Annotated in this window: 42 protein-coding genes and 1 pseudogene; 30 read left to right on the top strand and 13 right to left on the bottom strand. The window is 58.1% G+C overall.

Translation table 11 applies throughout. The features are described from left to right. The 3 genes and pseudogenes from AKU94_RS18865 to istB form a co-directional block, all read left to right on the top strand. Positions 1-176 (top strand): Tn3 family transposase (locus AKU94_RS18865; protein WP_157056360.1); only part of this gene is annotated, 176 nt, incomplete at its 5' end. Positions 177-204: 28 nt separating this feature from the next. After that, a pseudogene (locus AKU94_RS18860) lies at positions 205-1,258 on the top strand (IS21/IS408/IS1162 family transposase); the annotation flags it as partial. Further along, positions 1,207-1,998 carry an IS21-like element helper ATPase IstB gene (gene istB, locus AKU94_RS02060; RefSeq protein ID WP_050525701.1) on the top strand — a complete coding sequence of 264 codons (792 nt, stop codon included), beginning with the start codon at positions 1,207-1,209 and terminating at the stop codon, positions 1,996-1,998. The pseudogene AKU94_RS18860 and the gene istB, both read left to right, overlap by 52 nt. Positions 1,999-2,134: 136 nt before the next feature. Here the strand turns inward: istB and AKU94_RS02055 are convergent, their stop codons facing one another. Genes AKU94_RS02055 through AKU94_RS02045 form a run of 3 tightly spaced genes read right to left on the bottom strand, consistent with a single transcriptional unit; the run spans position 2,135 to position 6,473 of the window. Continuing rightward, positions 2,135-3,334, bottom strand: coding sequence for a hypothetical protein (locus AKU94_RS02055; RefSeq protein WP_232295652.1), 1,200 nt, complete (start codon positions 3,332-3,334; stop codon positions 2,135-2,137). A gap of 42 nt (positions 3,335-3,376) precedes the next feature. Beyond that, the gene (locus AKU94_RS02050; protein WP_050525699.1) at positions 3,377-3,568 is read right to left on the bottom strand and encodes a hypothetical protein; all 192 of its coding nucleotides are present in this window, start codon (positions 3,566-3,568) and stop codon (positions 3,377-3,379) included. A gap of 37 nt (positions 3,569-3,605) precedes the next feature. Next, positions 3,606-6,473 (bottom strand): UvrD-helicase domain-containing protein, encoded by a 2,868-nt coding sequence (locus AKU94_RS02045; RefSeq protein WP_083444881.1) that lies wholly within the window; start codon positions 6,471-6,473, stop codon positions 3,606-3,608. A gap of 807 nt (positions 6,474-7,280) precedes the next feature. Between AKU94_RS02045 and AKU94_RS02040 the strand changes: the two genes are divergently transcribed. Then, positions 7,281-8,894 carry an AAA family ATPase gene (locus AKU94_RS02040; RefSeq protein WP_050525698.1) on the top strand — a complete coding sequence of 538 codons (1,614 nt, stop codon included), beginning with the start codon at positions 7,281-7,283 and terminating at the stop codon, positions 8,892-8,894. Positions 8,895-9,052: 158 nt separating this feature from the next. Here the strand turns inward: AKU94_RS02040 and AKU94_RS02035 are convergent, their stop codons facing one another. Then, complete coding sequence (locus tag AKU94_RS02035; protein WP_050525697.1) at positions 9,053-10,156, bottom strand: site-specific integrase; 1,104 nt, start codon at positions 10,154-10,156, stop codon at positions 9,053-9,055. Positions 10,157-10,289: 133 nt separating this feature from the next. Between AKU94_RS02035 and AKU94_RS02030 the strand changes: the two genes are divergently transcribed. The 8 genes from AKU94_RS02030 to AKU94_RS01995 all read left to right on the top strand — a co-directional run bounded on the left by AKU94_RS02030 (position 10,290) and on the right by AKU94_RS01995 (position 18,801). Further along, positions 10,290-10,745 carry a MerR family transcriptional regulator gene (locus AKU94_RS02030; RefSeq protein ID WP_050525696.1) on the top strand — a complete coding sequence of 152 codons (456 nt, stop codon included), beginning with the start codon at positions 10,290-10,292 and terminating at the stop codon, positions 10,743-10,745. 25 nt (positions 10,746-10,770) lie between these two features. Further along, complete coding sequence (locus AKU94_RS02025) at positions 10,771-11,016, top strand: hypothetical protein (protein WP_050525695.1); 246 nt, start codon at positions 10,771-10,773, stop codon at positions 11,014-11,016. Next, entirely contained in the window at positions 11,013-13,226 is a 2,214-nt protein-coding gene (locus AKU94_RS02020) for a virulence-associated E family protein (RefSeq protein ID WP_050525694.1), read from the top strand. The genes AKU94_RS02025 and AKU94_RS02020 overlap by 4 nt, the downstream gene beginning before the upstream one ends. Before the next feature lie 421 nt (positions 13,227-13,647). Then, positions 13,648-14,157: a hypothetical protein gene (locus AKU94_RS02015; RefSeq protein WP_050525693.1), complete on the top strand. Its 510-nt coding sequence runs from the start codon at positions 13,648-13,650 to the stop codon at positions 14,155-14,157. Continuing rightward, positions 14,147-15,946, top strand: a complete 1,800-nt coding sequence (locus AKU94_RS02010) for a phage terminase large subunit family protein (RefSeq protein ID WP_050525692.1) — start codon at positions 14,147-14,149, stop codon at positions 15,944-15,946. The genes AKU94_RS02015 and AKU94_RS02010 overlap by 11 nt, the downstream gene beginning before the upstream one ends. 107 nt (positions 15,947-16,053) lie before the next feature. Further along, a complete protein-coding gene (locus AKU94_RS02005) occupies positions 16,054-16,290 on the top strand; it encodes a helix-turn-helix domain-containing protein (protein WP_050525691.1) in 237 nt (78 codons plus the stop codon). Then, positions 16,287-17,615 (top strand): hypothetical protein, encoded by a 1,329-nt coding sequence (locus AKU94_RS02000; protein WP_157056359.1) that lies wholly within the window; start codon positions 16,287-16,289, stop codon positions 17,613-17,615. The genes AKU94_RS02005 and AKU94_RS02000 overlap by 4 nt, the downstream gene beginning before the upstream one ends. Positions 17,616-17,619: 4 nt before the next feature. Next, the gene (locus AKU94_RS01995; RefSeq protein ID WP_083444879.1) at positions 17,620-18,801 is read left to right on the top strand and encodes a DNA methyltransferase; all 1,182 of its coding nucleotides are present in this window, start codon (positions 17,620-17,622) and stop codon (positions 18,799-18,801) included. Between the two features lies 1 nt (position 18,802). Here the strand turns inward: AKU94_RS01995 and AKU94_RS19465 are convergent, their stop codons facing one another. Continuing rightward, positions 18,803-20,212: a hypothetical protein gene (locus AKU94_RS19465; protein WP_157056358.1), complete on the bottom strand. Its 1,410-nt coding sequence runs from the start codon at positions 20,210-20,212 to the stop codon at positions 18,803-18,805. A 283-nt stretch (positions 20,213-20,495) separates the two neighbouring features. Between AKU94_RS19465 and AKU94_RS01980 the strand changes: the two genes are divergently transcribed. From AKU94_RS01980 to AKU94_RS01960, 5 genes are read left to right on the top strand one after another with little or no spacing between them, the layout of a single operon-like run. Then, positions 20,496-21,905 (top strand): phage portal protein, encoded by a 1,410-nt coding sequence (locus AKU94_RS01980; protein WP_050525686.1) that lies wholly within the window; start codon positions 20,496-20,498, stop codon positions 21,903-21,905. Beyond that, entirely contained in the window at positions 21,898-23,700 is a 1,803-nt protein-coding gene (locus AKU94_RS01975; RefSeq protein ID WP_050525685.1) for a prohead protease/major capsid protein fusion protein, read from the top strand. The genes AKU94_RS01980 and AKU94_RS01975 overlap by 8 nt, the downstream gene beginning before the upstream one ends. Then, the gene (locus AKU94_RS01970; RefSeq protein WP_050525684.1) at positions 23,700-23,909 is read left to right on the top strand and encodes a phage head-tail joining protein; all 210 of its coding nucleotides are present in this window, start codon (positions 23,700-23,702) and stop codon (positions 23,907-23,909) included. The genes AKU94_RS01975 and AKU94_RS01970 overlap by 1 nt, the downstream gene beginning before the upstream one ends. 2 nt (positions 23,910-23,911) lie before the next feature. Next, positions 23,912-24,256 carry a DUF2190 family protein gene (locus AKU94_RS01965; RefSeq protein ID WP_050525683.1) on the top strand — a complete coding sequence of 115 codons (345 nt, stop codon included), beginning with the start codon at positions 23,912-23,914 and terminating at the stop codon, positions 24,254-24,256. After that, positions 24,253-24,567: a hypothetical protein gene (locus AKU94_RS01960; protein WP_050525682.1), complete on the top strand. Its 315-nt coding sequence runs from the start codon at positions 24,253-24,255 to the stop codon at positions 24,565-24,567. Before AKU94_RS01965 ends, AKU94_RS01960 begins: the two co-directional genes overlap by 4 nt. Positions 24,568-24,653: 86 nt before the next feature. Here AKU94_RS01960 and AKU94_RS01955 read toward each other — a convergent pair whose 3' ends face one another. The 6 genes from AKU94_RS01955 to AKU94_RS01930 form a co-directional block, all read right to left on the bottom strand. Continuing rightward, complete coding sequence (locus tag AKU94_RS01955) at positions 24,654-24,869, bottom strand: hypothetical protein (RefSeq protein WP_050525681.1); 216 nt, start codon at positions 24,867-24,869, stop codon at positions 24,654-24,656. Positions 24,870-25,490: 621 nt separating this feature from the next. Next, the gene (locus AKU94_RS01950; RefSeq protein WP_050525680.1) at positions 25,491-26,555 is read right to left on the bottom strand and encodes a PDDEXK family nuclease; all 1,065 of its coding nucleotides are present in this window, start codon (positions 26,553-26,555) and stop codon (positions 25,491-25,493) included. 580 nt (positions 26,556-27,135) lie between these two features. Continuing rightward, positions 27,136-28,335: an IS91 family transposase gene (locus AKU94_RS01945; protein WP_050525679.1), complete on the bottom strand. Its 1,200-nt coding sequence runs from the start codon at positions 28,333-28,335 to the stop codon at positions 27,136-27,138. 12 nt (positions 28,336-28,347) lie between these two features. Next, complete coding sequence (locus AKU94_RS01940) at positions 28,348-29,235, bottom strand: tyrosine-type recombinase/integrase (protein ID WP_050525678.1); 888 nt, start codon at positions 29,233-29,235, stop codon at positions 28,348-28,350. A 188-nt stretch (positions 29,236-29,423) separates the two neighbouring features. Further along, complete coding sequence (locus AKU94_RS01935) at positions 29,424-30,563, bottom strand: hypothetical protein (protein ID WP_157056357.1); 1,140 nt, start codon at positions 30,561-30,563, stop codon at positions 29,424-29,426. Continuing rightward, entirely contained in the window at positions 30,560-31,126 is a 567-nt protein-coding gene (locus AKU94_RS01930) for a DUF4365 domain-containing protein (protein WP_050525676.1), read from the bottom strand. Before AKU94_RS01930 ends, AKU94_RS01935 begins: the two co-directional genes overlap by 4 nt. Positions 31,127-31,706: 580 nt before the next feature. Here AKU94_RS01930 and AKU94_RS01925 point away from each other — a divergent pair. Next, entirely contained in the window at positions 31,707-32,306 is a 600-nt protein-coding gene (locus AKU94_RS01925) for a hypothetical protein (RefSeq protein ID WP_050525675.1), read from the top strand. A gap of 25 nt (positions 32,307-32,331) precedes the next feature. Here the strand turns inward: AKU94_RS01925 and AKU94_RS01920 are convergent, their stop codons facing one another. Next, positions 32,332-33,597, bottom strand: a complete 1,266-nt coding sequence (locus tag AKU94_RS01920) for a tyrosine-type recombinase/integrase (RefSeq protein ID WP_050525674.1) — start codon at positions 33,595-33,597, stop codon at positions 32,332-32,334. A 583-nt stretch (positions 33,598-34,180) separates the two neighbouring features. On the opposite strand from AKU94_RS01920, the gene AKU94_RS01910 reads away from it, so the two are divergent. The 12 genes from AKU94_RS01910 to AKU94_RS01855 all read left to right on the top strand — a co-directional run bounded on the left by AKU94_RS01910 (position 34,181) and on the right by AKU94_RS01855 (position 48,632). Continuing rightward, complete coding sequence (locus AKU94_RS01910) at positions 34,181-34,438, top strand: helix-turn-helix transcriptional regulator (protein WP_050525672.1); 258 nt, start codon at positions 34,181-34,183, stop codon at positions 34,436-34,438. After that, positions 34,438-34,677 (top strand): hypothetical protein, encoded by a 240-nt coding sequence (locus AKU94_RS01905; RefSeq protein WP_050525671.1) that lies wholly within the window; start codon positions 34,438-34,440, stop codon positions 34,675-34,677. Before AKU94_RS01910 ends, AKU94_RS01905 begins: the two co-directional genes overlap by 1 nt. Then, the gene (locus tag AKU94_RS01900) at positions 34,674-35,069 is read left to right on the top strand and encodes a VRR-NUC domain-containing protein (protein WP_050525670.1); all 396 of its coding nucleotides are present in this window, start codon (positions 34,674-34,676) and stop codon (positions 35,067-35,069) included. The genes AKU94_RS01905 and AKU94_RS01900 overlap by 4 nt, the downstream gene beginning before the upstream one ends. After that, the gene (locus AKU94_RS01895) at positions 35,066-36,082 is read left to right on the top strand and encodes a helix-turn-helix domain-containing protein (RefSeq protein WP_050525669.1); all 1,017 of its coding nucleotides are present in this window, start codon (positions 35,066-35,068) and stop codon (positions 36,080-36,082) included. The genes AKU94_RS01900 and AKU94_RS01895 overlap by 4 nt, the downstream gene beginning before the upstream one ends. Further along, complete coding sequence (locus tag AKU94_RS01890) at positions 36,079-36,762, top strand: hypothetical protein (protein ID WP_050525668.1); 684 nt, start codon at positions 36,079-36,081, stop codon at positions 36,760-36,762. The genes AKU94_RS01895 and AKU94_RS01890 overlap by 4 nt, the downstream gene beginning before the upstream one ends. 268 nt (positions 36,763-37,030) lie before the next feature. Beyond that, a complete protein-coding gene (locus tag AKU94_RS01885; protein WP_050525703.1) occupies positions 37,031-39,160 on the top strand; it encodes a type I restriction-modification system subunit M in 2,130 nt (709 codons plus the stop codon). After that, a complete protein-coding gene (locus AKU94_RS01880; protein WP_050525667.1) occupies positions 39,160-40,416 on the top strand; it encodes a restriction endonuclease subunit S in 1,257 nt (418 codons plus the stop codon). The genes AKU94_RS01885 and AKU94_RS01880 overlap by 1 nt, the downstream gene beginning before the upstream one ends. After that, the gene (locus AKU94_RS01875; RefSeq protein WP_050525666.1) at positions 40,413-41,789 is read left to right on the top strand and encodes an AAA family ATPase; all 1,377 of its coding nucleotides are present in this window, start codon (positions 40,413-40,415) and stop codon (positions 41,787-41,789) included. Before AKU94_RS01880 ends, AKU94_RS01875 begins: the two co-directional genes overlap by 4 nt. Continuing rightward, the gene (locus tag AKU94_RS01870) at positions 41,786-42,457 is read left to right on the top strand and encodes a retron system putative HNH endonuclease (protein WP_050525665.1); all 672 of its coding nucleotides are present in this window, start codon (positions 41,786-41,788) and stop codon (positions 42,455-42,457) included. The genes AKU94_RS01875 and AKU94_RS01870 overlap by 4 nt, the downstream gene beginning before the upstream one ends. Continuing rightward, entirely contained in the window at positions 42,454-45,486 is a 3,033-nt protein-coding gene (locus tag AKU94_RS01865) for a type I restriction endonuclease subunit R (protein WP_050525664.1), read from the top strand. The genes AKU94_RS01870 and AKU94_RS01865 overlap by 4 nt, the downstream gene beginning before the upstream one ends. Positions 45,487-46,017: 531 nt before the next feature. Then, positions 46,018-47,277 (top strand): site-specific DNA-methyltransferase, encoded by a 1,260-nt coding sequence (locus tag AKU94_RS01860; RefSeq protein WP_050525663.1) that lies wholly within the window; start codon positions 46,018-46,020, stop codon positions 47,275-47,277. After that, the gene (locus AKU94_RS01855) at positions 47,274-48,632 is read left to right on the top strand and encodes a site-specific DNA-methyltransferase (protein WP_050525662.1); all 1,359 of its coding nucleotides are present in this window, start codon (positions 47,274-47,276) and stop codon (positions 48,630-48,632) included. Before AKU94_RS01860 ends, AKU94_RS01855 begins: the two co-directional genes overlap by 4 nt. On the opposite strand, the gene AKU94_RS01850 is transcribed toward AKU94_RS01855, so the two are convergent. After that, positions 48,585-49,191: abortive infection family protein (locus AKU94_RS01850; protein WP_050525661.1), on the bottom strand; the 607-nt coding region annotated here is incomplete at its 5' end. The two genes, AKU94_RS01855 and AKU94_RS01850, sit on opposite strands and share 48 nt — an antisense overlap.

Raw genomic sequence — 49,191 nt, 5'->3', positions numbered from 1 at the left:
GCCTGAACCTGCTCGCCGCTGTCATCATCTACTGGAACACCAAACACCTCGGCCAAGCCGTCACCAGCCGCCGCCGTGCCGGTCTGGATTGCTCACCCGACCTGCTGGCGCACATCTCGCCCCTCGGATGGGCGCATATCCTCCTCACAGGCGAATACAGGTGGCCAAAACTATGATCAAAATCCTTATGATACGACTGCTGCAACGCATGAGATGCTGTTCGATGCCCACTGGCATGGCTTCCGGGTGTTTGAGGGTGTTCCAGGGCGCGGCGTCTACGACAACATGAAGACAGCCGTCGACCGGGTTGGTGTCGGAAAGAAGCGCGATGTAAACGCGCGGTTCCTGGCGATGACCAGCCACTATGTCTTTGATCCTGAGTTCTGCAATCCAGCGGCAGGGTGGGAGAAAGGTCAGGTTGAGAAGAATGTGCGCGATGCGCGCCACCGGCTTTGGCAACTCATGCCCGCCTTTCCTAACCTCAATGCGCTGAATGAGTGGTTGGAGGAGCGCTGCAAGCTCCTGTGGGCCGAGACTCCGCATGGCACCCTACCTGGCAGCATTGCTGATGTCTGGGAGGCCGAAAAGCCCGCGCTGATGCCACTGCCCACAATGTTTGACGGCTTTGTTGAGCAGAGCAAGCGGGTGTCGCCCACCTGCCTGATCACCTTTGACCGCAACCGTTACTCAGTGCCCGCCAGCTTCGCAAATCGACCCGTCAGCCTGCACACTACCCCGAACGGCTGGTCATCGTCGCCGAAGGGCATGTGGTCTGCACGCATGAGCGCATCATTGAACGATCGCACCGTCAGCCAGGGCGCGTCATTTATGACTGGCGCCATTATCTGGCAGTGGTTCAGCGCAAGCCCGGGCGCTGCGCAACGGGGCGCCCTTTGTCGAAATGCCCGAACCTTTCCGCAAATTGCAGGCGCAGATACTGCGCAAGCCCGGCGGGGATCGAGAAATGGTCGATATCCTGTCCTTGGTGCTGCACCACGATGAACAAGCTGTGCTTTGCGCTGTGGAATTGGCACTGGAGGCAGGCGTTCCGACCAAGACACATGTGCTGAACCTGTTGCACAGACTGGTGGATGGCACACCGATAGACCAGCCCGATGTAACCCCGCCCGCAGCCCTTTCTTTGAGCAAGGAACCCGAGGCCAATGTAGCGCGGTATGATGGGCCGCACCACGGGAGGAACACGTCATGCGTCATGATCCCGCTGGTGCTGCCATCGTCATCATGTTGCGTAGCCTGAAAATGCCAGGCATGGCGCAGGCTGTGCAGGACCTGCATGAGCAAGGATCGCCCGCTTTCGACGCAGCGATCCCCATGTTGTCGCAGCTGCTCAAGGCCGAAATGGCTGAACGTGAGGTTCGTTCCGTCGCTTATCACATGAAGGCGGCACGCTTCCCGGCATACAAGGACCTCTCTGGCTTCGACTTTGCCGCCAGTGAAATCCGTGAAGCCTTGGTTCGCCAGTTGCATCGCTGCGAGTTCATGGATGGGACCGAAAACGTAGTGCTGATCGGGGGCCCAGGAACCGGGAAATCGCATGTCGCTACCGCTCTTGGCATCCAAGCGATCGAACATCGCCGTAAACGCGTCCGCTTCTTCTCAACGGTTGAGTTGGTCAATGCGCTGGAGCAGGAAAAAGCCCAAGGCAAGGCCGGAAAGATCGCTGAGGCGTTGGTGAAAACCGACTTGGTGATCCTGGATGAGCTGGGATATCTGCCGTTCAGCGCTTCGGGAGGCGCGTTGTTGTTCCACCTTCTCAGTAAACTCTACGAGCGCACCAGCGTCGTCATCACCACGAACTTGAGCTTCAGCGAATGGGCCAGCGTGTTCGGCGATGCGAAAATGACCACCGCGCTACTCGACCGCCTAACCCACCGCTGCCACATCCTTGAGACAGGTAATGACAGCTATCGGTTCAAGGCCAGCTCTGAGACAGCGAAAAAGAAACGAAAGGAGACAGCAGCATTGACGCCATCATGACGCAAAGAACATAACAGCTGGGTGGGTCAAGTCTCGGTGACAATGCCGGGTCAGTTCTCAGTGACAATCAACAATCCACCAAAAAGAGCGCTACCGTGATAAAGATACTGCTCGGGTGCTATCACGGTGTTGCATTTTATCCGTCGCCCCTTTCGATATCGGCGATCCGGGATTTCAATCGCGCTGACATTAATACATTGGTGGCGGCATTGGCCGAGAGCCTCTGAAGCTCGCGCAGCAACCGGTCCCCCTGCCCGATCCGCTCAGCAGCGGCCATGACATTGGTGACGGCCTCGTCGATATCGAGCGGGCTGGGTTCATAGCCGCGACCCGCCAGAAGATGCCCGATCGCTTGCAGACCGACTTGCGCGGCAAAAGCTGGCTCCGTGATCGCGAAATCCCGCGCCGCGCGGATCAGTGTTGCCGGTGCCGCGTCCGGATGGGCGGCACACTCAAGCGCGATGTCGAAGTATTTCGCGGTCTTGGCGGCGGCGAACCATTTTCCTTTGGACCCGTGGCTCTCGATCAGATCGACAAGGATCATGCGCGCATCGAGATCCGGATACCGTTTCACCAAACCCCGCCACATCGCGAGGTAGGTATTGCCCGCAGCAGTGAGCAGGCCGAAGCGGCGATAGGCCGCTTCCTCCCGCCCCTGCCGCACCAGAATGGTCTCACAAAACTGCGCGATGTCCTGGTAGCCCCATTGGCGACGATCATCTTTCAGCAGAGATTCTGCATAGGCCAAAGCTTCGTCTTCACGCCCCTGACGCAGCAGCGCCTCGGCGCCGAACTTCTGGTCGAACCACAGGCGCGACGTCTTCAGTTCAAGAAGTACAAGTAATTCATCGTAGCGCCCAGCCTCGAGCAGGCAAGACAGCGTCAAAGTGGCCGTGGTGACGTGAGAAAACCTCGCGTGATCCGACCAAGCCGCTTGGATCATGTCGAGGTCGCGATCCGCGTGCAGGTTCATCAGCGCGGGGAAAGCTGCAATCTGGCCGAAGCGATCCGCAATCGGCGCAAGATAATCGACGCCATCATCAAGAATGGCCTCGCGCAGCTGCTCCAGCCATTTCGCGCGTATCTTCTCGTCGGCCGGGGCCTTTATCAGGACTGGCAGCAACTCTTCTAGCGTCCGGCGCACGGCATTGCCAAGCGCGCCCGAGGAAGTGTCGATATGCTCAAAAGCGGGCCAGATGCGCTGGGCGAGCGCAATGACGCCCTCGGCTGCGGCAATCGGGTCTGTGCGGGCGACCGCGCGGATCTCGGAGCTTGTCGTTTTAAGCCGGTCAATGGCCTTGGCTGACGACTTCCAGCTGTACGCCCCCGCGCGCATACCCGGTTTGAACGCCCATTTATGTGTTAGCTTGCCCGCCATCTACAGCCTCCCCGCCATGCGCAGCGCATTCCCATCGACAGCTTCCGCAGTTTGCGTGACATAGTCCTCTGTCGCGCCCCGAAGGGCGGCCACCTCGGCTGTGACATTCACCCTGCATGCAACCAGCTTGTAGACAAGCTCTTGGACCCGATTTTTGCCATCGGTCGGTCGATATCCGATCTCGCGTGCCATGACTTACCTTTATCGGAAAATTCATCCGAGAAAGTCACTATGTCCTACGCCGACTTACCCTATTCGATAAATTCCTCGACCTCTGCTTCGTCGACGCTGGGCGGGACTTACCAGTACACGCGGGGTAGCGGACGCATCCCATAAATTGCCCATAGCGCCCTTTGCGTTCAACCAACCAGCCATCGTTGCATTCGGGACATTCCGGATAACAGGCCCCGCAACTGCACCGAACCTCCGCAGATCCGGGTGCCAACCGCGGCAGGGCGGCACCGCAGGACAAGCAAGCAGGCAACAAGTTTCCACAATGTTGGACGTGTTCGCACCGGTACCAGACACGATCATCCTTGCCATTCACACTCACCAATCGTCCGCCGCACTCTCCGCATTCATGCGCTTCCTGATCCGTTCCAGGCGCCGCGATTACCCCGTAAACGGGGTCCTTGCCCAGTTCGGTGACAAAAGCGGATGGCCGCGCGTTCGATGCAAGAAGCGTGAGTGTAAAACGCGCACGCGTCATCGCAACATACATCACCCGCCGCTCCTCGGCGTTCTCAAACATCTCTTCTTCAGGAGAAACCAAAGTCAGCAAAGGATCGTCAACAATTTCTGATGGAAATCCCGTGCGGCCGCTGTCGGCGTTCAGCAGAACCACGTGATCTGCCTGAAGACCCTTGGAGGCGTGAATTGTCTTGAAGCTAAGCTGCAGGCGCGGAAACTGCCTTTTTAACGCGCGCATATCCGGCTCAACAAACCGGTATCGACCGAGCAGAAGAACGGTAACGGGTTTTTCGCCCGCATCCAACTGCGCCGACAGTTTGGTCAGAACTTCGGTGAGTTTGCGCAGACCTTCATCACGCGGTGTCATCATAATTCTGATTGCTGGCTCGGTCGCAATCCCCGCCGGAACAATCTGTTTTTGCAACTGCGCTGGGTTCTTGAGAACAAATGTCCGGGCGGCAAAGGCGATCTGGTCAACCGACCGGAAGGTGCGACCAAGATCAACCGTCCTGTGGATGCCAGCTTCGCCATCAAATGCACCGCCAAACTCGCCTCCGAAATGACGCATCAGATGAATGTCTGAACCGGCAAAACGAAAGATCGATTGCCAGTCGTCACCCACGGCAAACATGCGCACGTCCGGATGTTGCGCTTTCAGCGCTTTCACCAACCTTGCGCGGCTTTGCGAGATATCCTGAAATTCATCGACGAGGATGTGACGAAACGGGCTGACATATTTGCCTGTCTCTGCGTATCGGGCGGCCCGGAGGATCATATCCTCAAAGTCGATACGCCCGCCGAGCCGCTTCTCATATTCCTCGAACACGGGCGCAAAGACATCCAGAAATGCCTTGGCGCGTTTCCCAAGCTTCACACGTTCGGCCTTGGATTCACAGTCAGCCAGGCTATAGCCACCACTTTTGTACTTGCGCAAGAACGTCCCGAGGAGCTGTGAGAACGTGTCCACCTGCTTTAACTCGACGACGCGGTCATAGATTGTCTCGACCGGACGCGGGTTCAGCGTCACATGGGGAGCCAGTTTTTCGGCAAGCGCAGTCAATAAGCGCCCATCCTGGCGTTCATAGCTGAAAGTCTCAATGAGAATGGTTTCGTTCGCCGAGTGAACTTCCCGCTTCCAGTCAATGCCGGCGAGATAGCTTTCGCGGTCAACAAAAGGTGCGGTCGTCAGCCGTTCACTCCCATCTGCCGACTTCTGACGCCGCACCCCGAAATGCTCAATATAAACGCCGCTTTCGATCAGCCGAAAATCTGGGCAATAGTCGCGCCGCCCGGTCCCTGGAAGCTTGTGCTCATAATTGGGTTCGTACTCGTATTCGATCCCGTTTTCGTAAAGCCAGTTGGCAATCTGCAGCTCTTCGTAACTCTTGACCTTCTCGCCCTGCAACGTGCGCAGGTCCTGCTGTTCCATGTGGGTATAAAAGGCGTGCTTGGTGGCGAAATCCCATTCTGTCTTCGGTTCGACAAGGAAATGCGCGAACCATCGAATGATGCTCTTTGAAACATCTGACAGCGTTTTGATGAGATCCTTCAGGATCTGCTTGATCAATGCGGTAAATGCCGCGTCGTCTGTAGCATGGTCTGCCAGTGCGGGCTTTGAACCCTCCACAAGACCAATAATGTCGTAGGCAATCGCGTGGAAGGTCCGCGCCACGATCGGCACGCCTGATCGCGCCTCGACCCGTTCGGACATTTCTTCGGCCGCATTTTTGGCGAAAGCCAGGAGCAATATTTCCTCCGGCCGCCGGATGCCAGCCTTGACGAGATAGGCGGCTTTCGCGGTGATGACGCTCGTCTTGCCTGACCCCGCCCCTGCAAGGACCAGCGTGGCATCCTCGTCCACGACCACAGACAAGCGCTGCTCGGGTGTCAGCGGCATGCTCTCAACGGTGTCGAAGAACTCCTTCCAGCGTTCGAGTTCTGCCGCCACGAATATCGAGACTGCCTCAGCCCTTACGGCGCGCGGCCCGGCAACAAATTTCCTGACGCGATCGACGCGCACCATACCCTCGACACCGATTGCCTCGCGCTGCAGCTTGGACAAAAGCGTGCCATCAAGATCACGCGCGTCAACCAGCAGAGGCTCAATGCTGCAAGCCGCAGGATACTGGGCGGGTTTTGCCAGGGCGGAAATGGCAGCATGAAGACGGTCAAAGCGATCTGCTTCTCGTTTGAGGGCTGCCAGATTGAATTCGATCCAAGCGCGCTTCACCTGATCGGAAAAATCCACGGCTTCCGCATAGTTTGCACCACGCAAAATGGTCTCGGCCTGAGTGCCCGAACGCACAGTCAAAGTTGAGCCGAATGCACCCTTTCGAACGACCGGGGAGTCGCAGACGTCCGCCAAAGAAAGATGCGCTGTCTGGCCACGCTTGGTTGCCCGAAGCATATCACCGTCAAGTTCGAGAACCTTGGCTGTCGTGCCAAAGGGGTTCACGATCAGCCCAAGCAGTGGTCCCTCACGTAGTCGAATCAATATCTTAGCCCTGCCCAATGTTTCAATGACTTTGGGCCAAGCGGCCTTGGCGGCGCAAGACTGTTCGCTGAAGTCATTTGGACGCGTTTCTGGCCGTTCAATGTCGGCGAATGCCGCTGACTGCACGCGAATGCGTGCGAATGCCGTTTTTTAGGCGCGGTGTTGATGTGGCGTTGATGTAAACCGCACAAGCAAAAGCCCGACTGATTATGTCGGGCTTTAAGCTATTGATAACATTGACGAATTAGTTTTGGTTGCGGGGGTAGGATTTGAACCTACGACCTTCAGGTTATGAGTGTCACCCCTGCGTCCGGAATACTTTCGTAATTTCAGCATTTTAGCCGATTTTATGACCTGCAACGTCGGCGTCGTGTCGCACGGAACTGCCGCAAACCGCTGGCAAGAAACGGCAATCGCATCACCCCAACAGCTTCACCGCGACCATGGCCATGAGTTACTAATGATGCAGGGAACTGACTGCCATGCATTCGACCAAATGCTTGATAGGCTCTTCACCGATATAAGGTCCGACCGGTTTGCCACTGATCTATGCAGGCGGAGCACAAGCGACGGTCAGCTCTGCGGGACGTTGCGGCCTTTCGGCCCCCCGACCTCTAACTGGAAACAGTTCTTAAACAAATGGCCTCACTGCTATCATGCTTCCCTCACCGCATCAGCCACTATATACAGATGTTCCCTCCAAAAGTTGCCGAGTGACAGATGCCTTTCCCAATCCACTTCCCGTGCACGAATCCTGCCCTTGCTCAGTTGCAGCTCGAAGCTGGCGAAATGCTCTTCGTCTTAGGGGCCAACGGTGTTGGTAAGTCGAGCTTGATGCACCGGTTCACAAACCAAAACCGCCCCAACGTCAGAAAAATCGCTGCGCACCGACAGACTTGGATGTCATCAGATACTCTCGACATGACACCGGCAAAGAAGGCTCAGACTGAGCAGAACATTCAGAACGAAGAGTCACAAGAACATTCACGCTACAAGGACACATACGGCGCTCAGCGCGCGAGCATTATTGTTTTTCAGTTGATCGATGCAGAGAACGTTCGTGCGCGCGAGATTGCCGCAGACGTGACAGCAGGTCGCCTACTCGACGCAACCACAAAGTCGAAAATTGATGCCCCGCTTGCCGTGATAAATGAACTTCTGCGTCTATCAAATATTCCCATCGCGATTGCAATTCGAGCGAATGAGAGGGTGATGGCAAGCAAGGACGGTGGACCAGAATACAGTGCTGCTCAGTTGTCTGACGGAGAGCGAAACGCGTTGATGATCGCAGGAGAGGTGCTGACCGCACCACCAGGAACATTGATAATCATAGATGAACCTGAGCGACACCTTCACAGATCAATCATATCTCCGCTGCTGACCCAGTTGTTTGACCGCCGACCGGATTGCGCCTTCGTCATTTCGACCCACGACCATGACCTGCCAGTTGAGAACCCGCAAGCTCGCACTCTCCTCGTAAGGTCTTGCAACTTCAATGGTCAGCACGCGCAAACTTGGGAGGCAGACGAACTAGTTGCGAACGCACCTCTGGATGACATCCTCAAGCGTGACCTTCTTGGAGCACGGCGGAAAATACTGTTTGTTGAGGGGACCGAAGCCAGCCTTGACAAGCCACTTTACAGTCTGATCTTCCCGCAGGTGTCGGTAATCCCGAAGGGCAGTTGCCGCGAGGTTGAACAGGCAGTAGCCGGTGTGACTGCCGGTGAGCAGTTCCATTGGCTGCGGGCGCTTGGGATCGTTGACAGCGACAGCTACGACGCGGCTACCATTGCGGCCAAGGTCGCATACGGGGTCTATGCTGTACCGTACTATTCGGTCGAAGCGATCTACTTCCATCCAAGGTTGATCGAAATGGTCGCTCGTGCACAGGCGGGCGTGTCGGGTGACGACGCACAAGCATTGATCAACGCGGCCCTGGCCGCTGGAATAAATGAGGTTCGCGCTGACGCCCATCGACTATGTAGCAAGGCGGTCAAGAAGGCAGTAGCCAAGGAGATCATGAATCAGTTGCCCGACGGGGACGAATACCTCAACGGCGTGAACGTACAAATCAACGTGGACAGTGCGGCACTTATGGCACAAAGGCAGCAAGAGTTATCGGCTGCTCTCGACCAAGGCAACTGGGAGGCCGTACTCGCCTTTTGCCCGATCCGCGAGTGTGGTGCGCGCAATCAAATTGCACGAGCGCTAAATCTTCGTTCAGTCGCCGACTACCAGAAGGCCGTTCAACACTTGCTCACAAAGGACGAGGCCGCACTGGATTTTGTACGATCTCTATTTGCCGGCCTTCATGCCAAGATCATGGAGCTCTAATTGACCAAGTCATTCTTCGGGTCTGCGAAGGTTGGCGATGGCCTCTTCGCGCAGACATCCGTTTTGCCAAGGTGCAGCTACGGGGCTTCGCCCGACATGACATAAGCAGGGCGCACCTGTTCACCATTTGGAATGACGTGTCAGATGGAGAACAATCGCTAACCCATCAGCTTCGCCTCGACCATGGCCATCGCCTTCTGGTGGTCTGGCGAGGGGAACAGATGCCCATACCGTTCCATCGTCATCTGAATGGAGGAGTGGCCTGCGAAGGTCATGATTTCCTTGATCGAGAACCCCTGCTCGATCCAGAGCGAAACGGCGAAGTGGCGCAAGTCGTGCCAGCGCATCGTCACCTCGACCTTTTCCTGCAGCTTGCGGAACCGGTCTTGCGTGCGGGTGTGCTGCAGGATGCCGCCCTGCGGCGCGGGGAACACCAGCCCCAGTTCGCTTTTCGGGCAGCGCAGTTTCCATCGGCGCAGGGCGTTCAGAACCATCGGCCCGGCGGGGATGTCGCGGAACCCTGCCCGCGATTTCGGCTCGCCCATCTGGTTGTACGCGTCGGCGCGCTGGCGGATGTGCAAGAAGCCCTTGTCGAAATCGATGTCCTGCCAGCGCAAGCCCCGCAGTTCGGATGCCCGCAGCCCGCCCAGCGCCGAGACGATCAGGTGTGGTTTGAAATCCTCGTCGGCCGCCTCGATCAGGGCGCGGATCGCTTCCTTCGTCGGCACCGGGGCCTTGTGCTCGATCCGGCTGGACTTGATCACCCGCACCCCTTGGGCGGCATTGGTGAACAGCTGGCCGTTGTCGATGGCGTGGTCCAGCGCCAGCTTCAGCACCGACAGCGCGCGGCGGGTCAGGTGTTCGGAGCGGCCATTCAGCAGCAGCCGGTCGCGCAGTTCGTTGACATGGCGGCGGGTCAATTGGGCGATCAGCTTGTCCCCGATGCCGATCTCGGGCGCGGTGATGTGCAGCCGCACATAGTCGCTGTAGCCGCGAAGGGTGGACCGCTCCATCCGTCGCCCCGTCTTGCAGCGCACCTCGCAATGGTCGAGCCAAGCCTTTGCGGCATCGGCCACCGTCGTGCTGTCGCTGTCGGCCAGATAGGTGTGGTTGGCGACCAGCGAGCGGACCTTCACCAGATAGACATCCGCATCCTTGCGGCGCGGGAACAGCTTGGACCGCCGCTTTCCAGCCTGGTCGGTGAAATCCACCTGCCAGCGGATCAGCCCCGAGGGCAGCGTGCGTTTGCGAATGGTCGCCATCTTTCCTTCACTCCCACCCCAAAGGCCAGAAACCCATGGGAGGAGAGGCGTTTGCCGAACATTCCCACTGGTATTGACAGTACGTTAGAGGCCATATATCCATACATCAAACGTACTGTCAAAGGATAGTGGAATGGCACAAGACATTACCATCCAGAAGCTGGCCGACGCCTTCAATATTGGCCGCTACCAAATCGACGCCTGGATTTCGCGCGGCTACCTTGTTCCGCAAAACGAGTGCGAACGTGGCAAGGCCCGGATTTTCACAATGCCGGACGCCATCGCCCTCGGTGTGATTGTCGACTTCGCACGTCTTGGGTTTGAGCCTGCGCGAGTCGCGCCGCACATTGGCAATCTGCACGGGGTTGCCGATGGCGACGCCTTGCTGGTGATTTACGAAGGCCCGATCCGGCTTTCGTCACAAGAGGACGCGGCCTTTATGGACTCGGATATTCCCGCCCCTGCGTCGAAGATCATCTCGCCCCAACGTCTTCCCGAGATTGCGGCCGATCCAGAGGTTCGCTCCTTTGCGGTCGTGAACCTGAACGACATTGAGCGGCGGGTCACAAAAGCCCTCAGCGCCGACTGACCACCTAGCCACAACGGAGACAGCCATGAACATTCAAACGCGGGGCACGCCTGCGACCGCAGACGCTTGCCCAACGCTTGCCGACGACCTGCTGCATGGGGCCGAGGCCATCGCGATCTTTGTGTTTGGCAACGTGCGCCACCGCCGCAAGGTCTATTACTACGCCAGCGACGCCAAGGTGCGGATGCCGGTGTTCAGGATCGGCAATGTCATCTGCGCCCGCAAAAGCAAGCTGATCGAGTGGATCGAGGCGCAGGAGCGTGATCTTTGATCAGCAACCCAGCCTCGGTCGCCGACCTGGCTGCACGCGTCAATAAACGCATGGCCGATCTGGCGCAGTCGCTGATGGGTGATCCCAATCCGGGCTACTCGACAAAATGCCAGCTTCGCTATGGTACCAAGGGCAGCGTGGCCATCGAGATCGCAGGGCCACGCGCTGGGCGTTGGTATGACCACGAGGCGGGCGTCGGCGGCGATGGGCTGGAGTTGATCCGGCACCACAAAGGCCTGTCCGATGCAGAGGCCCGGCGCTGGGCGCGCGACTGGATCGGCGACATTCAACAACGGCCGCCCCAAACAGCGGCTGCGGCACCGAGCACCATGGACAGCAAGAAGGCCGTGGCCGAGATCATCGCTTGTCTGGAGGGCATCGCGGCAACTCCGGCAGAGACCTACCTGCGCAACCGCGGTATCACCATCACGCCACCCGACTGCATCCGGTTTCGTCGGTTTGCCGCAGGAAAGCATGGCGCGCTGGTGGCGCTGGCGACAGACGAGGTCGGTAGGGTCTTGGCGGTGCAACAGGTCTATCTCACTGATGACGGACAAAAAGCTCCGGTGAAGGTCGTCAAGCGAACCAACAAAGCCGTCGATGGCTGGTCGGAACGCGCCGCCGTGCGCTTGCCCGGCACCGGACCACTGATCCTGTGCGAAGGCGTCGAGAACGCTCTTTCCATCTGGCAGGCCACTGGACGGGAGACTTGGGCCTGTCTCGGTATCGCCAATATCGCGCGGGCACCCGTGCCCTATGGCAACCTCGTCGTGATCGCAGGCGACGGCGATGCACCAGGCAGCAAGGCCCATCATCAGCGCCAGAATGCCGTCACGTTGCTTCGCGGTCGGGGCCATTGCGTTGCTGTTGCGGATCCGCCCGAGGGCTCGGATTTCAACGATGTGCTGCGCGCCAATGGAGAGCAGGCCGTCCGTGATCTGATCAATCTTTCCAATGCTTCTGAAGCCAAGGCTAGCGACTGGCACCTTGACCTTCTGACCAACCGGGAGGGCGAACCTCGTCCCATTCTTGCCAATGCGATCCTTGCCTTGCGTACAGCGCCTGAATGGAGGGGCGTGCTCTGGCATGACGAATTTGCCGCCACCACTGTCGCACGCAAACCGCCACCATGGGCCACAGTCAATGGCAAATGGCACGATACAGAGTGGTCAGACCGCGATGACCTGCTGGTCGCTGACTGGCTCCAACACCAAGGCATCCTGGTGCCTGCCTCCATCGCCGGTCAGGCGGTGGAGGCGGTTGCGCGTGACCGGCTGTGCCATCCCGTCCGGGAATATCTCGACGCACTCCGCTGGGACGGCGTGAAGCGGATCGACGCCTGGCTTTCAACCTATCTCGGAGCAACGGACAGCGCGTACGCCCGCGCTGTTGGCGCACGGTGGTTGATTTCAGCCGTGGCGCGCATCTATCGCCCCGGCGCGAAAGTGGATTGTGCCCTTATCCTGGAAGGCCCGCAGGGGATCAAGAAGTCCAGCGCCCTGCAGATCATGGGCCATCCATGGTTCACCGACCGCTTGTCCGACCTTGGAAGCAAGGATGCTGCGATGGAGACCAGAAGCGTCTGGATCATCGAAATTGCCGAACTGGACACGATGACCCGCGCAGAGGTCGGCACCATCAAGGCCTTCATCAGCCGCACCGCTGATCGTTTCCGCCCGCCCTATGGCAAGCGGTTGGTGGACCTGCCGCGCCAATGCGTGTTCGCGGGCAGCGTCAATCCAGAGGGCGGCTACCTGAAAGATGCCACCGGTGGCCGCCGGTTCTGGCCCGTTGCCTGCGGTGCCATAGACATCGCAGCCATCGAGCGGGACCGCGACCAACTTTGGGCCGAGGCCTGCCTGCGGTTTCGCGCTGGCGACCCTTGGTGGCTGGACGATCAACGCCTCGAAGCGCTGGCTGCAGAGCAGCAGGCAGACCGATACCAAGGCGATGCATGGGACGATCCGATCCGCCGCTATCTCGAACACACCGCAGGACAGCAGGATGGTGTGTCCGTCGCGGAGATCCTTGAGAAAGCACTGGGCATGGAACGGGGGCGCTGGGCGCAGGCAGATCAGAACCGCGTCGTGCGCACCCTCACCAGCATGGGCTTCCGGCAGTTCCGCGCCCGTGTCGGTGGCCACGGTGACAATGCCCAGCGCGAACGCCGGTATCGGCGTGACGGCCTCGACAAGGAGCAGGTGGCATGAGTGGGTCCGGGTCTGTCAGCTTTGGGTCCGGGTTGGGTCCGGGTCTAAGCATCTCAAATTCTCCAACAAAATCAATGCTGGGTCCGGGTGGGTCCGGGTGGTCCGGGTCTTTTGCAGAAATCAATTTAGAATGGGACGAGCGGGGACGCTATGAAAAGGTAATGAACAGACCCGGACCCACCCGGACCACCCGGACCCACTCAACGATTCCAACGGGTTGCAGCGCACTCAAACCCGGACCCAACTCGGACCCAAAGCTGACAGACCCGGACCCACGGTTGTCTTCGCGCGGTGACGTTGCGATGCACGAGCACGTCAACCCAGACAGTTCGGCAAGGACCGGGATAGCGATGGTTCCTTTTGGGCCGGTTTGTATGCGGGGGAGCACAGCGCATGACCCGTCCAGCGTCAGGGGGCGGAATTGACTAAACTCAACACTTCAGAGAGCAAGACCGCTTTCGCCACACGTGTCGGTTTGACCAAGGGACGCATCTCACAACTGGTGGCCGAGGGTCTGCCGGTGCGCGCTGATGGTCAGATCGACGTGGCGCTGGGCCTGGCATGGATCGAGGACAACCTTGATCCCTCTCGCCGCAACAAGGGTGGCACGGTCGCCCCTGCCCGCAGTGGCATCACGCTGGCCGAAGCGAAGCGTATGCATGAAATCGTCAAAGTGCAGCGTGCCAAGCTGGCGTTTGAACGAGAGCAGGGTCAATTGATTGAAACCGTTGCCGCCACCCGTACGGTGTTTGCCCGCGCCCGCGCCGAACGCGACGCGCACATGGCATGGGTCCAGCGCACCGCCCCCCTGCTGGCCGCCGAAGTCGGGGCCGATCCGCGCGCGACCTTCGCAGCTCTCGACCGAATGATGCGCGAGCATCTGGAATATCTGGCCGACATGCCGTTGGGGAGTTTCGGCGATGGTGCCTGAGATTGATCTCGCCTGGCGGCGTGGCATCCGGCCCGAACCGCCGATCCCGGTGTCGGATTGGGCTGACCGGCATCGCATCCTGCCGCCCACCTCGGCCGAACCCGGCCGCTGGCGCACCGATCGCACGCCATACTTGCGGGCAGTTATGGATGCCCTGTCCACCTCCAGCCCTTATGAACGGGTCGTGCTTATGAAGGGCGCGCAGACAGGTGGATCAGAGGCCGGGCTGAACTGGCTGGGCTACATTATCCAGAACGCCCCCGGCATCGCCATGCTGGTGATGCCATCACTCGACATGGTGCGCCGCAACACCACCGTGCGGATTGATCCACTGATCGAAGCCACACCTGCTTTGCGCGATCTAGTGTCAGCCCCAAGGTCGCGCGATGCCGGGAACAGCCTGTTCCGCAAATCCTTTCCCGGCGGCCAGCTGGTGATGACTGGCGCGAACAGCGCGGTGGGCTTGCGATCCACGCCCGTACGCTACCTGTTCCTGGACGAGGTGGACGGCTATCCCGGCGATGCCGATGGCGAGGGCGACCCCGTCGATTTGGCGATCCAGCGCACCACCACCTTTCGGGGAAGACGCAAGATCTACATGGTGTCCACGCCAACCCTGAAGGGCCATTCCCGCATCGAAGCCGCCTATCTCGACAGCGACCAGAGGTATTTCCACGTGCCCTGCCAGCATTGCGGCGACATGGCTCCGATCACTTGGGCGCGCATCCGATGGCCCGAGATGCAGCGCGACGCCGCCTATATGATCTGCGATGCCTGCGGAGGCGTGCATCATGAACACGAAAAGCCCCGGCTACTGGTCGCTGGCGAATGGCGGTCAACCGCGCTGGGCGATGGCCGTACTGCGGGGTTTCACCTGTCGTCGCTCTATTCGCCGTGGGAAACATGGGCCGAAATCGCACTGGATCATGCGCGCGTCGCCAAGGATCCTGCCCGGCTACAAGTCTGGGTCAACACCAAGCTGGGCGAGTCTTGGGAGGACCAGGCAGGCGATACCGTCCCTGCCGACCCGCTTATGGCTCGGCGTGAGGATTGGGGCCAAGACCTCGCACCCGGCGTGGCCGTGTTGACAGCGGGTGTCGACGTGCAGGGCGACCGGATCGAAGTGCAAGCTGTCGGCTGGGGCCGCGACGAGGAGGCGTGGGTGATCGACTACCGCGTGCTCTGGGGCGACCCATCCGGCCCGCGTCTCTGGTCAGACTTGGACGATTTGCTGAACGGCACCTATGGCGACCTGCCCGTGCGTGCCGCCGCCATCGACACCGGCGGTCACCACACCAAGATGGCTTACGAATTCTGCCGCACCCGCCTCGCCCGGCGCATCTGGGCGATCAAGGGACGTGGCGGCCCCGGCATTCCCGTCTGGCCACGCCGCCCCACCCGCACCAACAAGGGCAAGATTCCGCTGTTCATCGTCGGGGTGGATTCCGTGAAGGACGCCGTCTACGCCCGCCTGAAGCTGACCGAACCCGGCCCCGGCGCCATCCACTTCCCCCGCCGCCTCGATGCGGACTACTTTCGCCAGTTAACCGCCGAACGAGTCGTCACCCGCTTCGAGAAGGGCCGCCCTATCCGCTCCTGGCAACCCAAGCGCGACGGCGAACGCAACGAGGCGCTTGACACCTTCGTCTACGCCCACGCCGCCCTGCACGGCCTAATCAGCATGGGGATGCGATTAAATGAGGAGGCGGATATCGTCGTCGTGGTAGGTTTGCGACGCGGGCAGGCGACAGTCGCAGGCAGGGTCATTCGATCCAGTTGGATGCGATAACGAGATCCGTCTGTCCAATAGATCATGGAAAATCACACTTCATCCTTGCCTTCAGCGTCGAACCCAACGAAAACATCCATGAAGAAATACGAAGGGTCGCAACCGTAATGAGCGCTGAAACTTGGATGACCGTTGAGGATGTGGCCAAACACTTGGGTGTTAAGCATGACACAATCTACAAGTGGATCACTCGACGTGGGTTCCCGGCTCACAAAGCAGGGCGTCTTTGGCGATTCCAAAGGTCCGAGATAGACAAATGGGTGGTGCAAGGAGGCTCCATGCAACTTGAAGCTTTCGATGAAACACTGAATCATCCGACTATAGTCGGCAAGGTCAAACCATGAAAAGTAGCCCACGGCAACTTTCCCTAATTTTCGCTGACAACGAAATAATACCGAAAAGCAAGACTGCTGCAGAGATGGATATTGAACCTCTTGACGCAACATTCCGGGATAGCAATCGGGCGCCACTTCATTCTTGGTTTCCTTACCTAGAGGGATATTCACCACGATTCGTTGATCGAGTGCGATTAGAATATCTTCCTAATGCTCGGCGCATAATTGAACCTTTTGCAGGCAGCGGGACTACTCCTATAGCTCTTGGGCAATCTGGAGTTGATTGTGCTTATTCAGAAGCCAACCCGGCAATGGCATTTGTTATAGAAACCAAACTTGCGTTGCTCAGGGCAACAAAGCAAGATCGCACACGAATATCCGAAGAACTCCTGAGCCTCGACCGCGCAATTCCAGCCTTGATGAGCACGACCAAGCCAGACAAGGAACTAGCTGAAACATACTTGGCCGCTTTTGGGTCAAGCAGGTTCTTTGAGGATGAAGCCTTGGATCAAGTTCGTACTCTAAGAACCATTGCTGACCAAATCTTAAGCACCAACACAATGCTCGGAAATTGCTTAACCTTGGCCATTTTGGCAAGTCTTATTAAGACATCTCAATTGAAAAGAGCAGGAGACCTCCGTTTTAAGACACCCAAGGAGCTACTAACCAAACCCCCTCTACCCATCGAGGCTGTAAGCGCTCGACTCCAAAGCCAGGCGAAAGATCTGCTCAACTTACCAGGCCTAACCGGCAACGCTTGGCATGCTTGCAATGCCGCTGCTGACTTGGGAGATCAAATAGATGACGGTTGGGACGGGGTAATTACTAGCCCTCCCTATCTCAATGGAACAAACTACATTCGCAACGCTAGGCTTGAGTTATGGTTTCTGAGGCTTGTTAACAAAAAAGGCGACCTACGAGAAATTCGCGATATTGTTATTACATCTGGCATTAACGATGTAGACGCGCAAACCAAGTGGGCACCGACAACAATCGGCGTTGAGAGAACTGTCAAGGAACTCACCGAGCATGCATACGACGACCGAATAGCGAAAATGGTTGGAGGATACTTTCATGATATGCGAAAGGTCATGGCCTCACTGCAAAACCGTGTGAAAGTGGGTGGCATGATTTGCATTGATATTGGAGATAGCATGTATTCGGGCATACACGTCGCCACGGACGACCTTCTGGTTGAAACGGCCGAGGATCTTGGACTAAGGACTGTCGACCGTGTTCATCTACGTAAAAGAAACTCCAATGGCGGCCAACTACTGCGGCAACAGCTCTTAGTGTTTGAAAACCTTAATAGAACTAGAATCGTAGAGGCCTAACTGAATGAGCGTTTCAACAGAATTCCGTGCTCCCCCACTTCGCCGAAACTATGAGAATCGATGGGAGCAATCATGGGAAGCGTTCAAGCGCAACTTGCCTCATCAGCAACCCCCATTTTCAAAACGTGAATGGGGTGGCGCTGGTCACTCGATGTGCTCCTACCAGGGAAAGATGAAGCCTGCGCTTGCTCATCATCTGATTGAATGCTTTTCTCGACCTGGAGAGGTCGTAGTCGACCCTTTCTCAGGTGCGGGAACCATTCCGTTTGAAGCATGCCGAATGCAGCGGCGCGGCTTTGGTGTAGACATCTCCAGACTAGGACACATTCTCACTTTTGCAAAGGTGGCAATGACTGCGCCACCTCGAGTTGATTCATTGATTTCTGAGCTCGGGGAATCAATTGAAGCATTTGAGATGACAGACGACCAGTTGAACCGTGCCTCATTGGTTAGGTTTAATAGTCCTATACCAGACTACTTTCATCCGGAAACAATGAAGGAAATACTTGCCGCGAGACAGTTCTTCTTAGATCGATGGGATAGCAGTCCCGAATGGGCGCTCCTGTTTGCCTGCACCTTGCATCTCTTGCACGGAAACAGGCCCTATGCGCTTAGCAGAAGAAGCCACCCCGTGACGCCATTTAAACCAACTGGTGACTTCGAGTATCGGGCTCTCTTACCCCGACTTCGGGCTAAAATTGCGCGCCTTAGCGAAGAAATTGGAAATCCGTCTCGGTCGTTTGGTGGCTCGTTTCAGTCAGACACGACTGAAAAGTGGCCGGAAGAAATGCCAAAGGCTGACGCGATAATTACATCGCCACCGTTTTTTGATTCGACAAGATTTTATATGGCCAACTGGATGCGTTTCTGGTTTGCGGGATGGGAGCGGGCTGACTTCGACTTGCAACCTAAGGATTTTGTTGAAACGAGGCAAAAGATCAATCTTGACATATATAAAGTGTTTTTTGATCACGCGCGCCAGCAGATCTCCGAAACCGGTGTTATGGTTATGCATCTTGGACAGAGCCCAAAATGTGACATGGGAAGCGAATTATCCAATCGGGCAAGTCCATGGTTCAACGTAGAGGACTTCTACATTGAGGGTGTTGAACATTGCGAGTCGCACGGAATTCGTGACAAGGGAACTGTGAGTGGCCACTCCTATCTTGTTCTGACTCCTTTATAGGTTAACGATCCACATATCCGCCCCGGCTATATTCCTCTACAAGATCAATGCCTGAGTAAAATTCGCTTCTGGCAAGCACCTTGTGCAGCGCTTTTATGACAAGATGGCCAGCTACTTTTCCGTCCCTCTCTTTGGTCATCTCTGGGCGCTGAAGAAATTCTTCAAAGAACCAAACCAAGCGAGAAAGTAGCTCTTTTATTGCCTGTTCGTTGGGCCGAAGACTCTGAAGGTCAGCAAGAGGAACCTCTGTAATCTCAGCAAGTCGTGCGAGTTCTTCAGCTGTGTAGAAGTCGGCTGGCGCGCGGTCCCTTTTCTCGGAGTTGCAGGATCCGCATAGTGCGGTAGCACTCCCGTCCAAAGGCCAAAGAAGCGCCAGCGGACGCGTGTGATCCAGATGCATCGCCCTTGCCGACAACAGCTTTGCGTTGCATCGAAAACAGTGACCATTGAAGCGAGTCCATACCATATCGGCAAGTTCCTTGCCGTTTGCATGCCGGTATCGTAGTTGGGGCGTTCCTCCATATAGATCAGCAAGAAGAAGCTCGAATGCCCGGCGTCTCGCGCCGTCCTCTTTCATCTGGGCTGAACTTCGTTGCGGATTGTGCGCAGCATTCACTTCGAACTTCTTGCAAAATCGACATTCCAATTGAAATCCGTAATCCAATTTCAGGAAATCCGCTTCGTCCTCAGAATTTCGGAGTCGACCAAAGCTTCCATGACTGCAGGGGCGGCGATGCTCCGCTACGCAGTGATTGCTGAAACTAAGATGATCTCGTTCATTGCCAATATTAACAGGGAGATAGCGTCCACAGCGGTTGCAAGACTTCAGCAAAATGTTTTCATGTTCAGAGCCGCTTGGACGCGGTGCTATTATCTCTACTGCACCGCCTGGATCATCTCCCAGAAAGATAGATTCGGGCGAAAACTGGTACATATTCTTCATCAGCTCGGGGCGCGCATCATCAAGATACTTGTGCCTGATCTTTCCACAAGATTGCATGTAGATCGCGACACTTGAAATTGTCTTTGCAGCAAGAATCGCATGTATCTGAACCGGGACGTCTGTTTCGGCGCGCCAAATGGAACCAAATTTGTTCCAAGAAGGATATTCATAGTTGGTCTGTGTGCGTTTCGCTGGCCCGCCAGTTATTGTGAGATCAACATTTCCATCGCACAGCACCCAAGCTCCATATCCGAGGATGTCTCCGCTTGCATGTCCATCGATCGTGAAAGACATTCCTAAAACTTCACCGGCCAACAGATCGTATGTGTTCTCGGAGTGGCGCTTAAACTCCCCACCGGTTGTGTTCGAGTGAACTGAGAAGCCTGATTTCCGAGTCGTTTCTCGCCTACGGCCTGCATAGAGTGTCTTACCGGGAAGCTTGCCGTCACCGTTCTTAACATTTGCCATACCGTCCGCGCCCTACTGCTTAATCAATCAATGCGGCAAGAGCTGCTTTCAGCCTCTCGCCGTAAATGGCCGTATCACGGATGCGTTTTCTGGAATAGCCCTAGCGGTTTTTCGCAAAATTTCGAATGCGTCGACCACTGCGAATATATCCCAGTTCCGCTTTGCGCGGCATATCGTCAACTGTGGCGAGAGAAATCTTGGGGCTTGGATACACGCGTCCTGATTGTACGTTACAAATGATTCCCAGTATCCGATTACTGTCACTCCATGCGACTCTGCCCTCATGCGCAACCTGATCTACCGCCTGTTCGGCCGCCCCGGCACCCGTGCGTTTGACGCTGCGGGTGGTGGTCGCCGTTGGGAGGGACAACGCACGGTCGATGGGCTGAACACGGCGATCCTATCGGGTGCTACGACTGCAGCACGCAGAGCCGGATGGTATGCACGAAACAATCCATGGGTATCGGCGGCGGTGGACAGCCTGGTCGGCAATGTCGTCGGGGCCGGGATCAAACCGCAATCTACACATCCCGACCGCGCCGTGCGCGAACGGCTGCAGGTTCTGTGGCTGCGCTGGACAGATCATGCCGATCCGGGTGGGCTGGCGGATTTCTATGGGCTGCAGGCCATGGCCGTGCGGGCGATGGTAGAGGGCGGCGAAAGTTTCGCCCGTCTGCGCGTCGTGCCCGACGGTACGGCTGTCCCCCTGCACATCGACCTGCTGGACCGGGACCAGGTGCCGCTGGACTTGCATCGCGACATCGGCGGCGGTGCGCGCGTCCGGGCGGGGATCGAGTTCAACAGCGCTGGGCAACGCGCCGCCTACTGGATGATGAGGGAACGGCCCGGCGATCCGCTGACCTCGTTGCGGCTGGAACCTCTGCGCATCCCCGCCACAGATTGCCTGCATCTGTTCAAGCCGCTGGCCGCTGGACAGTTGCGCGGGATCACGTGGCTTGCTCCGGTTTTGCTGCGGTTGCATGAGTTAGACCAGTTCGAGGATGCGGCACTGGTGAAGGCCAAGGTGGCAGCCCTGTTCACCGGTTTCATCACCGATCCCGACGGCACGGCAGGGGGTCTGACCGGCACAAACACCAACGGCGCACTGACTGTCGGCATGGAGCCTGGCAGCCTCATCCCACTACCGCCCGGCACCGATATCCGCTTTTCCAACCCGACCGAGAGCGACGCCTACGGCCCGTTCGTCAAGAACCACCTCCGCGCCGTGGCTGCCGGCATGGGCCTGCCCTATGAACTGGTCTCCGGCGATCTGGAGGGTGTCACCTATTCCTCGATCCGCGCTGGGCTAATCGAGTTTCGCCGCCGGGTCGAGCAGTTGCAGCACAATGTCGTCGTCCATCTGTTCTGCCGCCCGGTCTGGGAACGCTTCGTGCGGCTAGCGGTATTGTCGGGCGATCTGCCCGCCCGCGATTTCGACCGCGATCCTGCGGCGTATCTCGCCTGCGAATGGCTGCCGCCCAAGTTCGATTACGTCGATCCGAAGAAGGACGTGGAGGCAGAGATCCTCGCTATCAACGCCGGTCTCAAAAGCCGTCGTCAGGCGATTTCCGAACGGGGCTACGACGCCGAACAGGTTGATGCCGAGATCGCCGCAGACAAGGCACGCACCGACGCGCTGGGCCTGACTTTCGGTGCGCCGCCTGTCAAGAAGGAAGACATCCCAGATGAATGACATCGTCACCCTGCTGACGCGCCGCGCCGACATGGCCCCGGCCAGCGCAGACGCGCAAGCCCGCACCGTCGAGGTGATCTGGTCCACCGGCGCGCCCGTGCGCCGCCGTGACATGGCGGGTCCGTATGTCGAACGCCTCAGCCTTGCGCCGGAAGCAGTGGATCTGTCGCGCCTCCAAGGGGCCAGCGTTCTTGATGCCCACCGTCAATCCGCTGTCCGCGACGTACTAGGCAGCGTGCAATCCGCAACCGTCGATGGCCACCGCGGCACGGCCCTTATCCGCTTCTCATCGCGCCCCGAGGTGGAACCGCTCTGGCAGGACGTGCTGTCTGGGATCCTGCGCCATGTCTCGGTTGGCTATTCAGTCGAGGAATGGGCCGAGACGACCGAGAACGGCGCACGCGTCCTGACCGCCAGCCGCTGGACCCCACACGAAATTTCCCTTGTCCCCACCCCGGCTGACCTGGGTGCCCGCATCCGCATGGAGACCCAAATGACCGACACCACCGTCACCCCTGCGCTGCCCGAGACGCAGAGCCGCGCCGTGATCAATACCGAGATCCGCTCCATCGCCCGCATCGCCGGGCTGGACCAGTCATGGATCGACGGGCAGATCGACACCGCAGCAGATGCCGACACCGCGCGTCGTGCCGCCTTTGAGGTGCTGGCCAGCCGCAGCGCGCCCACGATCCGCACCGAACAGGTGCGCGTCGAGATGGGCGAAAGCCAGGATGACCCCGCCCTTCGCGCCCGCCAGATGGGCGAGGCCCTCTATGCCCGGATCAACCCGCGCCACGAACTTTCCGAACCGGCGCGGCGCTATGCCTATTCCACACCGGTGGACATGGCCAAGGAACTGCTGACCCTGCGCGGCGAGTCCACCATGGCTCTGTCGCCCGCCAGCCTGGTCACCCGCGCCCTGCATACGACCTCGGATTTCCCGATCATCCTCGGCAACACTGTGGGCCGCGTGTTGCGCGACGCTTACCAGGCGGCCCCTTCCGGCATCCGTCGGCTCGGCCGCCAGACTTCGGCGCGGGATTTCCGGTCGGTGAACAAGATCATGCTGGGCGAGGCCCCGCTGCTGGAAAAGCTGAACGAGCACGGCGAGATCAAGGCCGGGACAATGGCCGAGGCGCGCGAAGCCTACAAGATCGAGACCTGGGCCAAGAAGATCGGGATCACCAGGCAGGTTCTGGTGAACGACGACCTCGGGGCCTTCTCGGACCTCGCCCGCCGCATGGGCCAAGGGGCCGCCGAGACCGAGGCGCGGATTCTCATCACGCTGCTGGAGGCGAATAGCGGCAACGGTCCGACCCTCTCGGACACCAAGGCGCTGTTCCATGTCGATCACGGCAACAAGGCGGCGAGCGGCGCTGTGATTTCCGATGCCACCCTGTCCGCAGCCCGGCTGGCGCTACGCACCCAGAAGGGGATCGACGGTCGCATCATCCGCGTCACGCCGAAGAACCTGCTGGTGCCACCAGCGCTGGAGACGGTAGCCGAGAAGTGGCTCGCCACCATCGCGCCCGCCACGGCGGCGGATGTGAACCCCTTCTCGGGCGCGATGTCGCTGGTTGTCGAACCTCGCCTGTCCAGCGCGACCCGCTGGTACGTGACCGCCGACCCCGGCGAGATCGACGGCCTCGAGTTCGCCTATCTCTCGGGCAACGAAGGGCCACAGGTGGAAAGCCGCTCCGGCTGGGATGTGGATGGTGTTGAAATCCGGGTGATCCTCGACTTCGGCGCGGGCTTCATCGACCACCGCGGCTGGTTCCAGAACGCAGGCGCGTAATGGCCGATGTCGCCCAACTCACCGCCTGGCGCGACGCCCTGATGGCCGCCCGCTATCAGGGCATCCGCACCGTCGAATATGACGGCAAGCGGGTCACCTATACGACCGACGCGGAAATGGCGGCCGCGCTGGGCGACCTGAACCGCCAGATCACCGGCACCACGGCGCGCACCACCGTGGTTCGCATCCAATCCTCGAAAGGGCTCTGACCATGAAGACCTATATTCAGAACGGCGACGTCATCACCGTGGCCGCTCCCGCAGGCGGCATCGCCTCCGGCGAGGGGACGATCATCGGCAATATCTTCGGCATCGCCGCCTATGCGGCCATCGCGGGCGATCCGCTCGAACTGGCAACCACCGGCGTCTATCAGCTACCGAAAGCCACCACTGCAGTTCTGACGGTCGGCGCACGCGTGGCGTGGGACAACACGGCCAAGAACATCAACGTGCCGGGCACTGGACGCTTCCCGGTGGGCATCGCGACTGAGGCTGCCGGAAACGGCATCACCAACGTAGCTGTTAGGCTGGATGGCGTGGGGACCGTGGCAGCATGATGGAGCGAGATATCCATGCCATTCTGAATGGTCTCACCCTGTTGGTCGGAGACACGAAGGATGCAAGCCAGCTTGACGCGACGCGCAACTATGCAGCGATCATTGCCCTGTGCGCCGATCTTCGGAAGGCGGCAGTCGAATACGACGGGACATGGAACATCAACATGGTCATCGGTGAGTTGGAAAACCACATGGCGGCTATCGCCGGGCTGTTGCCAACTTGGAATCTGCCGACGGATCAACACCTGACGGGTGCGCACGCGGCCATCAGCAAGCTGGCCATGGGGACGTGCTTTGGCCAGCCAGTATAGTCGGCCGGGATGTTGTGGCACACAGCATCCCTGTTTTTTGCCCCCTCCCTGACCAGCGAGGTGGCGGCTGAAGCTTGGGACTGTGATCAGTCGGCGTGCTCGCCCTCGCAGAATGCCATGGCGGTGATTTCGCGGAGGCGGCCGCGATAGTGGTCCAGCGTGCCGACATGGCCCCAGTTCACCTCCTCGGGGCTGGATCCGAAGTGGTCGGCGCTGTGCGCCACCAGCCGCCCAAGCATCGTGTCGATTTCGGCCTTTGCGGCAATGAAGGCGTCCAGCGCGGCGTCATTGGTCTTAGGCATGATGGTCCCCGATTTGGTTTCGAGGACATGACAGCTCTCGCGGGTCGAGAGGTCAAGCTCATTCGTACACGGAACGCCCCACGAACATCCAATAATTTCCATGTCGCATGGGTGTTGCACGGAAGAAATAGGAACGGCTGTAAGCGTTTGGAATCGCGAAGAAACGTGTTGTTCTGTGTTGCAACGCAAAAAGCGCCCCTCGGGGCGCCTTGCATCGGCCTAAGCCTTTGATATCTTGTTCGAAAGTTTGGTTGCGGGAGTAGGATTTGAACCTACGACCTTCAGGTTATGAGCCAAAGCCCTAGCGATTCCAATAACTTATGTAACTCAATCACTTACGCGCCAAGCCTTTGATTTAGCCTACTGTCCACTTCCGCAACGGGCTGGACTCACCGGCATTCGGATGCAAACCCAGCGCAAGATACGCATTCGCGGGTTGATGTGGCGTTGATGTAAGCTGTTTGTCTATGCGCCGATCATAATCGCTTCCGGCCCATAGGAGAGATGCAGTCGGAACAGACTATCATGCGGTGCGGCTCGTCAAGCCGGACATTCGCCCCAACTGCAGCAAGAACTAGGGTCTGTGAGGCGATCAATGGAAGTAGCATACGGCTTGCGCTTCTATTCGGATGGCGCGAACTCGATCTCCTTGTCGTAGAATGCCTCGCGCAGATTGACCATGGCCTGCTTCCAGTCCGACCCGCCCCATTGATTCAGGAAAGCGTATGTCCGGCCACCGAAGTTGAGGAGTTCTTCGTCGCTGCAGAAGTATCGAGTAGGGTCGAAGCTGCGCCCCTCCTTCGCCCGCGCCTCTTTCGCTAGGCGATAGAAGTCCTCCGCGTTCACTTCCCCATCGACAAAAACGAGTGCCCGATTGGCGCGCGGGCCGCAATGTTCGGCGACTGTCTCCGGGGCGATGCCCTGCTCCACGAGATGGCGGAACGTCTGATAAATGGCGTGCCGCTTCCGCAGCCCAGATAGCTTACGCCCACCGAGACTGACATCGTAGCTGGTCCAGTCTCGGGTGTCCGAGCGCGCCTCTCGCTCCTTGCGCTTCTTCTCGCTAACCCGAACCTGATATTCCGCCATCTCCGGGAGCGGAATGATCTGCTGGACATCCACGAAAACTCGGCTGTCGAGGTCGTAAGGCTGGAGGCGCACACAGCGGATGTCGATGCCGCGCTCGATGAGCCAGAGAACCGAAGTCGTTAGCTCACGAGCGAACTCAGCTGAGGCTAAGACGATCCGGACGTCTTGCGCGAATGCATCTTCATCGGGCTCGTCCCACCCGAGGAACTCGAGTAGTTCTGCCCGCGCATCCGTGTCGGCCTTGCCGATTTGTGCGAGGTAGCGACTGAACACGTCGGCAGCCTGATCGAAGGTCATGGTCGAGACCATCGCTGCATAGCGGATGGCTTGGAGTTCCATGTGTCCGCCATCCTCGGTTCGTTTGAGTTCGATGACAACAAGGTTTGCATCGCGGTCGATGCCAAGCAGGTCGATGCGCCGACGCGACTCGTCCCAGTCTCCGAACTCTTCAGCAATGACCAGCGTATCGGGTGCAACCACAGAGATGTTCGCCCGAAGAAGGCGTTGAAGATCACGCCGCTCCTGCAGCCGCATCTGGCTGAATGTGGTCTTAAGTAAGGGGCGAATTTCTTCGCTGGCAAATTCGTAGATCGGCATAAGCAATTCCAACCTTTCGGAAATTTCCACTATTCAATCGCAGCACAAGCCGACAGGCAAGCGCCATCGAAATACACGGCCCTAAGCCCTAAGCCGCCGTTCGCGTGAAGCAAGGACGACTGCTTCCAGCCCATGAAGCGGACCCAAACAGCGTTATAATGTAGCCCGTGGCAGGTCACGTGGACCACAGGCAGCCCGGGAGGAAATTGGACCTTCGCTGCATCTCCGCAAATAGCGAACCTCCCTGAAGGTTTTTCGATGTGGGCCGCGGCACGACATTGGCGACAAAGAGCTGGCGGCCCACGTTGACAAACCTCGGAAGGAGGAAGCCGCGGGGGTCTTGGATCGGGCTATGGGGAAAGTGCCAGGACGGTTGGGGCGACGGCTGCGTCATGGGCGCGGCTTAAGGAGCGCATAGTCCCTGAGACGGGGATAAACGGACTTGATAATCCCGGAAACGCTGAGCGATTTGGCGTGAGCGCTATCGTGTTTCGTGCCGAAGACGGACGGGCGCAGCCTGTCGTGAACGGGTCTGCCGTAGGCAGCCGGTGGTGGTCTTTGGCATCTGACAGGCGGCGTGTCATGCGGCTTGCTCCCTCGGCGGTGCGCGCGACATCGGCTTTTGTCCACGGCGGAAGATTTCGATGATGCGCATGGGGCCGCCGCAACAGGGGCACGGTTCGCGCAGGGTGAGTGGGATGATCTCGGCGTTGGGTCCTGACAGAGTTGCCTGTCCGGTCTGCTGGACACACAGCAAGGCGCGGATCTTTGTGATGTTGGCCTTGCGAGCGGAGCTGGCCAGCAGACCGTAATGTCGGATGCGGTGGAAGCCATCAGGCAGCACATGGATCAGGAAGCGGCGGATGAACTCGGGCGTGGCCAGCCGCATGACCTTTTTGCGATCGCCTGACTTGGTGCGGTAGTCCTTCCATCGGAAGGCGACGGTTTGGGCATCGGCGCTGACCAGGCGGGCGTTCGAGATGGCGACCCTGTGGGTGTAGCGGCTGAGATAGGCCAGCACGGCCTCGGGCCCTCCGAAGGGCGGCTTGGCGTAGACTACCCATTCGGATTTGCGGAACGGGGCGAGCCAGCTGGCAAAAGCCTTTGCCGCCGACAATCCGGCCAGATCACCGAAGAAGACCAGTTGCCCAGCCCGGTGCAAATCCATCAGCCCGTCCAGAAACAGGCGTCGGAACAGCCGCGACAGCACCCGCACATGCAGGAAGAACCCCGGGCGACAGACGATCCAGTTCGTGCCGTCGGGCGACAACCCGCCGCCCGGAACGATCATGTGGATGTGTGGATGATGGGTCAGTGCTGATCCCCAGGTGTGCAGCACACTGGTCATGCCCACCCGCGCGCCCATGCGCTTGGGGTCGGCGGCGACGGTCATCACCGTTTCGGCGGATGCCTTGAACAACAGGCCATAGACTGCCTTCTTGTTCCAGAAAGCGATCTGCGCAATCTCGGCCGGCATCGTGAATACGACGTGGAAATATTCCACTGGTAGCAAGTCTTCGGCGCGCGCCTCCATCCAGTCGCACGCGGCCGGTCCCTGACATTTGGGGCAGTGCCTGTTCTTACAGGAATTATAGGCGATGTGATGGTGACCACATTTGACGCAACCGGCCACATGCCCGCCGAGCGCTTCGGTCCGGCAGGCTTCAATCGCTGACATCACCTTCAACTGGGACAGGCTGACATGCCCCGCATTCGCCTGCCGCCACGCAGGACCATGGGCGCGGAAGATGTCAGCGATCTCCAGTTTGGGCCGGGGCACCGGCCCTTGGCGCTATTCCACCCCTCGTCGCAAGGTCTCGTCTTGCAAGAGCTTCATCTGCTCGAAAGGGCTGACGGTGCTGCGGATAGTCTTTGTTGCCACATGGGCATACCGGGCAGTGGTCGTCAGCTTGGAGTGGCCAAGCAACACCTGGATCACCCGCACGTCCGTGTTGGCTTCCAGCAGGTGTGTGGCGAAGCTGTGCCGCAATGTGTGCAGCGTAGCGGCCTTCTGGATACCTGCCATGTGCTTGGCTGAGGTGAATGCACGGTTCAGTTGTCGGGACGATAGCGGGCTGATCTTTGGCTTGCCGGGGAACAACCACCCCTCGGGGCGCGACTCGCGCCAATAGTCGCGCAACAGATCCAGCAGGCTTGGCGACAGCATAGCCTTGCGATCCCGCCCTCCCTTGCCATCATCGACATGGATCAGCATCCGATCGCTGTCGATATCCTTGACCTTGAGGTTGCAGACTTCGGATGCACGCAGCCCGGCACCGTAACTGATGCCAAGAGCCGCCCGATATTTGAGCCCAGGGCCGGGCACGGCGGCCATCAAATCAGCCACCTCCTCGACACTCAGGACAATCGGCAATTTGCGGGGCTTGCGATGAAACTGCATGAAGCGTTTCATCTCATCGCGTCCACAGGTGATGCCGAAAAAGAACCGCAGGGAAATGATGCGCACGTTGTAGGTGCTGGCCGTCACGCCGTCCTGTGTCATCCTGAGCTGATAGGCGCGCAGATCTTCGGGGGTAGCTGTGTCGGGCGGCCGCCCGAGGAATGACGCGAAATGCTTCACATTCCGGATGTGGGCTTTTTGCGTCTTCTCGCACAGCCCGCGAATATCCATGTCTTCGATCATCCGCTGGCGCAGCGGGGTGGTCTTCTCCTCTGTCATGGGAACCTCCTGTCTGATGATTGAGAAGACCTCAATCGTCAGCCCAGAAGGGCCTGCCGCAAAGAAAAACCGTGAAATAAGTGCCGACCTCGCGGTCAGGTGCCAATGCCGCGGAGCGGCTTAGTCCAATCCACCGATAGCCGAAATTCATAATAGCTAAGAGAATTTTATAGCATAAAATGGCATGTCTAACGCTTGCCTGGAATCAACTCAAATTGCGTAATTTCCGTTAGACTTCTCGGTTGTTGTCCTGACCTCAATCTCCCTGTCACTCTAACATACGCTCCATTAGTCTCATGTGCTCTTATCGCATCAGAATACTGTGTCGGGTTCAAAGAGACATTGGCTCGGACTGATTGATCTTCGTCGGTTAGTAGTAAAACAAGCAAGACGCTTCCAGAACGCGAGCCATCTTCACCCATGTCGCCATCAAGTCTTTCGACGGTCCCAATATAAGATTCCGGTGCTTGCAACTCGACCGCACGTAATTCCTTTCGGACCTCCTCGATCCGAGAAAAATAGTCGCGCTGAATTCGAATTGGTTTCAGCTTGACCGCGCTAGTAATAGGTCGAAGTGACGACCAACTAAACCCAATATCAATAGAGTTCGCTAAATCATCATCATGCATAGCGGCCAACGCTTCACACATATTCGAAGATATCAGTGGGCTTGGCGACTCCTTGAGATCCCTAACTAGTTCATCTAGAGTGTCGGCCTCAACCGACCTGACAAGTTTATGAATACTTTGGCCCATTGTATTGAAAACCTGCCTTACAAAAGGCGCGTCATTTTCATCAATCTCTAATGATCCCTGTGCGTCAAGCGCGTTGATCGGGCAAGACACATTTATAATGAAACTTCCCACTTCTGTCTGGCCAAATCTAGAATGCCCAATCATTTGAAGCGCCTCTCTGTGGGACAGGCGCGGGTGCATTACACGAGGTTTCAAAACTGTGCATGCAGCTGATTTGATGAGTTTTTCGACATTTTCGACCAAGTTGGACGCGAAATCTAAAGGAAGTGTTGTGTCATCATATCTCGAATGAACTCGGAGCCTTAACCCATCATTTCGAACACTCGTAATACGTGGTATTATTGCTTGAACAGTTTCACCTGTAAGTTCTGCAAATTTTTCAACGACGCTCAGAGTGCTGTCTATAAAATCAGCTGCCGATTGTTGAACCGGGAATACTAACTGCCGTCTAGCATAATCTGGATTCTCTAATACATATAACTCGTCGTCCAGTGCAGCAGTATTTACCACCCAGCCATTTCCTTTGAGGAAATCACGTAAGTCAGTCGCATTTATTAGACTTAAGTTCTTCATGCTGGCCTTCCAGCGTATTTCAGTTTCTTGCCAGAAGCGATCTGGTCACAAATATCTGCAAGGTTAGCAACATCAAACTTTTGGGTCTTTGGCAGGTAGACTGTCTGCGAAGACCCGTTAGTCGAAGGTGGTGCATCTAGCAAGCTTACCCAATATGCACATTTACTGAGCGACAGTGTTTTTTCACTGTGGGTCAACCACGCCTTCTTACTCTTGGGTAGGAACAGAACGACGAGTATCCGTGGTGTAGCAACTGTGTCGCGACGCAAATCGTCGTATTGCTTGATCCCAGAGAAACTGTAGGACAAACACCCATTTTTTTCAACGGGCTCGCTTATGGTGGCCTTCAGCTGCACTTTGAGATCGACTTCATGACGATATCCGCCACTTGGAAACGGACCCCATGCAGTGATCTTTGCGTCGACTCCCGCATTGTCCTCGTGGCGGTTGGACACGGAGCAAGAAGCGCCAGCATGTGAGGCAACCGCATGTAGATATGCGTAGCTGAGTTCCGACTCCACATTCAGGTCACTGATCGGTTCCAACGATTTCGCCTCATCCACTCACGCGGCTCTAAGGCCACTTTTCTACATGTGTCAGACAAAATGCGTTGGAATGCAATGTTGCACTAAACGCATTACAGTCATGCTGCAAGAAAGCCCAGCAGAGGTCTCCTTCGACGGGCCGCACCGCAGCATCAGAAAGTATGGTTCGAGCTCTGCTCGGCCAGGTCACCTGGTTCCGCCGCGCCCTGCGACCTTGACTTTGCAGAGGGTGCTATCTGCACGTAGCGGCCGTTCGAGCTTGGTGCTGCGAAAGGCCGCTTTCCGCCGGATCTAAATTGGCTTGATTGACCGCTCGTTGCTCGTAAATGCCGTCAATATCATCTGCACTTATCCACAGCGACTTTCGGTCCCCCCTCTTGCTCCGAATCTTAGCCCGATGCAATCTGCGCGTGTGGGGAGAGCAGTCCTCAACCAAAAGCATAACAGGTCTATCGGAATGGCACTTTGGACAAGGTCGCAGCGCTTTGGCGCTGTGAACGGCGTTGTCTCCGATCATACTTACTCTGCGCTTTCCCGGCGCGGGCAGCAGGCGGTTTGAGTACGGCTCGTCCTCTGTCCAGAGGAGGATGTATCGATCATGGCCCTGCCGCCGCGAGTGTTTTTCACCCTTCATGAGGCCTCGGCGCGCTGGGGCTGCAATATCGCGGATATCGCGGGGTGGGCCCATACAGGCAGGTTTCAGATTTTGACTGGGATTTCAGCTGTCCGCTGTGGCGAGGAGATCATCGCGGGTATGGTGGTGCTGTCCCCTATGGAATTACTCCCGCTGTTTCGCCGGTGTGGCACCGGCCCCTCTGAAGGCGTCATGCGGCGCATCCAACCTTTGGGCCGCCAAGACTGGCTGCTGATCACGGATTCTGCTGGCGGCATTCCTGTTGGTTTGGCCGACATGATGATCCCTGCGGAGGAGGTCCATGCTTTTGAAGAGGAAAACGATATGGTTCGGCGGGTGGCATCCGGGCCAGGTGCCGCAACATCCTACGATTGGGAGGGGATGATGGTTGCCTTGATCCTGCGCATTCACGACCACGGGTTTCCCCCGACCCAAGCCGAGTTGGTCGCCGAAATGCAGGAATGGTTCGCGGATCAGACGGATGGCAAGAAGATGCCCGACAGCCGCAGCATTCGGCGGCGGATCACGCCGATATGGAAAGCCGTGCGGCGGGAGGATGCGTGATAATCTAGGTCCGCGCCGGGCCACGTCAGGCCGACTTGGCGTCGCCGTGATCGCCCGCGACGTGAACCAGCCGTGGTTTCGGCCGGAACGCAATCGCGACGGCATCGACACCGGCGCGCAGGGGCGAGTCCATCAGGTGGGCATAGCGCAGGGTGGTCTGCATCTGGCTATGCCCAAGCAGCTTGCCGATCATTTCCAGTGACGCGCCGCCACTGACCAGCAGCGAGGCGAAGGTGTGGCGCAGGTCGTGGATGTGCACATCAGATAGGCTGCACGTCTTCTGGATCTGGGCCCAAAACCGGCGCACCTCTTGCACCGGCTGGCCGGGCACATCTCCGGGAAACAGCCATGGGATGCCGCGCGGCATCAGAAGCTGGCGCTGGCGCACGATAGCGGCCGTTTCGTCCGAGATCGGCACACGGTGCGCGCGGCGCTGCTTCGTCATGGCAGGCGGCTTTGACCAGCTCATGTGTTCAAGGTTGAATTGTTCGAACCGCGCCTGCCGCACCTCGCCCAGCCGGGCACCGGTCAGCATGCACATGCGGATGATATCAGCGGCACGGCGATCTTCCGCAGCATCAAGGGCTGCGGCAAGGCTGGCGATTTCCTCCTGCGACAGAAACCGTTCGCGCGGTGTTTCAATGCGCCGGTGGAAGCGCTGGGCAGGGTTGTCCTCGCACCACCCCCATTGGACGGCCAGCGTGAACATCTTGCGCAGGACCTCCCCGATACGGTTGGCGCGCACTGGCGTAGGCTTCGCGGGCTGCAATTTGCGCGCCCGGTTGTTGGGCTTGTCCTTGTGCGGGCGGGCCCGGCCCGCGGCGATCTTGGTCAGCAGCTTGTCGACGTCAGTCTGCGTGATTTCTGTCACCAGTTTCCGACCCCAGACCGGGGCCACCAGCTTTGCCAGCGCGGATCGCTGGTCGGCCGCACTGCGTTCCGACAGTTTCGGCAGATGCTCGGCGCAGTAGCGTTCGATCAGGTCCGTCACGCGGGGTGCCTCGCGTTTGGTCTCGCGCTGGGCGAGCGGGTCGCCCCCGGCATCGATCTCGCGACGTAGTTCCTTGGCCCGTTCCCGCGCCGCTGACACCGACCAATCCGGCCAACGCCCGAAGGTCATCCGGCGCTGACGCCCGGCGTTGCGGTAATCGAGCGTGAATGCCCGGCCGCCGCCGCGGTAGATGCAGGCGGCAAAGCCACGCACGTCGGTGTCGAAGATCTGGTAGTCGCGCCCCGAGGCGGGTTCAGCCTCGCGGAGCACTTTTTCGGTTAGTTTGATGCGTTCGGGCATGCGTTGGTTCCTTCTTGCATCCGACATGAGGCGTGGTTTCGCCGCACTATCAAGTCAAGCATGCGAGCCCGGGTGGCAGGGAGGCAGAAGGTGGCGGAAAGGTCGCCATCCTTGCGCCACCCCATGTTTTTATGGTGTTTCGGCGCTGCGCTGATGGGCTGACAGGGGCGTCCACCCTGATCCAAAACAGGTATCGTGACCGTGGAAGCCCCTCTCCGGCACAAACCACCCAACAAGACCGGCGCGAATTTACGAATACCCAAGGAAATCAATGGGTGGCAGGGGTGTCGTGCCGGATGCCACCCCCACTTTGCCCACCAATGCCCGTAAAAGCCTGCCAATGCGGCTGTTCGCAGGTGTTTGCAGGTGTGGTGTCCATTTCGGCCCCGGGCCGCGAACTCTCGCACCATGACACTCCGCGCTCGTCAACCTCGAAAACCCAATAAAACAAGGGGTGGCGCAAGAGCGGCATCCTTTGCGCCACCCTGCGCCTTCCCGCCACCCCTTCGGCCCTGCGCTCACTGCTTTCTGCAAACGCCCCGTGACGCACACCGTCACCGGGCCCAGAAACAGGGAGACCCCGATGCCGCATCTCGGATCGATGCCAGACCCAAAGGACAAACCGCGCACGCTGCTGGTCGGCTGGATCAGCCGCCTTGATCTCGCGCTGGAGCTCGGCCTGTCGGTCGACACGCTACGCCGCTGGGAGGCCCAGCGCTTTGGACCGCCCTGCGTCCGCGCCGGGCGGAAGGTCTATTACCGTCGCGCCGCCGTCGAAGAGTGGCTGGAAGAGCAGGAGCAAGCCGCTCCGCGCCGCCGCCGTTCGGGAGGCCGTCGGTGATGCTCGTTCAAACCCGCACGTCCGACTGGCCCCAAGACCGGCTGGCCGAGGCACGCGCCGTCATCGCCGATGTCGCGCATCATTCCGACCACCTGATCCGGCTCGCCTGCAATGTCCTGGCCGCCCATGGCGACACCGCTGCCGAGCGTGAAGATGCGCAGCGGCTGTTGGTGGTGATCGACGCACGGCGGCCGGTGCGGTGTGCCCAGCGCGAAGAGAACGGGAGAGCCGCAGGATGATGCGCCGCGGCACACCCGAAGCTGATCTGCAGCGCTCTGTCGTGCAAGCCTTGCGCCTGGCACTGCCCCGCACGGCAATCATCCATCACTGCGCCAACGAGGTGACCGAGGCTGGCCCCCGCGGTGCAAAGCGCCAGGCGATCCTCGTCGGCATGGGCGTCCATGCGGGCTTTGCCGATCTGATGGTCCTGTGCGACGGCCGCGTGCTGTTTCTCGAGCTGAAAGCCCCGAAAGGACGGATGCGTCCGACGCAGGAGGCCTTCCGCGAAGCCGTGCTGGCGCAGGGTTTTGGCTGGGCCCTAGTGCGCAGCCTCGACGACGCGCTGGGCGCGCTGGCCGATCACGGTTTTACGACGCGCATTGCGCCTACTGTGCGGAGGCCCGCGCCATGAGCCATGACGCCACCAACTGGGCCATCAAGCAGCGCGGGTTAAAACCCACCACCAAGATCGTGCTCTGGCATCTCTGCGACCGGTTCAACCCGGACTTTGGTTGTTTCCCCTCACAGGCCCGGCTGGCCCACGATTGCGAGATCAGCCGGTCCACATTGAACGATCACCTGTGCCAGCTGGAGGCGCGCGGCCTGTTGCGCCGCGTGCCCCGGATTGATGCGGTGACCAAGCGCCAGTTGCCGACCCGCTACATCCTGGGGTTCGAGCGCGGCTTTACACCGCGTGATGTGGTTCCGAGTCCGGAAATCGGACACGGGACCGCAGGGGCTGTGGAAATCACCGATGACGCAGGCCCATACGGTCTCGATGAGCCTCGCGCGGTTGATCCGTGTCCAGATTTCGGACACGGGATTGACCCAAAAGCCGTGTCCGGATTTTGCCCCGACCCGTGTCCGGAAAACGGCCAAAGCCGTGTCCGAAATCCGGACACTAACCTTGTAAGAGAACCACTAAGTAAACCAGTAAAGGAGGAGGAGGACGCGGCTGCGCGCGAGGCTGATTTTGATCGGTTCTTTGCAGAGCTGCTCTCGGCGCTGGGCTTCGCCGCAAATGCCAGCCTGCCCGCCTGGTGGCAGGGCGCGCCAGCCAGAACCCATGTGCGCCGCTGGATCGACGTCCTCGGACTCTCCGAAGGCCGGATCATCGAGGTCGCCACCGAGACCCGACGCGATCACCCCAATCCCCCTGATGGACCCAAAGCGCTGGATCGGTTCATGGCACGCGCTGCCCAGCGCGATGCGCAGGCGGCTGCCAATGCCCTGACAGCCAAACGCAGCCGAAAGGCCCACGGAAAGCCACAGCACAGCGCGGATGAGCTGGCGGCGTTCTATGCGGCCAAAGTGAACTCCGACGAATACCTGCCTCCGAGCATGATCAGCGCCGCCATGTGTGGATTGATGCTGGAACGCGGTGTGGTCACGCCAGAACGCCTCCGGATGCGGGGTGTGCTATGACCTTGCAAAGACCTATCCTCAATCGCGGCGGACGCACAAAACTTGCGCTGGGCGTACAGGCGGCACTGGAATGGGCATTCCGGATCGAGAAGGCCCAACTAGAACTGCCGCATCCCAAGGACGTGTCGGAAGAAGGCTTTGGCTTCGGCCTGGAATACGTCCTGCTGCAACGCGCGGCGCTCGGCTGCAAGGTTGATGGCGGCCAGCACAAGATGGGCAGCTACACTCATCCCGACGCCGAGGTTATCGCCGCCACCGTCGCCGGGATGCCCGACAGCCTCGGCGGCATCCGCATGGCGATCCGCGTGGCTGAACTGGCGCGCGCCGGGCTGACACCGGACTGGATGCCCGGTGCGGTACCGCGCTGCGTGCCGGTCGAGACCAAACGCAATCAGCATGGCGAGCGGGCGACCACGGTGGTGGTGGGCACCGAGCGTGTGCTGACCCGCGGTAAATGGCGAACAGTGGAGGTTTTGGCCTGCCCGGTCACCTGGCGGCCACATCCGGAGCAGATCGCCTCGGCGCGGCGCGGCTATCAGGACTGGTGGCAGGCGCTGGATTGGGTTCGCGACGGGCTGATCGCAGGCAGAATGCTGCGAGAGGTCGAGGTGACGGACCGGATGCCGAAAGCGCAGCCATGGCAGAGGCGGCAATGGGCAAAGCCTTTGAATACCGCTTAGTGGCTAGATTTCAGCTTCTGGCTGAAATACTGTCCGGACGAGAAGTTGTAGAGGCAGATTAATCAATGGCATCAATGCATAACTGCGCTGAAATTCGCATTGAACCAACTCTATCGAAAAATCTGCCCCATATCGGCGATAGCTGGATGATAGAAAGTTGGCGAGAAGCCGACGCTTGCTCAATGAATCACAGCCTTCTATCGAATACAGACGAAGCGCCATGGGCAACAACAGCGCAACAGAGCCTTTCGTATTCCAGGATGCACCCATGAGCGCCAACTTCCAACAACTCGCCAACTTCATTTGGTCCGTCGCCGACCTGCTGCGCGGCCCGTACCGCCCACCGCAGTATGAGCGAGTGATGCTGCCTCTCACCGTATTGCGCCGTTTCGACGCAGTTCTGGCGCACAGTAAGGAGGCCGTTCTCAAGCGCCATGCTGAGCTGAGCGACAAAGGCATCCAAAACATAGACGCCATCCTCAACAACCTGGCGAAGGATGAGGACGGGGAACCGCTGGGCTTTCACAACCACAGCCAGCTCGATTTCTACAAGCTCAAGGGCGACCCAGACAACATCGGCCGCCACTTGGCCGACTACATTGCTGGCTTCTCCGAGAACATCCGCCGAATCTTTGAACGCTTCGAGTTCGACAAGGAGATTGAGAAGCTCGAAGAATCAAATCGCCTGTACCAAGTGATCGCGCAGTTCGCCGAAATCGACCTGCATCCTCGCAATGTCGACAACATCACGATGGGCCTGGTCTTCGAAGACCTGATCCGCCGCTTCAACGAAGCTGCCAATGAAACAGCTGGAGATCACTTCACCCCGCGGGAAGTCATCCAGCTCATGGTCAACATGCTGCTCGAACCCGATACCAGTGTGCTCACGCAAGCGGGCGTGATCGTCACCATCTACGATCCGGCGTGTGGAACGGGAGGTATGCTAGCCGAAGCGCAGAACTGGATTCGCGCCCACAACGAACGGGCGACAGTCAAGGTCTTTGGGCAGGACTATAACCCAAGATCATACGCCGTAGCCGCCTCCGACCTGTTGATCAAGGGCCACAAGGATGGCCAGGTAGTGCTTGGGAACACCCTCACCGATGACCCTTTTCCTAATCACAAGTTCGACTACCTGCTGGCCAATCCGCCTTTCGGCGTCGACTGGAAGGCGGAGAAAAAGACTATAGACCGGTGGCCTAACTTCCGTGGCTACAGTGGAAAGTTGCCGCGCATAAACGACGGTGCCTTGCTATTCTTGCTTTATATGATGAGCAAGTTCCAAGACTATAAAACCGGTGATCGCGAAAACACCGGCTCACGCTCGGCAGTTGTTTTTAATGGTTCGCCACTTTTCACCGGCGGTGCGGGTAGCGGCGAGAGCGATATCCGTCGTTGGATCATTGAGCGCGACATGCTTGAGGCCATTGTGGCCCTGCCCGAACAAATGTTCTATAACACTGGCATTGGCACGTTCATCTGGGTGGTCACGAACCGAAAGGCCGACCGTCGCAAGGGCAAAATTCAACTGATCGACGCCCGCGCTCGCTATACGCCAATGAAGCGCAGCTTGGGCGACAAGCGCCGCTACCTCGACCAGGCCGCGCTCGATACCATAACCCGAGAACATGGCACCACGGAGAACAGCAAAACCAGCCGCGTGTTCGACAACACCTACTTCGGCTACCGCCGGATTACAGTGCTGCGCCCGCTGCGCCTGCGTTTCCAGATCACCGACAAAGCGCGCGAGCGCTTCCTCAACACAACCCCCGAACTTTTCGATGCCCTGCAGGCCGTGCAAGATCAGCTTGGGCAAGAGCCGCTGCTGGATTGGAACCACGCGTGGGACACCGTTCTACAGATATTCAAGGCTCTGCCTAGCGACGTAGAGAACTGGGCCAAGGGCGCCAAGGGCACGGCGCAGAAGAAAATCTTCCGTGAGTGCTTCACCAACGTGGCTCAAGAGGCAGCACCAGTCGTCGCAAAACGACACAAGGTTCGTCCGCTGGATCGAGCCGCCCTGTTTCCTGGCCAGACCTTGACCGCTGACATCGCGAAAGAGGACCTCTATGCTCTGCTGGGTTTGTATAGCGACGGAAAGGGCAAGCACACCGAGTACGAGCCCGATCCGGCGCTTAAGGACGCCGAGAACATTCCCCTGAAAGAAGACATCGTCAGCTATGTCTTACGCGAGGTGCGCCCATACGTGTCCGATGCGTGGATCGACCGTCAGGCACTGGACGAACAAGACGGTGGTATTGGAAAGGTGGGCTACGAAATTAACTTCAACCGCGTGTTTTTCCAATATCAGCCGCCGCGCCCACTGTACGAGATCGATGCGGAACTGGCTGGCGTCGAGCAGCGCATTCTGGCGTTGCTGCGGGAGGTAACTGAGTGATGACGCCTAAGGATTGGGCCACAATTCCGCTGCGCTACGTTAGCAAACTAAACCCATCAGTTTCTCTGGAAGAGTTTAACGAGAGCGACATGATCACGTTTCTGCCAATGGATAGGATCAAGAGCGGTTTTTTTATTCCAAACATGGAAACCTATTCAAAGTACACGCCATCGTACAACGTCTTTGCAGAAGGTGATATCCTTCTTGCAAAAGTTACGCCCTGCTTTGAGAATGGAAATATTGCAATTTCTAAGAACCTTGTCGGGGGAAAAGGCTTTGGGACTTCGGAAATATTTGTAATTCGACCAACGGCGATTGATCGAAAGTTCCTTTTCTATTACTTACAATCTTCCAGTTTCAAGCAAGATGGTGAAGCCTCTATGACTGGCGCTGGAGGGCTCAAGCGGGTCTCGCCTGAACTGCTCCGACAACACCACCTCCCTAGGCCTTCGAGCGAGACTCAGCGCCTCATCGCCGACTACCTCGATCGCGAAACAGCACGCATTGATGAGCTGGTTTCCGAAAAGCAAAAAATGCTGGCCTTGCTGGAAGAAAAGCGCGTCGCCCTTGTCAGCCGAGTCGTCATCCGCGGACTCGACCCCGGAGCCGCGCTTAAAACTTCAAACCAAGATTGGCTGGGCGCGATACCAACACATTGGAAGGAGCAGCGAGCGAAAGGGCTTTTTCGTGAAGTCGACAGACGGACGGATACTGGGGAAGAGACACTACTTTCGTTGCGAATGGGGAAAGGATTAGTGCGCCACAACGATGTATCGAAAAAATTCCTGAAAGCAAGTGATGTCATTGGGTTCAAGAAGATCGAGCCTGGCCAAATGGTAATCAATCGAATGCGTGCGGCCAGTGGACTAATTGCGGTCGCTAGTGAGCCAGGCTTAGTAAGCCCTGATTACGCAGTGTTCGACGTTTTAAACAATGAACTATCAATTGAGTACTTTCTGGAGCTGTTCAAGACATCACTTCTTCAAGCGGTGTTCAGGTCATCTTCAAAAGGTCTTGGTACTGGCGAACAAGGTTTCTTGCGTCTTTATACAGATGCTTTTCTATCCCTCCACTTTCCTTACCCTCCTATCGAAGAACAGCAGGCTATTGTAACGTTCATCGAACAAGAGCGCTCACATATTCGTCATATGGAGGGCTTGCTTCTTCGGTCAGTTTTTTTGGCTAAAGAACGCCGCGTTGCACTGATCACGGCTGCCGTCACCGGCCAAATACCTCCAGAGGAAATGCTCGGATGAAACTAAAGAAACTCGTTTTAGCAAATTTTCGGGGTTTTGAGCAGATCGACCTCGATTTTTCAGATGACGTGACCGTGATCGCTGGAGTAAACGGAGTAGGTAAATCCGGCATATTGAAGGCGCTCACAGCCGCTCTCTCGCTAGCATTGCCGAAGTTCACGGTTTCCAAAGAACCGACCCTTGGCTTGAGCGATACCGATGTTCAGTCAGGCAAGCATGGATTATCAGTCTCGGCCACGCTGCGCCTCGATTTATCCTACGCTATAGTCGATTTGACTCACGCGGCTCCGCTTTCAGCCGAACGAACCGAGAATTTGATAAAGCGTCGGGACGAACTGCGCTTTGCCACACGAGAGACAAAGAAGGGCTCAAAAGAAGAGCAGGAAATCAATGATGAGATCAGGCCTATTGAAATCCAGCTCGATCAAGCATCGAATATAGCGGCTGTGCGCTTCTTGTCCGAAAATGTGACCGCTGACGTGGCTTCGCTAATCATTGAGGCAAAGGGCGATCGCAGGCAACCGCTCGCCGTGCTCTATACGACATCACGTTTTCTATCTCGATTACCACCGGCTCTGCCAAAAACAAAAAAAATAGATGCCGCGGCAGCATATGACAAGTCCCTTAACCAAGTCGAAGTCTCCCTCAATGACTTCGCAAACTGGTATCGGGTGATCTCATCTGAAGCATCCACTGCTACCAAAGACCGTCTCTTTCAGCAGCTGGGACAGGCAATCGGAAAATTTCTACCGGAGGTCTACAATCTGATGCTGCACGACACAAGGCCACCGCGATTCAGCGTGACAAAGAATGACCAAACGCTATTTCTCGAACAACTCTCTGATGGCGAAAGAGGCCTGCTAGCCTTAGTGTTTGATCTGACTCGTCGTCTCGCAATCGCCAACCCAGACAGCGACAACCCAATAGCCGAGGGCGTTGCTATAGTGTTGATTGACGAGATCGAGCTGCACCTACATCCAAGGTGGCAGCGACGGGTATTAAGACTTCTTAAAAACACGTTCACGTGTTGCCAGTTCATTGTAACAACCCATTCTCCACAAATCATTGGCCAAGTGCGCCCTGAAAAATTGCGACTATTGCACCATGGAGAGACAGGAAAAGTAGTTCAGGCCAGGACTTCCCAGTCTTTTGGTATGGACAGCAGCTGGATTCTGCAAAACATTATGGGCGTGACCGCCCGAGACTACGAGACTGAGCAACGAATTTCTGCAATCTATCAAGCAATTGATGAAGACGACTTGAAGAGAGCACGAAGTCTTGCAGAAGAGCTACGCGCGGAAATTGGTGATTTTTCGGATCTGCAGGAGGCTATAGCGCTGTTGGACCGCTTCGCGCTATTGAGCTCTGAATGAGAAGGATTGTTAAGACACATTCACCTCAGGAGCTGCAATCGTGGAAAGACGAGAATCGGGATATCAATCACACCTATCGTGATCTGTTAGGAACACAGGCACATGGTGCCCTAAAGTCAAAGCTACTTGACGAGCAGGGGTGGCTTTGCGCCTACACGGGACGTTCGATAAACAGCGACTCGTCCCATGTCGAGCATGTGAAACCCCAGTGCGAATGTGCTGAATGGGAGGACGTCGAGTACAGGAACGTTGTTGCCTGCTTTCCCGCCGATGGTGGGGACAGTTCTCACGGCTACGGTGCACCGGTCAAGGGAGGTTGGTGGGATGTCGACTTGTTCTTATCACCTCTATCTGACGATTGTGATCGGCGCTTTCGCTTCGTCTGGAGCGGCCATGTTCACCCCAATCCTGTCGACCATGACGTAGCATCAAAAACAATAGAAGTTCTTCAATTGGATTCATCCACACTGCGTCAATTGAGAAAAGCAAGGATAGATGGTTTCTTCGGATTCGGACTAAAGACCCGGAACCGCCCTTTATCTATCGCAGATGCAAAAATCGCCCTAGCTAACATCGAAGAACGTAACAAAGACGGTCGCCTTCAGGAATTTTGCTTTGTACTCAAACAGCTACTTCCAAAGTACATCGAAGGGGGCGCAGGGAGATGAGCATAGGGCGCACCAGCGAAGCCGCTTTTGAAACCGCAATCGAATCGGTTCTGCTTGCTGATGGGTATACACGGGTTGCCGCAAAAGGCTTCGACCGCAAACTTGCGATCTTTCCTGATGAAGCATTGGCATTCATCAGCACCACCCAAGGCAAGGTTTGGGCAAAGCTGGAAGCGCTGCATGGCGAGCAAACCGGTACACGGGTGCTGGAATCGCTATGCAAGTGGCTGGACAGCCATGGCGCACTAGCCACACTGCGCCATGGCTTCAAATGTTTTGGAAAGACTCTGCGGATCGCCTATTTCCGCCCAGCGCACGGGCTTAACCCAGAACTTGAGGCGCGATACCAAGCCAATCTTCTAGGTCTCACGCGCCAACTGTATTTCAGCCCGAAGAACGAAAAGTCGCTGGATGTGGTGCTGTCGGTTAACGGCATTCCTTTGGTGACGTTAGAGCTAAAGAACCCCTTGAGTGGGCAAACTGCGGTTAATGCGATCCACCAGTACCGCCACGACCGAGACCCGAGAGAACCAATCTTCTTGTTCACCAAGCGCGCTTTGGTGCACTTCGCTGTGGACACCGAGGAAGCTCACATGACCACGCGGCTGGCGGGCATCTCAACACATTTTCTTCCCTTCAATCAGGGCATGGACGGCGGTGCCGGTAACCCACCGGACAGCGCGGGGCGTAACTACAAGACGGCCTACCTGTGGGAAGAAGTGCTGCAACGAGACAGTCTGCTTGATCTGCTAGCCCGCTTTCTGCATCTGAATGTGGAAGAAAAAACTGCGGATGACGGGAAGGTGGTGCGAAAGGAGAGCCTCATTTTTCCGCGGTATCACCAGTTGCAAGCGGTGCGCCAGATGGTGGAGGCCGCAGCCCGCGAAGGCTTGGGGCATAATTATCTGGTCGAGCATTCGGCAGGCAGCGGTAAAAGCAACACCATCGCTTGGCTGGCGCATCGCGTTTCCAGCTTGCACAATGAACATGACGAGCGGATTTTTGATAGTGTCGTAGTCATCACTGACCGCGTGGTGTTAGACCGCCAGTTGCAAAACACCATTTACCAATTCGATCATCGGCAAGGCGTGGTGCAAAAGATTGACGGGGACTCACGCCAACTGGCCGAAGCGTTGGAAGTTGGCGTGCCGATTATCATCACCACTCTGCAGAAGTTCCCATTCGTTTCCCGGCAGCTGGCCAAGCTGAGCGATGAGCGCGGTGAAGGCAGCAGGAGCCATCTACCAACACGCAAATATGCGGTGATTATCGACGAGGCCCACAGTTCGCAATCGGGCGAGACGGCGACGGAGCTCAAGGGCGTGCTGGGCGGCGCGGAGCTGCGCCTTAGGGCGCAGGAGATGGCTGAGGAGGAAGGCGAGGGTGAACTCGAGCTCCTGTTCCGTTCCATGGCGAAGCGTGGCAAGCAGCCGAACATGAGTTTCTTCGCTTTCACCGCTACGCCCAAACACAAGACTCTGGCGATTTTTGGACGCGATGGCGAACCCTTCTGCCGTTTCACAATGCGTCAGGCGATTGAGGAAGGCTTCATAGAAGACGTGCTGAAAAGCTACGTCACCTATAAGACTTACTATACGCTGATTAAGAATGCCGCGGACGATCCGAACGTGGAACGCAAGAAAGCTGCCAAGGCGCTGGCTCGCTTTATGCGCCTGCATCCGCACAATATCGGCCAGAAGACTGAGGTGATGGTCGAGCATTTCCAGCAATTTACGCGCCACAAGATCGGCGGCCACGCCAAGGCCATGGTTGTGACCGGCTCGCGGTTGGAGGCAGTGCGGTATAAACAAGAGTTTGACAGATACATTCAGGAGAAGGGCTATCCGATCAAGAGCCTGGTCGCGTTCTCAGGCAGTGTTGAAGACGACAAATATTTGCAGAAAAGCTATACCGAAGTGGAGATGAATGACGGTTTAAGGGAGAAAGAACTGCCCGACACATTCGCTAAGCCTGATTTCCGCGTATTGCTGGTGGCCGAGAAATACCAGACCGGCTTCGATCAGCCGCTGCTGCACACGATGTACATAGACAAGCGCCTCGCAGGCATTCAGGCCGTACAGACGCTGTCGCGCTTGAACCGCACCCATCCGCTCAAAGACGACACATTCGTGCTCGACTTTGTCAACGAGCCGGGTGAAATCAAGGAGGCCTTCCGCCAATATTACGAAGGATCCGTGATGGGCGAGCAAGTCGATCCCGACAAGCTATACGAGGTCAAGGCGGAACTGGACGCCTCGGACATCTACTTCCAAACAGAAGTCACCGAATTTGCGAGGGTATTCTTCGCGCCGAAGCGACGCCAGAGCCCAGGCGACCACAAGATGATGAACGCGATCCTGGATCAGGCAGTCTTGCGTTTCCAGCGGCTGCAGACCACGCAAGAGGATGAAGCTGAGCTTTGGCGCGGAAAGCTGCAAGCCTTCCGCAACTTGTACAGCTTCCTGAGTCAAGTGATCCCATATCAAGACAGCGATTTGGAGAAGCTGTTCACTTACTTGCGACACCTCGCACTGAAACTGCCCAAGCGCAAGAGTGGGCCGGGATACAAATTCGACGAGGAGGTCGAACTCGACTACTACCGGTTGCAGAAAATCAGTGAAGGTTCAATCAGCCTCAACGACGGCGATACCAAACCACTGGATGGTCCGCGAGAGGTGGGGTCAGGCATGGTGCGCGAGGAACACGTCTCGCTGTCTCGCCTCATTGACACGATCAACCAGCGGTTCGGCGGCGAGCTTAACGAAGCGGATCAATTGTTCTTCGATCAGATCGCCGAAGCTGCGAGCCTGCAAGAGTCGCTGCAGAAAGCGGCCGAGGTCAACTCGCTCGACAAGTTTCAGCTTGTATTTCGGCAGGTGCTCGAGTCCCTGTTCATCGATCGAATGGACCTAAACCAGGAGCTATTCGCCGAGTACATGGGCAAGCCGGAGATGCAGGAACTAGTGTCTAAGTGGCTGGGAAGCCAAGTCTATGATCGGCTTTCTGCAGCAAAGACTACCAGTAAATAGCATGAACTAAACATCTGCGTTTCCGCTTGATTTTCGGTAGTTCCCTAGAGTCGCGCCCCCCTTGGCATGGTTCCTCCCTGGCCCTTAATGTATGCGGGGGGGCGCAGCGCGGCATTTCGCTAGCGCGTGGCTTTTTCACCGGGGAAGCCACTTGGAAGCCACCCCCACAGATCGCCTCGGCATTATGACTCATTATCAGTGACTTACCCAGCACGCAGCGCGCGCAAGGTGGATTTCTTTCGGAAGCCAGGGCGGCCACCTGATGGAAGCCACCCTCGCCAGTAGCCACCATAGGAACGCATCTCTCCGCCAGAAGCTTCCGGCCATCTCTGAACACGTTGATTCCAAGGCAGAAAATGGATTGACATTTCTAGCCCCCTTGACCTACCTATTAATCATCGAAGAATTGCGCCCGGAGGATGACCCTCGCGGGCGCCTTCGTTTTTCCCCACATCGCGGATCCTGATCGTGACGCTGGCATCGCCCGGCGCGCATCGGCACGTCCGCCCTGCCCCAAATGAGAACCGCCCCATGGACCTGGTCTTCGCACCGAGCCAGATCGAGACTTGGCCTCTCGACCGGCTGCGCCCCTATGCCCGCAACGCCAAGATCCACGGCACTGACCAGGTCGCCAAGATTGCAGCCAGCATGGCGAAGTTCGGCTGGACCGTGCCCTGCATGGTGTCTGACGATGGGGAACTGATCGCGGGGCACGGCCGGGTGCTGGCGGCGGTGATGTTGGGCCTGAAGGATGTGCCGGTGATCCGGCTCAGCCACTTGGATGAGGCCGAACGCCGGGCCTACCGTATCGCCGATAACAAGCTGACCGAGCTGGGCGAATGGGACGAGGCCATGCTGCGCGACGAGATCGCCGGGCTGCTGGCCGAGGATTTCGACTTGTCGTTGCTCGGGATCACCGACGAGGATCTGGATGCCCTGCTGCGCGATCCGGATCAGGTCGAGGGTGGTGCGATTGAAGGTGAGGACAACATTCCCGAACCGCCGGTCACGCCGGTGTCGGCTGCGGGTGACCTCTGGCAGCTTGGGTCGCACCGGCTGATCTGCGGTGACAGCACGGCCGGCGATGTGGTCGGACGGCTGCTCGGCGATGTTCGCCCTCTGCTAATGGTCACCGACCCCCCCTATGGCGTGGAATATGATCCCTCTTGGCGCAACCAGGCGGGCGCGGCCAAAACGAAGCGTACCGGCAAGGTGTTGAACGATGACCGTGCTGACTGGCGGGAGGCTTGGGCGCTGTTCCCCGGCGATGTCGCTTATGTCTGGCACGGCGCGCTGCACTCCTCGACCGTTGCCGAGAGCCTGGTGGCCGCAGGTTTCGCAGTCCGGTCGCAGATCATCTGGGCCAAGGACCGGCTGGTTCTCAGCCGTGGCGATTATCACTGGCAGCACGAACCTTGCTGGTATGCCGTGAAAAAGACCGGCAAGGGCCATTGGGCTGGGGATCGCAAGCAGACAACGCTGTGGCAGATCGCCAACAAGGATCAAGATGCGGCGACCGTCCATGGCACGCAGAAGCCGGTGGAATGCATGCGCCGCCCGATCCTGAACAATTCCAACCCCGGCCAGGCGGTGTTTGAACCCTTCATGGGATCCGGCACCACGTTGATCGCGGCTGAAACCACGGGCCGTGTGTGCTTCGGGATCGAGTTGAACCCGGCTTATGTCGATGTGGCCATCGAGCGCTGGCAGCAATTCACCGGCGCGAATGCCGTCTTGGCCGAAACCGGCGAGACGTTCGCGGACCTGAAAGCCAAAAGGCTGGCGGTATGAACGCGCCCGTCTCGCCCAAGCAGATCGAATACTGGCCCCTCGCCCGGCTTAAACCCTACGCCCGCAACGCGAAGACCCACGACGCCGATCAGGTGGCCAAGATCGCCGCCAGCATGGCCGAGTTCGGCTGGACGGTTCCGGTGCTGGTTGCCGCCGATGGCGAGTTGATCGCGGGCCATGGGCGGGTCCTGGCCGCCGCCCACCTCGGCATTTCCGAAGCGCCAGTCATCGTGCTGGGCCATCTGAACGAGGCGCAGCGCCGGGCTTATCGCATCGCCGACAACAAATTAACCGAGCTGGGCGGCTGGGATGAGGGCCTGCTACTGCAGGAATTGCAGGCGCTGTTGGCAGGGGACTTTGACCTCGGGCTGATTGGCATCCCAGAGGATGAGCTGGAAGCTTTGCTGGCGGACGCTGACGACCGCCCGGCAATTTCAGACGATGCCGCCGATTCCATCCCCGAGCCACCCGCCGATCCGATCACCAAGCCGGGCGAAATCTGGGCGCTGGGCAAACACCGGCTGTGCTGCGGCGATGCAACGGATCCTGCCGCCGTGGCCCAGCTGATGCAGGGCGAACAGGCGACGCTGATGTTCACCTCGCCACCCTATGCCCAGCAGCGCGACTACGGCGCGGCCAAGGAAAAGGTCAGCGATTGGGATGCGCTGATGCAGGGCGTGTTCGCAGCGGCCCCGGTCACCGATGACGCACAGCTATTGGTCAACCTCGGCCTCGTGCATCGCGACAGTGAATGGCAGCCCTATTGGGAAGGATGGGTGGAATGGATGCGCACCTCTGGCTGGCGACGCTTTGGTTGGTATGTTTGGGATCAGGGGCCGGGATTGCCGGGCGACTGGAACGGCCGCCTGGCCCCCTCGCACGAGTTCATTTTCCACTTCAATCGCGCGCCGCGCAAACCGCACAAGACCGTCCCGTCCAAGCACGCGGGCAAAACCCTCGGCGGCGGTGGACTGCGCGGTGCCGACGGCACCGTCCACGCCAAGACCGGGACCGGCAACGCGATCCAGAGCCACCGCATCCCGGACAGCGTCTTCCGCATCATGCGCCACAAGGGCGGACTGGGCGGGGCCGGATCGCATCCGGCAGTGTTCCCGGTCGCGCTGGTCGAGGCGGTGCTGACAGCGTTCTCGGATCTCGGTCATCTGATCTACGAGCCGTTCTGCGGCTCCGGCACCCAAATCGTTGCCGCCGAGCGCGCTGGGCGGCGCTGCTTCGCGATGGAGCTAGACCCGGTCTATTGCGACGTGGAGGTGCGGCGGTGGGAGATGGCAACTGGGAAGACTGCGTTACGGACCGTCGATCAACTCCAAGACATAGGCCGCAACGGTGTGTGAGGCATGGATTGCCAAGCGCGCGTGCCGAGGCTTTATGGTGAAGTTGCGCGTCTGCTCTTCTGACTTTCCATGCGCACCACTTTTCGTGTTTCGGAGGTGCATTATCCCATCGACAATGCTGTTCAATCCAGACGCAATCTTTTTCAGATCTTTGCTGTCCCAATCAACCGGGCGTAGCCCAATTTGCTCCGCTGATGATTTCCAAAGTTCTGCAAGGGCATCACCGCTGCCGTAGGGTTTTCCTTTGTGATCAAGATAAGCCTTCAGCGCAGCTTCAAGCACATTTCCGGCGTAGTGCGCAGCCGCATGCGGGTCCTTTTCGATCTGAGCCAAAGCACGTTGTATCTCAACATCTACCGACGCCAATCCGTGCTTTTTGACAGCTTCTTCCAGTGAAAGGGTAGATGTCGTGCCAGCTCGAACGATGTTTCCGCCGCGAACGTAAGCCAAACCTTCGCGCGCCAAGGTTTCCTTTATCTTGATTTTCTCTTGCTCAAGGTTTGCGGCATGATCATCGCCAGCACTTAGCCAAAAAGTGTTTGTTGGCACTGCCTTTTCC

This window comes from Pseudorhodobacter aquimaris (assembly GCF_001202025.1).
Lineage (GTDB): Bacteria > Pseudomonadota > Alphaproteobacteria > Rhodobacterales > Rhodobacteraceae > Pseudorhodobacter > Pseudorhodobacter aquimaris.
Note: the sequence above shows the minus strand (reverse complement) of the source record. Positions and strands in the feature narration are given on the sequence as shown.

What these genes read in the sequence shown, in the direction of transcription:
- istB (WP_050525701.1), top strand. Translation starts at nt 1,207, where the DNA reads ATGCGTCATGATCCCGCTGGTGCTGCCATCGTCATCATGTTGCGTAGC.
- AKU94_RS02055 (WP_232295652.1), bottom strand. Translation starts at nt 3,334, where the DNA reads ATGCGCGCGGGGGCGTACAGCTGGAAGTCGTCAGCCAAGGCCATTGAC.
- AKU94_RS02050 (WP_050525699.1), bottom strand. Translation starts at nt 3,568, where the DNA reads ATGGCACGCGAGATCGGATATCGACCGACCGATGGCAAAAATCGGGTC.
- AKU94_RS02045 (WP_083444881.1), bottom strand. Translation starts at nt 6,473, where the DNA reads ATGCTTCGGGCAACCAAGCGTGGCCAGACAGCGCATCTTTCTTTGGCG.
- AKU94_RS02040 (WP_050525698.1), top strand. Translation starts at nt 7,281, where the DNA reads ATGCCTTTCCCAATCCACTTCCCGTGCACGAATCCTGCCCTTGCTCAG.
- AKU94_RS02035 (WP_050525697.1), bottom strand. Translation starts at nt 10,156, where the DNA reads ATGGCGACCATTCGCAAACGCACGCTGCCCTCGGGGCTGATCCGCTGG.
- AKU94_RS02030 (WP_050525696.1), top strand. Translation starts at nt 10,290, where the DNA reads ATGGCACAAGACATTACCATCCAGAAGCTGGCCGACGCCTTCAATATT.
- AKU94_RS02025 (WP_050525695.1), top strand. Translation starts at nt 10,771, where the DNA reads ATGAACATTCAAACGCGGGGCACGCCTGCGACCGCAGACGCTTGCCCA.
- AKU94_RS02010 (WP_050525692.1), top strand. Translation starts at nt 14,147, where the DNA reads ATGGTGCCTGAGATTGATCTCGCCTGGCGGCGTGGCATCCGGCCCGAA.
- AKU94_RS02005 (WP_050525691.1), top strand. Translation starts at nt 16,054, where the DNA reads ATGAGCGCTGAAACTTGGATGACCGTTGAGGATGTGGCCAAACACTTG.
- AKU94_RS02000 (WP_157056359.1), top strand. Translation starts at nt 16,287, where the DNA reads ATGAAAAGTAGCCCACGGCAACTTTCCCTAATTTTCGCTGACAACGAA.
- AKU94_RS01995 (WP_083444879.1), top strand. Translation starts at nt 17,620, where the DNA reads ATGAGCGTTTCAACAGAATTCCGTGCTCCCCCACTTCGCCGAAACTAT.
- AKU94_RS19465 (WP_157056358.1), bottom strand. Translation starts at nt 20,212, where the DNA reads ATGGCAAATGTTAAGAACGGTGACGGCAAGCTTCCCGGTAAGACACTC.
- AKU94_RS01980 (WP_050525686.1), top strand. Translation starts at nt 20,496, where the DNA reads ATGCGCAACCTGATCTACCGCCTGTTCGGCCGCCCCGGCACCCGTGCG.
- AKU94_RS01975 (WP_050525685.1), top strand. Translation starts at nt 21,898, where the DNA reads ATGAATGACATCGTCACCCTGCTGACGCGCCGCGCCGACATGGCCCCG.
- AKU94_RS01970 (WP_050525684.1), top strand. Translation starts at nt 23,700, where the DNA reads ATGGCCGATGTCGCCCAACTCACCGCCTGGCGCGACGCCCTGATGGCC.
- AKU94_RS01965 (WP_050525683.1), top strand. Translation starts at nt 23,912, where the DNA reads ATGAAGACCTATATTCAGAACGGCGACGTCATCACCGTGGCCGCTCCC.
- AKU94_RS01960 (WP_050525682.1), top strand. Translation starts at nt 24,253, where the DNA reads ATGATGGAGCGAGATATCCATGCCATTCTGAATGGTCTCACCCTGTTG.
- AKU94_RS01955 (WP_050525681.1), bottom strand. Translation starts at nt 24,869, where the DNA reads ATGCCTAAGACCAATGACGCCGCGCTGGACGCCTTCATTGCCGCAAAG.
- AKU94_RS01950 (WP_050525680.1), bottom strand. Translation starts at nt 26,555, where the DNA reads ATGCCGATCTACGAATTTGCCAGCGAAGAAATTCGCCCCTTACTTAAG.
- AKU94_RS01940 (WP_050525678.1), bottom strand. Translation starts at nt 29,235, where the DNA reads ATGACAGAGGAGAAGACCACCCCGCTGCGCCAGCGGATGATCGAAGAC.
- AKU94_RS01935 (WP_157056357.1), bottom strand. Translation starts at nt 30,563, where the DNA reads ATGAAGAACTTAAGTCTAATAAATGCGACTGACTTACGTGATTTCCTC.
- AKU94_RS01925 (WP_050525675.1), top strand. Translation starts at nt 31,707, where the DNA reads ATGGCCCTGCCGCCGCGAGTGTTTTTCACCCTTCATGAGGCCTCGGCG.
- AKU94_RS01920 (WP_050525674.1), bottom strand. Translation starts at nt 33,597, where the DNA reads ATGCCCGAACGCATCAAACTAACCGAAAAAGTGCTCCGCGAGGCTGAA.
- AKU94_RS01910 (WP_050525672.1), top strand. Translation starts at nt 34,181, where the DNA reads ATGCCGCATCTCGGATCGATGCCAGACCCAAAGGACAAACCGCGCACG.
- AKU94_RS01905 (WP_050525671.1), top strand. Translation starts at nt 34,438, where the DNA reads ATGCTCGTTCAAACCCGCACGTCCGACTGGCCCCAAGACCGGCTGGCC.
- AKU94_RS01900 (WP_050525670.1), top strand. Translation starts at nt 34,674, where the DNA reads ATGATGCGCCGCGGCACACCCGAAGCTGATCTGCAGCGCTCTGTCGTG.
- AKU94_RS01895 (WP_050525669.1), top strand. Translation starts at nt 35,066, where the DNA reads ATGAGCCATGACGCCACCAACTGGGCCATCAAGCAGCGCGGGTTAAAA.
- AKU94_RS01890 (WP_050525668.1), top strand. Translation starts at nt 36,079, where the DNA reads ATGACCTTGCAAAGACCTATCCTCAATCGCGGCGGACGCACAAAACTT.
- AKU94_RS01885 (WP_050525703.1), top strand. Translation starts at nt 37,031, where the DNA reads ATGAGCGCCAACTTCCAACAACTCGCCAACTTCATTTGGTCCGTCGCC.
- AKU94_RS01880 (WP_050525667.1), top strand. Translation starts at nt 39,160, where the DNA reads ATGACGCCTAAGGATTGGGCCACAATTCCGCTGCGCTACGTTAGCAAA.
- AKU94_RS01875 (WP_050525666.1), top strand. Translation starts at nt 40,413, where the DNA reads ATGAAACTAAAGAAACTCGTTTTAGCAAATTTTCGGGGTTTTGAGCAG.
- AKU94_RS01870 (WP_050525665.1), top strand. Translation starts at nt 41,786, where the DNA reads ATGAGAAGGATTGTTAAGACACATTCACCTCAGGAGCTGCAATCGTGG.
- AKU94_RS01865 (WP_050525664.1), top strand. Translation starts at nt 42,454, where the DNA reads ATGAGCATAGGGCGCACCAGCGAAGCCGCTTTTGAAACCGCAATCGAA.
- AKU94_RS01860 (WP_050525663.1), top strand. Translation starts at nt 46,018, where the DNA reads ATGGACCTGGTCTTCGCACCGAGCCAGATCGAGACTTGGCCTCTCGAC.
- AKU94_RS01855 (WP_050525662.1), top strand. Translation starts at nt 47,274, where the DNA reads ATGAACGCGCCCGTCTCGCCCAAGCAGATCGAATACTGGCCCCTCGCC.